General features: G+C 52.0%; 51 protein-coding genes, 1 other RNA gene, 1 pseudogene and 1 other annotated feature (2 of these 54 cut by a window edge). Of the genes and pseudogenes, 24 read left to right on the top strand and 29 right to left on the bottom strand.

Features of this window, described 5'->3' with window-relative positions; all coding sequences use genetic code 11:
- The 6 genes from copA to UC15_RS05795 form a co-directional block, all read left to right on the top strand.
- A protein-coding gene (gene copA, locus UC15_RS05820) for a copper-exporting P-type ATPase CopA (RefSeq protein WP_112287552.1) crosses the window boundary here: on the top strand, positions 1–757 show its 3' end. It extends 1,775 nt beyond the left edge of the window; 757 of the gene's 2,532 nt are visible here — the last part of the coding sequence; its start codon lies beyond the left edge, outside the window; the stop codon is at positions 755–757.
- Positions 758–847: 90 nt separating this feature from the next.
- Positions 848–1,648, top strand: coding sequence for a TraB/GumN family protein (locus tag UC15_RS05815; RefSeq protein WP_112287551.1), 801 nt, complete (start codon positions 848–850; stop codon positions 1,646–1,648).
- A 251-nt stretch (positions 1,649–1,899) separates the two neighbouring features.
- Positions 1,900–2,379: a Cys-tRNA(Pro)/Cys-tRNA(Cys) deacylase YbaK gene (ybaK, locus tag UC15_RS05810; RefSeq protein ID WP_112287550.1), complete on the top strand. Its 480-nt coding sequence runs from the start codon at positions 1,900–1,902 to the stop codon at positions 2,377–2,379.
- 45 nt (positions 2,380–2,424) lie between these two features.
- Positions 2,425–3,636: an MFS transporter gene (locus UC15_RS05805; RefSeq protein WP_112287549.1), complete on the top strand. Its 1,212-nt coding sequence runs from the start codon at positions 2,425–2,427 to the stop codon at positions 3,634–3,636.
- A gap of 237 nt (positions 3,637–3,873) precedes the next feature.
- Positions 3,874–5,565, top strand: coding sequence for a YbaL family putative K(+) efflux transporter (gene ybaL, locus UC15_RS05800; RefSeq protein ID WP_112287548.1), 1,692 nt, complete (start codon positions 3,874–3,876; stop codon positions 5,563–5,565).
- A 147-nt stretch (positions 5,566–5,712) separates the two neighbouring features.
- Positions 5,713–6,957, top strand: coding sequence for a sensor domain-containing diguanylate cyclase (locus UC15_RS05795; protein WP_112287547.1), 1,245 nt, complete (start codon positions 5,713–5,715; stop codon positions 6,955–6,957).
- A gap of 55 nt (positions 6,958–7,012) precedes the next feature.
- On the opposite strand, the gene UC15_RS05790 is transcribed toward UC15_RS05795, so the two are convergent.
- The 4 genes from UC15_RS05790 to UC15_RS05775 all read right to left on the bottom strand — a co-directional run bounded on the left by UC15_RS05790 (position 7,013) and on the right by UC15_RS05775 (position 11,336).
- Positions 7,013–8,332 (bottom strand): inosine/guanosine kinase, encoded by a 1,320-nt coding sequence (locus tag UC15_RS05790; RefSeq protein ID WP_112287546.1) that lies wholly within the window; start codon positions 8,330–8,332, stop codon positions 7,013–7,015.
- A 38-nt stretch (positions 8,333–8,370) separates the two neighbouring features.
- Complete coding sequence (gene hemH, locus UC15_RS05785) at positions 8,371–9,333, bottom strand: ferrochelatase (RefSeq protein ID WP_112287545.1); 963 nt, start codon at positions 9,331–9,333, stop codon at positions 8,371–8,373.
- Positions 9,334–9,691: 358 nt separating this feature from the next.
- Positions 9,692–10,336: an adenylate kinase gene (gene adk, locus UC15_RS05780; protein ID WP_112287544.1), complete on the bottom strand. Its 645-nt coding sequence runs from the start codon at positions 10,334–10,336 to the stop codon at positions 9,692–9,694.
- A 103-nt stretch (positions 10,337–10,439) separates the two neighbouring features.
- A complete protein-coding gene (locus UC15_RS05775; RefSeq protein WP_112287543.1) occupies positions 10,440–11,336 on the bottom strand; it encodes a DMT family transporter in 897 nt (298 codons plus the stop codon).
- A gap of 105 nt (positions 11,337–11,441) precedes the next feature.
- On the opposite strand from UC15_RS05775, the gene UC15_RS05770 reads away from it, so the two are divergent.
- The gene (locus UC15_RS05770) at positions 11,442–12,311 is read left to right on the top strand and encodes a LysR substrate-binding domain-containing protein (protein WP_112287542.1); all 870 of its coding nucleotides are present in this window, start codon (positions 11,442–11,444) and stop codon (positions 12,309–12,311) included.
- Between the two features lie 46 nt (positions 12,312–12,357).
- On the opposite strand, the gene htpG is transcribed toward UC15_RS05770, so the two are convergent.
- The 4 genes from htpG to dnaX all read right to left on the bottom strand — a co-directional run bounded on the left by htpG (position 12,358) and on the right by dnaX (position 17,315).
- Complete coding sequence (gene htpG / locus UC15_RS05765) at positions 12,358–14,223, bottom strand: molecular chaperone HtpG (protein WP_198659668.1); 1,866 nt, start codon at positions 14,221–14,223, stop codon at positions 12,358–12,360.
- A gap of 167 nt (positions 14,224–14,390) precedes the next feature.
- Entirely contained in the window at positions 14,391–14,996 is a 606-nt protein-coding gene (gene recR / locus UC15_RS05760; protein WP_112287540.1) for a recombination mediator RecR, read from the bottom strand.
- Positions 14,996–15,325 carry a YbaB/EbfC family nucleoid-associated protein gene (locus UC15_RS05755; RefSeq protein ID WP_112287539.1) on the bottom strand — a complete coding sequence of 110 codons (330 nt, stop codon included), beginning with the start codon at positions 15,323–15,325 and terminating at the stop codon, positions 14,996–14,998. Before UC15_RS05755 ends, recR begins: the two co-directional genes overlap by 1 nt.
- 40 nt (positions 15,326–15,365) lie before the next feature.
- The gene (gene dnaX / locus UC15_RS05750) at positions 15,366–17,315 is read right to left on the bottom strand and encodes a DNA polymerase III subunit gamma/tau (RefSeq protein WP_112287538.1); all 1,950 of its coding nucleotides are present in this window, start codon (positions 17,313–17,315) and stop codon (positions 15,366–15,368) included.
- Positions 15,966–16,030 (bottom strand) — a sequence feature (DnaX frameshifting element). Its footprint overlaps the gene before it by 65 nt.
- A gap of 321 nt (positions 17,316–17,636) precedes the next feature.
- Between dnaX and UC15_RS05740 the strand changes: the two genes are divergently transcribed.
- Complete coding sequence (locus UC15_RS05740; RefSeq protein ID WP_112287536.1) at positions 17,637–19,703, top strand: alpha-amylase; 2,067 nt, start codon at positions 17,637–17,639, stop codon at positions 19,701–19,703.
- A 64-nt stretch (positions 19,704–19,767) separates the two neighbouring features.
- On the opposite strand, the gene apt is transcribed toward UC15_RS05740, so the two are convergent.
- Positions 19,768–20,319, bottom strand: a complete 552-nt coding sequence (gene apt, locus UC15_RS05735; RefSeq protein WP_112287535.1) for an adenine phosphoribosyltransferase — start codon at positions 20,317–20,319, stop codon at positions 19,768–19,770.
- A gap of 184 nt (positions 20,320–20,503) precedes the next feature.
- Entirely contained in the window at positions 20,504–20,872 is a 369-nt protein-coding gene (locus UC15_RS05730; RefSeq protein ID WP_112287534.1) for a DUF454 family protein, read from the bottom strand.
- Between the two features lie 121 nt (positions 20,873–20,993).
- On the opposite strand from UC15_RS05730, the gene priC reads away from it, so the two are divergent.
- Entirely contained in the window at positions 20,994–21,530 is a 537-nt protein-coding gene (priC, locus tag UC15_RS05725) for a primosomal replication protein PriC (protein ID WP_112287533.1), read from the top strand.
- A gap of 95 nt (positions 21,531–21,625) precedes the next feature.
- On the top strand, positions 21,626–21,799 hold the full coding sequence (rsmS, locus tag UC15_RS05720) for a pleiotropic regulatory protein RsmS (RefSeq protein ID WP_015690305.1): 174 nt from the start codon (positions 21,626–21,628) through the stop codon (positions 21,797–21,799).
- Between the two features lie 60 nt (positions 21,800–21,859).
- Here rsmS and mscK read toward each other — a convergent pair whose 3' ends face one another.
- Complete coding sequence (mscK, locus tag UC15_RS05715) at positions 21,860–25,195, bottom strand: mechanosensitive channel MscK (RefSeq protein ID WP_232829821.1); 3,336 nt, start codon at positions 25,193–25,195, stop codon at positions 21,860–21,862.
- 232 nt (positions 25,196–25,427) lie between these two features.
- Positions 25,428–26,066: a multidrug efflux transporter transcriptional repressor AcrR gene (gene acrR, locus UC15_RS05710; RefSeq protein ID WP_112287531.1), complete on the bottom strand. Its 639-nt coding sequence runs from the start codon at positions 26,064–26,066 to the stop codon at positions 25,428–25,430.
- A gap of 141 nt (positions 26,067–26,207) precedes the next feature.
- Here acrR and UC15_RS05705 point away from each other — a divergent pair, with 141 nt between their 5' ends.
- The 4 genes from UC15_RS05705 (at position 26,208) to ykgO (ending at position 31,087) form a co-directional block, all read left to right on the top strand.
- The gene (locus tag UC15_RS05705) at positions 26,208–27,383 is read left to right on the top strand and encodes an efflux RND transporter periplasmic adaptor subunit (RefSeq protein WP_112287530.1); all 1,176 of its coding nucleotides are present in this window, start codon (positions 26,208–26,210) and stop codon (positions 27,381–27,383) included.
- Between the two features lie 16 nt (positions 27,384–27,399).
- On the top strand, positions 27,400–30,552 hold the full coding sequence (gene acrB / locus UC15_RS05700; protein ID WP_112287529.1) for a multidrug efflux RND transporter permease subunit AcrB: 3,153 nt from the start codon (positions 27,400–27,402) through the stop codon (positions 30,550–30,552).
- 119 nt (positions 30,553–30,671) lie between these two features.
- Positions 30,672–30,926 (top strand): type B 50S ribosomal protein L31, encoded by a 255-nt coding sequence (locus UC15_RS05695; protein ID WP_112287528.1) that lies wholly within the window; start codon positions 30,672–30,674, stop codon positions 30,924–30,926.
- 20 nt (positions 30,927–30,946) lie between these two features.
- Positions 30,947–31,087, top strand: a complete 141-nt coding sequence (gene ykgO / locus UC15_RS05690) for a type B 50S ribosomal protein L36 (RefSeq protein ID WP_004954542.1) — start codon at positions 30,947–30,949, stop codon at positions 31,085–31,087.
- Positions 31,088–31,210: 123 nt separating this feature from the next.
- On the opposite strand, the gene UC15_RS05685 is transcribed toward ykgO, so the two are convergent.
- From UC15_RS05685 to UC15_RS05675, 3 genes are read right to left on the bottom strand one after another with little or no spacing between them, the layout of a single operon-like run.
- Positions 31,211–32,089 carry a metal ABC transporter substrate-binding protein gene (locus UC15_RS05685; RefSeq protein ID WP_112287527.1) on the bottom strand — a complete coding sequence of 293 codons (879 nt, stop codon included), beginning with the start codon at positions 32,087–32,089 and terminating at the stop codon, positions 31,211–31,213.
- A gap of 43 nt (positions 32,090–32,132) precedes the next feature.
- A complete protein-coding gene (locus UC15_RS05680) occupies positions 32,133–32,990 on the bottom strand; it encodes a metal ABC transporter permease (protein ID WP_112287526.1) in 858 nt (285 codons plus the stop codon).
- Positions 32,987–33,748, bottom strand: a complete 762-nt coding sequence (locus UC15_RS05675; protein ID WP_112287525.1) for a metal ABC transporter ATP-binding protein — start codon at positions 33,746–33,748, stop codon at positions 32,987–32,989. The genes UC15_RS05680 and UC15_RS05675 overlap by 4 nt, the downstream gene beginning before the upstream one ends.
- Before the next feature lie 350 nt (positions 33,749–34,098).
- Between UC15_RS05675 and UC15_RS05670 the strand changes: the two genes are divergently transcribed.
- From UC15_RS05670 to UC15_RS05660, 3 genes are all read left to right on the top strand, one after another.
- Positions 34,099–34,452, top strand: a complete 354-nt coding sequence (locus UC15_RS05670) for a hypothetical protein (protein WP_112287524.1) — start codon at positions 34,099–34,101, stop codon at positions 34,450–34,452.
- Positions 34,453–34,691: 239 nt separating this feature from the next.
- Positions 34,692–35,060, top strand: a complete 369-nt coding sequence (gene tomB, locus UC15_RS05665) for an Hha toxicity modulator TomB (protein WP_104923047.1) — start codon at positions 34,692–34,694, stop codon at positions 35,058–35,060.
- A gap of 45 nt (positions 35,061–35,105) precedes the next feature.
- On the top strand, positions 35,106–35,309 hold the full coding sequence (locus tag UC15_RS05660; RefSeq protein WP_013576617.1) for an HHA domain-containing protein: 204 nt from the start codon (positions 35,106–35,108) through the stop codon (positions 35,307–35,309).
- An 82-nt stretch (positions 35,310–35,391) separates the two neighbouring features.
- Here the strand turns inward: UC15_RS05660 and UC15_RS05655 are convergent, their stop codons facing one another.
- A complete protein-coding gene (locus UC15_RS05655; RefSeq protein WP_198659667.1) occupies positions 35,392–36,342 on the bottom strand; it encodes a LysR family transcriptional regulator in 951 nt (316 codons plus the stop codon).
- A 137-nt stretch (positions 36,343–36,479) separates the two neighbouring features.
- On the opposite strand from UC15_RS05655, the gene UC15_RS05650 reads away from it, so the two are divergent.
- Both UC15_RS05650 and UC15_RS05645 read left to right on the top strand, forming a co-directional pair.
- A complete protein-coding gene (locus UC15_RS05650; protein ID WP_112287523.1) occupies positions 36,480–38,261 on the top strand; it encodes an adenine deaminase in 1,782 nt (593 codons plus the stop codon).
- Positions 38,262–38,343: 82 nt separating this feature from the next.
- Entirely contained in the window at positions 38,344–39,693 is a 1,350-nt protein-coding gene (locus tag UC15_RS05645) for an NCS2 family permease (RefSeq protein ID WP_112287522.1), read from the top strand.
- 136 nt (positions 39,694–39,829) lie between these two features.
- Here UC15_RS05645 and ffs read toward each other — a convergent pair.
- An RNA gene (gene ffs / locus UC15_RS05640) (signal recognition particle sRNA small type) lies at positions 39,830–39,926 on the bottom strand.
- A gap of 191 nt (positions 39,927–40,117) precedes the next feature.
- On the opposite strand from ffs, the gene UC15_RS05635 reads away from it, so the two are divergent.
- Entirely contained in the window at positions 40,118–40,426 is a 309-nt protein-coding gene (locus UC15_RS05635) for an MGMT family protein (RefSeq protein ID WP_112287521.1), read from the top strand.
- Positions 40,427–40,510: 84 nt separating this feature from the next.
- Here UC15_RS05635 and UC15_RS05630 read toward each other — a convergent pair whose 3' ends face one another.
- On the bottom strand, positions 40,511–41,092 hold the full coding sequence (locus UC15_RS05630) for a YbaY family lipoprotein (RefSeq protein WP_112287520.1): 582 nt from the start codon (positions 41,090–41,092) through the stop codon (positions 40,511–40,513).
- Positions 41,093–41,371: 279 nt separating this feature from the next.
- Here UC15_RS05630 and tesB point away from each other — a divergent pair, with 279 nt between their 5' ends.
- Complete coding sequence (gene tesB / locus UC15_RS05625) at positions 41,372–42,238, top strand: acyl-CoA thioesterase II (RefSeq protein ID WP_112287519.1); 867 nt, start codon at positions 41,372–41,374, stop codon at positions 42,236–42,238.
- A 151-nt stretch (positions 42,239–42,389) separates the two neighbouring features.
- On the opposite strand, the gene amtB is transcribed toward tesB, so the two are convergent.
- The 5 genes from amtB to UC15_RS05600 all read right to left on the bottom strand — a co-directional run bounded on the left by amtB (position 42,390) and on the right by UC15_RS05600 (position 48,597).
- Complete coding sequence (amtB, locus tag UC15_RS05620; RefSeq protein ID WP_095924964.1) at positions 42,390–43,679, bottom strand: ammonium transporter AmtB; 1,290 nt, start codon at positions 43,677–43,679, stop codon at positions 42,390–42,392.
- An 85-nt stretch (positions 43,680–43,764) separates the two neighbouring features.
- Positions 43,765–44,103: a P-II family nitrogen regulator gene (gene glnK, locus UC15_RS05615; RefSeq protein WP_009639071.1), complete on the bottom strand. Its 339-nt coding sequence runs from the start codon at positions 44,101–44,103 to the stop codon at positions 43,765–43,767.
- Positions 44,104–44,444: 341 nt separating this feature from the next.
- Positions 44,445–46,244 (bottom strand): SmdB family multidrug efflux ABC transporter permease/ATP-binding protein, encoded by a 1,800-nt coding sequence (locus tag UC15_RS05610; protein ID WP_112287518.1) that lies wholly within the window; start codon positions 46,242–46,244, stop codon positions 44,445–44,447.
- Positions 46,237–48,006 carry a SmdA family multidrug ABC transporter permease/ATP-binding protein gene (locus UC15_RS05605; protein ID WP_112287517.1) on the bottom strand — a complete coding sequence of 590 codons (1,770 nt, stop codon included), beginning with the start codon at positions 48,004–48,006 and terminating at the stop codon, positions 46,237–46,239. Before UC15_RS05605 ends, UC15_RS05610 begins: the two co-directional genes overlap by 8 nt.
- A gap of 135 nt (positions 48,007–48,141) precedes the next feature.
- The gene (locus UC15_RS05600; protein WP_112287516.1) at positions 48,142–48,597 is read right to left on the bottom strand and encodes an Lrp/AsnC family transcriptional regulator; all 456 of its coding nucleotides are present in this window, start codon (positions 48,595–48,597) and stop codon (positions 48,142–48,144) included.
- A 119-nt stretch (positions 48,598–48,716) separates the two neighbouring features.
- On the opposite strand from UC15_RS05600, the gene UC15_RS05595 reads away from it, so the two are divergent.
- Complete coding sequence (locus UC15_RS05595; RefSeq protein WP_112287515.1) at positions 48,717–49,760, top strand: PLP-dependent cysteine synthase family protein; 1,044 nt, start codon at positions 48,717–48,719, stop codon at positions 49,758–49,760.
- Positions 49,761–49,926: 166 nt separating this feature from the next.
- Here the strand turns inward: UC15_RS05595 and cof are convergent, their stop codons facing one another.
- Positions 49,927–50,745, bottom strand: coding sequence for an HMP-PP phosphatase (gene cof, locus UC15_RS05590; protein ID WP_112287514.1), 819 nt, complete (start codon positions 50,743–50,745; stop codon positions 49,927–49,929).
- A 208-nt stretch (positions 50,746–50,953) separates the two neighbouring features.
- Between cof and UC15_RS05585 the strand changes: the two genes are divergently transcribed.
- Both UC15_RS05585 and queC read left to right on the top strand, forming a co-directional pair.
- The gene (locus tag UC15_RS05585; protein ID WP_112287513.1) at positions 50,954–52,666 is read left to right on the top strand and encodes an SgrR family transcriptional regulator; all 1,713 of its coding nucleotides are present in this window, start codon (positions 50,954–50,956) and stop codon (positions 52,664–52,666) included.
- A 121-nt stretch (positions 52,667–52,787) separates the two neighbouring features.
- Positions 52,788–53,486, top strand: a complete 699-nt coding sequence (gene queC, locus UC15_RS05580) for a 7-cyano-7-deazaguanine synthase QueC (RefSeq protein ID WP_112287512.1) — start codon at positions 52,788–52,790, stop codon at positions 53,484–53,486.
- A gap of 84 nt (positions 53,487–53,570) precedes the next feature.
- Here the strand turns inward: queC and UC15_RS05575 are convergent, their stop codons facing one another.
- The 5 genes and pseudogenes from UC15_RS05575 to lon all read right to left on the bottom strand — a co-directional run.
- A complete protein-coding gene (locus UC15_RS05575) occupies positions 53,571–53,972 on the bottom strand; it encodes a YbgC/FadM family acyl-CoA thioesterase (protein WP_112287511.1) in 402 nt (133 codons plus the stop codon).
- Positions 53,973–54,090: 118 nt separating this feature from the next.
- Positions 54,091–54,474, bottom strand: coding sequence for a helix-hairpin-helix domain-containing protein (locus UC15_RS05570; protein WP_112287510.1), 384 nt, complete (start codon positions 54,472–54,474; stop codon positions 54,091–54,093).
- 138 nt (positions 54,475–54,612) lie between these two features.
- Positions 54,613–56,493 (bottom strand): peptidylprolyl isomerase, encoded by a 1,881-nt coding sequence (ppiD, locus tag UC15_RS05565; protein ID WP_112287509.1) that lies wholly within the window; start codon positions 56,491–56,493, stop codon positions 54,613–54,615.
- Between the two features lie 165 nt (positions 56,494–56,658).
- Entirely contained in the window at positions 56,659–56,934 is a 276-nt protein-coding gene (hupB, locus tag UC15_RS05560; RefSeq protein ID WP_013576637.1) for a nucleoid-associated protein HU-beta, read from the bottom strand.
- 215 nt (positions 56,935–57,149) lie between these two features.
- Positions 57,150–57,671 (bottom strand): annotated as a pseudogene (gene lon / locus UC15_RS05555) (endopeptidase La) (it continues 1,834 nt past the right edge of the window).

Below are 57,671 nucleotides of genomic sequence, written 5' to 3'. Positions count from 1 at the left end.
TGGCGGGCTGGGTTTGCGCGGTGACGTGGAAGAACAATCCCTGCTGCTGGGCAATCAGGCGCTGATGCATGAAAACGGGGTGGATACTCAGGCGGCTGACACGTTGCTGGATACGTTAGCCAGCGAAGGTGCCACGCCGGTATTGCTGGCTGCTAACGGCAAGATTGCGGCGCTGTTTGCCCTGCGGGATCCGCTGCGTGAAGACAGCGTCAGTGCGTTGCAACGCCTGCATCAGCTGGGTTATCAGCTGGTGATGCTGACCGGCGACAACCCGCGAACTGCGCAAGCCATTGCGGCGCAGGCGGGAATTGACACGGTGATTGCCGGCGTGCGTCCGGAAGGGAAAGCCGACGCCATCAAAGCGTTGCAGGCCAAAGGGCAGCAGGTCGCGATGATTGGCGATGGCATTAACGATGCTCCGGCGCTGGCTCAGGCGGATGTCGGTATTGCGATGGGCAGCGGCAGCGATGTGGCGATTGAAACCGCGGCGATTACGCTGATGCGCCCGGGCCTGAACGGTGTCGCCGATGCGCTGGCAATGTCTCAGGCGACACTGCGAAATATGAAGCAGAACCTGCTGGGTGCTTTTGTTTACAACGTGATTGGTATTCCGGTTGCCGCCGGTGTGCTTTATCCGCTGACCGGAACTCTGCTCAGCCCGATAGTGGCGGGTGCTGCGATGGCGCTGTCTTCCATCACGGTGGTCGCCAACGCAAACCGTCTGTTGCGCTTTTCACCTAAAAAAGGACAGTCATGAAAAACACGCCGAAAAAACAAGACGTTTCCCCTGTTCGCTAAACCGCAGCCGCGTTAGCATGGTCTCTCATTTTTCGGGAGACCCTGCATTATGGCGCCTTTCTTAAACCGGGCATTCAGCTGGCTTCGCCGGCTGTTTCCCGCTGAGTATTCCTATCCCGCCCTGGATATCCGGCTTCCCGGCAATCGCTATTTGCATCTGGTCGGCAGTATTCATATGGGCACGCAGGATATGCAACCGCTGCCTGCGCAACTGTTGCGCCGCCTGAAAAAAGCCGATGCGCTGATAGTCGAGGCAGATATCAGCGGCACCGATTCCCCTTTCAGTATGACCGGCGAATACCCTCCGCTGGCTGAACGCCTTTCTGAATCGCAATATCTGCACGTCGAACGTTTATGCGAAGAACTGGGTGTGTCGATGTGGACGCTTAATCCTTTGCCGTCATGGCAGGTCGCGCTGATGTTGCAGGCCACGCAGGCGCAGCGTCTCGGACTGCGCGGAAATTACGGCATCGATTATCAGCTGTTGCACAACGCTAAAGAGCAGAACACGCCAGTCATTGAACTGGAAGGGCCGGAGGAGCAGTTTGCGCTGTTGCAGCAACTTCCCGACGACGGGCTCGGACTGCTGGAAGATACCCTGACGCACTGGCACACCAACGCGCGCCTGCTGCAAACCATGATCAGCTGGTGGCTGGACAGCAAACCAGGGCTGGCGGTCGAGCAGCTTCCGAATACCTTTAGCAGTGATTTATATGATGTGCTGATGAATCAGCGAAATGTGCGCTGGAAAAAACAGCTGCTGGACTTACCTGCAGGAAACTATGTGGTAGCAGTCGGTGCGCTGCATTTGTACGGCGAAGGGAATTTGCCGGAGCTGCTGAAAGGATAAAAAAATGGCCGGTTTTTAAGGCCGGCCAGTCAAAGAGGAATTTCATTTTATTAGTTATAGCTTCAGTACCGGCCTTTTCAGGCACAGCACCGGCGCGCACAGGGTATCAATCTGCGGCGGGTCTTGGCAATAACCATTCATTGCTCTACTATTTCATCCTCGCTCAGTAATCATACTTTATTGTTTGTTTTCATCAGATTGAGCTGATGACGATTTTCCGAACAAAAAAGTAAATAAAATAGGCGGTAATCATGACACCCGCGGTCATCCTCCTGGAAAAAAACAACGTCAGCTTTACCCTTCACCCGTACGAACACAGCAGCGATGAAACCAATTTTGGCGATGAAGCCGTGAAAAAACTCGGGCTGGATGCGCGTCAGGTTTATAAAACGCTGCTCGTTTCGCTCAACGGCGATGCCAAAAATCTGGCCGTTGCCGTCACGCCGGTGGCGTCGAAGCTGGATTTAAAAAAGGTCGCCAAAGCCCTGAAGGCCAAAAAAGCCGATATGGCAGATCCGTCCATCGCCCAGCGCATCACCGGTTATCTGGTCGGCGGCATCAGCCCGCTGGGACAGAAAAAACTGCTGCCGACGGTGATCGACAGTCCGGCGCAGACGTTTTCCACGATTTATGTTTCAGGCGGTAAACGTGGACTTGATATTGAACTGGCGGCAGGCGATCTTTGCCGTTTACTCAAAGGCCAGTTTGCCGATATCGCTAAAGTCGACTGACCGGCAGGTACCCTGCACCTCTACATTAAGAAGGCTTCCTCCGCTATGACAGACACGACGTCAACGCCAGTCAGCCCGCAGAAAGACGCAGTCAAGAAGACTGCGTTTTCTATTCTGGCGGCGATCAGCGTTTCTCATCTGCTCAATGACATGATTCAGTCGCTGATACTGGCGATTTATCCGTTACTGCAAAACCAGTTTTCCCTGAGCTTTACGCAAATCGGGCTGATTACCCTGACGTATCAGATAACCGCCTCGCTGTTGCAACCGCTTATCGGCTATTACACCGACAAGCATCCGCAACCCTATTCTCTGCCGATCGGCATGGGCTTTACGCTCTCCGGCCTGCTGTTGCTGGCGGTCGCGCAGAGTTTCCCGGTGGTGTTGCTGGCGGCGGCGCTGGTTGGCACAGGCTCTTCGGTGTTCCATCCGGAATCGTCGCGCGTGGCACGTATGGCTTCCGGCGGACGTCACGGACTGGCGCAGTCGCTGTTCCAGGTCGGTGGCAATCTGGGTTCTTCACTTGGCCCGTTACTCGCGGCGCTGATCATCGCGCCTTACGGTAAAGGCAACGTCGCATGGTTCTCGCTGGCGGCGCTGCTGGGGATTGTCGTGCTGCTGCAAATCAGTAAATGGTATCGCCAGCAAAATCAGATCGCCAAAAAGCGTGGCCCGGTGAGCAGCAATATCACCCTGCTGCCGCGTAAAACCGTGGCGATGTCGATGGGTATTCTGCTGGTGCTGATTTTCTCAAAGTATTTCTACCTGACCAGCCTGAGCAGTTATTACACCTTTTACCTGATCCATAAATTTGGCGTCTCGGTACAAAGCGCGCAAATCCATTTGTTCGTCTTCCTGTTTGCCGTCGCAGCAGGCACCATTATCGGCGGGCCGGTGGGCGATAGGATTGGGCGCAAATACGTCATCTGGGTCTCAATTCTGGGTGTCGCGCCATTTACGCTACTTTTGCCTCATGCCAATCTGATGTGGACCAGCGTGCTGAGCGTGATTATCGGTGTGATCCTGGCCTCGGCATTCTCAGCCATTCTGGTGTTCGCGCAGGAGCTGATGCCGGGCAAAGTCGGCATGGTTTCCGGCCTGTTCTTCGGTCTGGCCTTTGGTATGGGCGGGCTGGGCGCCGCGGTTCTCGGCTATGTGGCGGATAAAACCAGCATCGAACTGGTGTATCAGATTTGTGCCTTCCTGCCGTTGCTTGGGATCCTGACAGCATTCCTGCCAAATATTGAACGCAAATAGCCCTTAACCTTTCCTTCCCGGCTGCCGATAGTTAAATATCGGCAGCGTCTGAACCCCTATTCCCTTGATATCTGCCTGATAAAACCCATTTAAATCCCGCGTTGGAATTTTTTTTATCGTCTGCTGATGATTTTTAATAAAAAAGGCCAAAATTCCCCAACGCGAAAGCGATTTTTACCATAAACTTAGAAACAATCAGCAACATATTTGCTTTATGCATAACCAGAAGGAGTCTGAATGCATCATTCTACGCCTCTCATCACTACCATCGTTGGCGGTCTGGTCCTGGCCTTCCTGTTAGGAATGCTTGCCAACCGCCTGCGTATTTCTCCTCTGGTTGGCTATCTCGCCGCTGGCGTGCTGGCCGGCCCTTTTACACCGGGCTTCGTTGCAGACACCTCACTGGCACCGGAACTGGCTGAAATCGGCGTCATTCTGCTGATGTTTGGCGTCGGTCTGCATTTTTCCCTGAAAGATCTCCTCGCCGTAAAGTCGATAGCCATTCCCGGCGCTGTAGCGCAAATCGCGGTAGCGACGCTGCTTGGGATGGGGTTATCAAGTCTGATGGGCTGGGATCTGGCGACCGGGCTGGTGTTCGGGCTGTGTTTGTCCACCGCCAGTACCGTAGTGCTGTTGCGTGCTCTGGAAGAGCGGCAACTGATTGACAGCCAGCGCGGGCAAATCGCCATCGGCTGGCTGATTGTTGAAGATCTGGTGATGGTGCTGACGCTGGTTCTGCTGCCTGCGTTCAGCGGCATGCTGGAAAGCCATCATTCCAGCCCGGTCGAACTGCTGACCGGACTGGCAGTGACCATTGGTAAAGTGATTGCGTTCATGGTGCTGATGATGGTGGTCGGCCGCCGCGTGGTACCGTGGATCCTCGCCAAAACCGCCAGTACCGGTTCACGCGAACTGTTTACGCTGTCTGTTCTGGCGCTGGCGCTGGGCATCGCGTACGGCGCCGTCGAATTCTTTGACGTGTCGTTCGCGCTGGGTGCGTTCTTCGCCGGTATGGTGCTCAATGAATCCGAACTCAGCCAGCGTGCGGCGCACGACACGTTACCGCTGCGCGATGCGTTTGCGGTACTGTTCTTCGTCTCGGTTGGCATGTTATTCGACCCGATGATTCTGGTGCGTGAACCGCTGACCGTCATTGCCACGCTGGCGATCATCGTGTTCGGTAAATCCATTGCCGCGTTCCTGCTGGTGAAAATGTTCGGGCACTCCAAACGCACCGCGTTGACGATTTCCGTCAGTCTGGCGCAGATTGGTGAATTCGCCTTTATTCTCGCAGGCCTTGGGATTTCACTGGGTTTACTGTCTGAACATGGCCGCAATCTGGTACTGGCGGGGGCCATTTTGTCGATTATGTTTAACCCGCTGCTGTTCACGTTGCTTGAAAAATATCTGGCGAAAACAGAAACCATCGAAGACCAGAGCGTTGAAGAAGCCGTTGAAGACGAGAAGCAAATCCCGTTCGATTTATGCAATCACGCACTGCTGGTCGGTTATGGACGTGTCGGCAGCCTGCTCGGTGAGAAACTTCAGGCCGCCGGAATCCCGCTGGTGGTGATTGAAAATTCGCGTCCGCGTGTCGAAGCGCTGCGCGATCAGGGCATCAGCACGGTGCTGGGCAATGCTGCCAATCAGGAAGTGATGGATCTGGCACGTCTCGACTGCGCCCGCTGGCTGCTGGTGACCATTCCCAATGGTTATGAAGCCGGAGAAATCGTCGCCTCTGCGCGTGCCAAACGGCCTAATATCGAGATTATCGCCCGCGCGCATTATGATGACGAAGTGACTTACATCCTGGAACGTGGTGCAAATCGCGTAGTGATGGGCGAACGTGAAATTGCCAACAGCATGGTGGATATGTTGCAGATAGATGCCATGACCGAAGACGAAAAAAGGCCGTTTTGCCCGATCTGATTTGTTCCTAACGCCGGGCGTAGTACTTTTGCTGCGCCTGCGCCCCTTCCCGCAAAAAATTCCCTTTAACTTTCGCGACATAAAAAACACCTAATCAGATCATTTCGCGGTATTCTCTTTTTATGTCAAAAATTGACCGGTACTGCGATGTTGCTATCCCATCTGGAAACATTGAACATTTTGAGCACGCCGGTCTGGGTTGTCTCAGTACATAACCAGCAAATTCTTTTCGCTAATACGGCGGCCAGAAAACTTGCGGGTAACAGTTTGCTGGGCCCCCTGCGCAACGGTCAGTTTTCGGTCCAGTCTTTGCAATCCCTCGAGTCCTATCTGCCTCATCTGCAAAAAGGCGATCAGGTCATTGAAATCTGGACCATCCACAAAGAAGGCCGCGCCTTTCCCCTGAGCTGTCGTCTTTCTCTGGCACAGTTTGGCTTGCAGGAACCGGTCATCGTGTTCGAAGGAACGCATACCTCCGCGGCCAACGTTCCGGCACCCGGTTCGTTCCTGAGCGAAGCCCGACCTTACCGCCGTGATCAGAGCGGTTTCTATGAGCGATTTTTCCAGACTAATACGGCGCCAATGCTGCTGATTGACCCTGCTAATAACGGGCAGATTGTCGATGCGAATCTGGCGGCGACACGATTCTATGGCTATACACGCGACGAAATGTGCATGAGACACACCTGGGAAATCAATGCGATGGGCCAGGACGTGCTGCCGGTGATGCATGAAATCGCCCGTCTGCCCGGCGGACATAAACCGCTGACCTTTGTGCACAAACTGGCGGACGGTAATCTGCGCCATGTGCAGACTTACGCCGGCCCGGTGGACGTGGATGGCGTGCGGCTGATGCTGTGCATCATTCACGATATTACCGAGCAAAAGCGCCTTGAGCAGGAGCTGGAACATGCCGCACTCCGTGATCCGCTGACCGGACTGGGCAACCGCCGCCAGTTTATGCAACTGGTAGAAAACGCGCGGACGCAAAATCCGCAACGCACGCACAATTTCAGTCTGATGCTGGTCGATGCCGATCATTTCAAAGCAATTAACGATCAGCACGGGCATAACAAAGGCGATGATGCACTGGTGATGCTGGCGAGAACGCTGGAAACGGAGATCCGCGAAAGCGATACCGTATTCCGCTGGGGTGGCGAGGAGTTTCTGATTTTGCTGCCGCTGACCGGTCTGGAAGGCGCATTACACGTCGCTGAGACGCTCCGCTTAGCCGTTGAAGAGTATAAGCATCCTGATTTACCTTCGATGACAGTTAGCGTCGGTGTGGTGCAGTACGAAACCGGAGAAGACTTCACCAGACTGTTTAAACGTGTGGATGACGCGTTATATCGCGCAAAGACATCTGGAAGGAATCAGGTTCAAATGGGCTGAAAAAAGGGCGGGGATTCAATTTCCCGCCCTTTTCACTTTTCGTTCCCGGTGACGTTTAACGTTCCCAGTAACTCTCTTCCAGACTGTCTTCACGCTCCGGCAATCCTCGCGTCAGGCGCGGTGAATGCTGGTTCAGCACCTGATAACTCACGCGGTTGGCGTATTTACACACCTGCGCCAGTGAGGAGTACGTCAGATACTCGCGGGTATGTTTGCTGGAATTCGGCACGGAAGTGCGGTGAAAACCGTTAGCCGCGATGTCATGCAGCAGCGCAGAGAGCGCGCCATCCCCCGCCCCATTGGTATTCATGATTTTTTCCGGCCCGCCCATGTACGGCGCAATGTGGGAATAAATCTTCAGCGGCTCCTGACAGCATTCACGGCGCATCGCCCGGCTGAATTCATACTGATTAAATTCAGCAATCGCGCCCGGCAGCAACGGATGCTGAGTCGTGCGTTTGAATTCGTCCTCGGTATAACTCGCCATAAACAGACCGTTCGGTCCGGCGGTACACAACACCAGATCCACCCAGTCCAGCGCTTTATCCGCCGCCATCAGCGGATCTTTCATGCCGGTCAGCGCAAACCCTTCGTCTTCGTTCATCGCCAGAATCGACACGTTATCGCGGATGAAATCGCGCCATGCCTGCGGATCTTCCGCGATGACGTATTGCGTCCCCAGCGTTAACACTACCGGCACATGGTATTTTTTAGCGTATTCAATGGCCTGCATGGTGGCTTCTGGCATCGGTTCGCCCGGCTTGCTGCGCAGCAGGTACGAGGTGAGCAGCAGCGCGGACGCGCCGGCAATCACATCTTCCGGCACGCTGCAGGCATGCAGTTCATTCATTTTGCCCGGACTGATGGCAAAGGTGCGCTCGCCGGTGTCACTGATCAGCGTGAAACAGCGGCCAATTGCGCCGTCCACGCCTTGCAGGAAATTAAGATCCACACGGCTTGAGGTGTTACACAAATAGCGGTAAGCGTAATCACCGATTTTGACGTTGTTACACATCACACCCAGCAGCACCGAACGGTCATCAGCCAGCACGGAATAATTGTGCAGCGTATTGCCGACGGTGCCACCGGCAAACTGATGGCTGATAAGCGCGTGGCTCATCAGTTCCTGATACAGCGCTTCCGACATCTCATCGTCAAGAATATTGGATTCACCCGGCGTCAGGCCGTAACGGGCCACAAAATTTTCATCCACGCGCGCTTCAATATCGACCATTGTCTGGTCGATGCCGACGATGTACGAGGCCCCGGCTTCAGATTCCGGCTGCATGGCCTGCAGCATGGAATCACGCAATAAAGGGTCACGCGCGCTGACCGGAAAATAGTGTTTAGACTTACGCTTACCAGGAAATTTCATTCATTATTCTCGGGAAATTCAAAAAACTCAGGCTTCATTCAGAAGTGCTGAGTGACCAGTTGTTGCAGCAGATCGATATGCTCCGGCTGGTCGTTTAAGGCGTCAATATATTCGAAGCGCTCGCCGCCTGCATGAATAAAAATCTCACGGTTCTCGCCTTTGATCTCTTCCAGCGTCTCCAGACAGTCTGCCGCAAAGCCAGGGCACAGGATCTGAATATGCTTAACGCCCTGAGCCGGAAGGCCTTTCAGTGTTTCATCCGTGTACGGGGTCAGCCACGGTTCGCGACCAAAGCGCGACTGGAAGGTCAGCATTATTTTGCCCGACGGCAGTTGCAGCGCATCGGTCAGCGCCTGCACGGTATCGCGGCAACGCTGTTCATAATCATCGCCTTCAGCGACAAAACGCTTAGGAATACCGTGGAAGGAGAGCACCAGACGATCCGGTTCGCCATGCTGAGCAAAGGAACGTTCGATGCTGGCTTTGAGCGCGGAAATATAGGCCGGATGGGTGGCGTAGTCACGGATAAAGCTCATTGAAGGCAGGCGACGCTGAGATTTTAGCACGCGCGCCACACCGTCAAAAACCGCGGCGCTGGTTGAGCAGGAGTATTGCGGATACAGCGGCAGTACCACCATTTTAGTCACGCCCTGCGCCAGCAGTTTTTCAATGGGTTCTTTCATGCCCGGCTTGCCGTAACTCATCGCCAGTTCAACCGGCGTGCCCGGCAGGCGTTCTGCCAGCGCTTTCTGCTGACGGCGGCTGTACACCATCAGCGGCGAACCTTCTTCCATCCAGACCGCTTTATACAGTTTGGACACGCGCGGGGAACGCAGCGGCAGGATCACCAAATTCAGGATCGGCCACCACAGCAGACGGGGCGTATCCACGACGCGGATATCACTCAAAAACTCAGCCAGATATTTTTTAACGGCCTGCGGAGTCGGTGCTTCCGGTGTTCCAAGATTGACCAGGAGAACACCGAATTTAGTCTGCGTCATGCTGAATATCCTAAATTGAAGGCATTGAAGCCGTGTGAAAAATGATGGGCGCCGCCGTTTTTGGTGCTGCAATTTGCAATGCTGAAAAGAGGCGCAGGTCATTGTAACGAAAACAAAGACGATGGGAACAACGGCATAAGCTATCAATGCGAATTGTTATTAATACCCTTCATACTTCACGCGGCAGATGCGTTGGCTGCGTTCACTCACCCGAATCACTTACTTCAGTAAGCTCATCGGGACTCGCTCGCTTGCCGCCTTCCTGCAGCTCGAAGTATTTTGGGTATTGGAAATGGAGACCCTAAAAAAACAAACGGGGCGACCGAAGTCACCCCGTGGTAGCGCGCAGTGCAGACGATTAGCTCAGGATTGCAGCCAGTTCGTCACGCACAGCAGAAACCTGCTGTGTGCCGTCAATTTTGACGTATTGAGTGTTACCCGCTTCTGCTTCTTTGCTGTAGTAAGATACCAGCGGCTCAGTCAGCTCATGGTATTCCACCAGACGTTTACGCACGGTTTCTTCCTGATCATCTTTACGGGTGATCAGTTCTTCGCCAGTCACATCATCTTTACCTTCCACTTTTGGCGGATTGTATTGGATGTGGTACACGCGGCCAGAGCCCGGGTGTACGCGACGGCCAACGATGCGATCAACGATCAGTTCATCAGGCACATCAAATTCCAGCACGTAATCCACTTTGATGCCCGCGTCTTTCATGGCATCAGCCTGCGGAATGGTGCGTGGGAAACCGTCTAACAGGAAACCGTTACGGCAATCTTCCTGTTGAATACGTTCTTTCACCAGTGCGATAACCAGTTCATCGGTCACCAGTTTACCGGCATCCATAATCTCTTTTGCTTTCTTGCCGAGCTCACTTCCGGCCTTCACAGCGGCGCGCAACATATCACCGGTAGAAATCTGAGGAATACCAAATTTCTCCATGATGAATTGAGCCTGAGTACCCTTACCTGCGCCCGGAGCGCCCAGCAGAATGATACGCATTGCGTAAATCCCCTTGCATGTAATTATTATGAATCACGAAAACCGGTCAACCATACCATTCTGAGCACTTTTGCTCAAGGAACACACCCCGCTGAAATTGGGGTTAAGCCTGCGCTATCCGGCGTTTTACCCACCAGGTTTGCGACACCACCGCCAGTACGATGATCACACCACCGGCAACCGCCGATGGCGCTGGATCCTCTTGTAAAAAAAGTGAGATCCAAAGCGGTGCCAGTGCGGTTTCCAGCAGCAAAAACAGCCCCGCATTGACCGGAGAAACCAGCCGTGTCGACATCGTAATCAGCCCCATCGCCAGCGGCATAATTACCGCGCCTTCAAGTGCTATCCATAGCCATTGTTCACCGGCTAAGGCGGGTAAACCATGCAAAACGCTGCCACCGGAAAAAATCACTACACAAAAAGAGGCCAGAATACCGCCCAGTGAAGGCAGCCCGACGGTACCGCTTTCGACTTTCGACGCGAAGATAAACGACAGCGCCATCGACACCGCCGTGGCCAGTGCAAAATAGTTGGCGACAGGGTCGTGGCTCGTGCTGCGTCCGCTCATCACCACGGCGACGCCCGCCATTCCGGCCAGTGCCGCCAGCATCAGCGGTTTATCAATGCGAACGCGGAAGAAAATCTGCGAAATCAATGCCGAGACAAACGGTGTGGAAGAGATGATCACCAGCACCGTGGCGATACTGCCGCGGTTAAGCGCATTGACGAAACAGGCTGACGCAATACAGAAGAACAACGTTGATAGCGCATTTTTACGGGTGATCCAAGGCACGCCCAGCGTGGAACGCGATGCCGGCCAGAACAGGTACAACATCGCCACCAGTGCCCACATAAACAGACCGCGCATTACCACGATCAGCCATGAGTCTTCGACCGACATCAGGCGGATAAAAACGGAATCGGTACTGAGGATCACCCCGCCGAGAATGCCGATAAGAGTACCCGTAAAAGTGCCGTTTACCGGCGAAGACTGACGCATGTTTACCTCCTGTGATTCAACATGCGACAAGGTTAATGCGCTTTCAACGGCAAAAAAAATGATATAAACAGACACGGAAGATGAAAAAAACTCACAAGGTATAAAATGAATGATCTCCCTTCGCTACGTGCCCTGCATTATTTCAAACAGGCTGCGCAGTTTGAAAGTTTCAGTACAGCGGCGGAATCCCTGAACGTGACACACAGCGCGATCAGCCATCAGATGAAAAATCTCGAAGGCTGGCTGGGGACGGTGTTATTTAATCGCACAGCTGGCCGCGTGTTTCTCACCGCTGACGGAATTAAACTGAAAACCTGCTGCGAACGGGTATTTGATGAGATAGCAAAAACCTGTCACGAGATCCGAAATGGCAGCGAACAGCATATGATCATTGCCTGCTCACCCAGTTTTCTGGCGCAGTGGCTGCTGCCGCGCATCAGCCGGTTTTCACAACTTTATCCGCAGATAACGCTTTCTTTTCAGACGCAGACCGCGCCCGGACAGCTGGAAAACCAGCGCACCGATGTGCTGATAAAAAGCGGTCCGCACATTGAAAACCCAGACACTGACGCTATGCAAATTGCCTCTGATTTTATCGGGCCGGTTTGTGCGCCTGGCTTGTGTCATGACCTGATGCCGCCGCCGGATTTCAGCGCCCTGCCCTTACTGCACGCCGATACGAAGATCAATGCCTGGCAGGAATGGGCAAAAGCGACGGGTGCGCCGGGCGATGTCAGTACCGGTAAACATTTCGATAATCTGATTCTGGCAATCCAGGCGGCGAAAAACGGGCTGGGGGTATGTATCGCACCGAAAATGCTGGTGGAGAAAGAGCTGGAGGAAGGTTCACTGATTGCGCCGGCGGGCTTTTGCGAAGTAGATCGCGCTACGACGGTGCTGGTGAGTTCTCAGCGCCGTGACGAGCCGGAGATCCGCGCATTCAGGGAATGGATCCGGGAAGAAGCGAGGCAATAAAAAAGGGTGTCGCTTTCACGACACCCTTTCATTTTACGCCCGGCGATTACGCCTGTAACAGCGTGTTCATACGGCGGATGAACAGGTTTGGATCTTCCAGCGTGCCGCGTTCTGCGAACAGCGCCTGATCCAGCAACAGCTCAATCCACTCGCTGAACTGGTCTTCATCAGCCACCTCAGAAGCACGTTTCACCAGCGCGTGTTCCGGGTTCAGCTCAAAGATGTATTTCACTTCCGGCGCTTCCTGACCGGCAGCGGCAAAGAGTTTTGCCATCTGCGTGGTCATTTCGTCGGCGCCGGTAGTAACGATGGCCGGCGTATCGGTCAGACGGTGCGTCAGACGCACTTCTTTCACACGGTCACCCAGCAGCGTTTTCACGCGCTCAACGAACGGCTCCAGCGCTTTTTCAGCTTCTTTCTGCTCTTCGCTTTCGTCAGCCAGTTTGTCCAGTGTATCGTCGGCCTTGCTGACGGACTGGAAGACTTTGCCATCAAACTCAGTCAGATAGCTCATCATCCATTCGTCGATGCGGTCAGACAACAGCAGAACTTCAATGCCTTTTTTGCGGAACAGTTCCAGATGCGGGCTGCTCTTCGCCGCGGCATAGCTGTCAGCAGTGATGTAATAAATTTTGTCCTGACCTTCCACCATGTTCGCCACATACTCTTCCAGCGACAAAGTCTGCTCGCTGCTGTCGTTGCGGGTGCTGGCGAAACGCAGCAGTTTGGCGATCGCTTCTTTGTTTGCGCCGTCTTCTGCCGGACCTTCTTTCAATACCAGACCAAACTGTTTCCAGAATTGCAGATATTTTTCGTTGTCGTCTTTCGCCAGTTTTTCCAGCATTTGCAGAACACGTTTGGTCAGCGCACTGCGCAGGTTCTGGGTAATGCGGCTGTCCTGAAGGATCTCACGTGACACGTTCAGAGGCAGATCGTTGGAATCTATCAGACCACGAACAAAACGCAGGTAGTTCGGCATGAACTGCTCGGCTTCATCCATGATAAACACGCGCTGAACATAGAGTTTCAGGCCGTGTTTATGATCGCGGTTCCACATATCCCACGGTGCCTGTGAAGGGATATACAGCAGGCTGGTGTATTCCTGCTTACCTTCAACGCGGTTATGGCTCCAGCTGAGCGGATCGCTGAAATCATGAGAAATGTGTTTGTAGAATTCTTTATATTCTTCGTCGGTCACTTCGGCTTTACCGCGGGTCCACAGAGCTTGCGCCTTGTTGATTTGTTCCCAGGTAACGGTGCCGTCTTCTTCGTTGCGGGTTTCGACTTCAACCGGCAGCGCAATGTGATCAGAGTATTTGCTGATGATGGAGCGAACACGCCAGTCATCCAGGAATTCGTCCTGATCTTCACGCAGATGCAGGGTAATTTCAGTGCCGCGATCTGCTTTCTCGATGTCCGCCAGGGTGTACTCGCCTTCACCGGCAGATTCCCAGAATACCCCTTCGTCAGCGCTGGCACCGGCTGCGCGGGTGCGCACGGTGACTTTATCCGCCACGATGAATGCAGAATAGAAACCGACACCGAACTGACCAATCAGCTGGCTGTCTTTCGCCTGCTCAGAACCCACAGATTGCAGGAACGCTTTGGTGCCGGATTTGGCAATAGTCCCGAGGTTGTCGATCACTTCATCACGGCTCATACCGATGCCGTTATCGCTCAGTGTCAGGGTGCGTTTTTCTTTATCAAACGACAGACGGACATGCAGCTCACCATCACCTTCATAAAGCTCAGGTGCGGACAGTGCGCGGAAACGCAGTTTGTCGGCGGCATCCGAGGCGTTGGAAATCAGCTCGCGCAGGAAAATTTCTTTGTTTGAATACAGAGAATGGATCATCAGATGAAGCAGTTGTTTTACTTCAGACTGGAAGCCACGTGTCTCTTGTCCTTTCATACTCATCAAATTACCTCAATCCAGATACTGTTATTGACCAAATCAGACGTTGAGGAATAAGTGGGGTTATATGTCAGGCTTTTCAAGCGCAGGAGGAAATTTTTAAGAAGAAATGCAGAGGCATAGCAGAATAATACGAGGCGCAGAAGGCTGCGCCCGTATAACAGTCAGAACCGGAAGGGGTTACGCCCGGCGAGGGAATGTGACAGCGTGGTGCCATCGACCATATCCAGTTCGCCACCGACCGGCACACCGTGCGCGATACGGCTCGCCAGCACGCCAAACTGGCCGCACATTTCAGCGATATAGTTGGCGGTCGCTTCGCCTTCGACCGTCGGATTGGTCGCCAGAATCACTTCCTGGATGTTTTCACTCTCCAGACGCTCTTCCAGACGGCCCAAACCAATGTCGTCAGGCCCGATGCCATCAAGGGGTGACAGGTGCCCCATCAGCACAAAATAGCGACCAGAAAACTGACCGGTTTGTTCTATCGCATGGATGTCAGCCGGACTTTCAACCACGCAAATCTGACCGTTTTCTTTACGCCGTGGATTGGCGCAAATGGTGCAGATTTCCTGTTCGGTAAAGGTACGGCAATCGGCACAGTGGCCGATCTCAGACATAGCACGCGTTAAAGACTGCGCCAGCCGCATTCCGCCGCTGCGATCACGTTGCAGCAGCTGGAATGCCATACGTTGCGCTGACTTCGGGCCAACGCCCGGCAGGCAACGCAACGCCTCCATTAAAGATTCAAGGAGAGGGCTGGTTTGCATCAGAACGGCATCTTAAAGCCTGGTGGCAACTGCATGCCGCCAGACACGGCTGCCATTTTTTCTTTCTGAGTTTCTTCGATACGACGTGCTGCATCGTTGAACGCCGCAGCGATCAGATCTTCCAGCATGTCTTTATCGTCTTCCAGCAGGCTCGGATCGATTTCAACGCGACGCACGTTGTGCGCACCATTGATGGTGATTTTCACCAGGCCAGCGCCTGACTCACCGGTCACTTCCAGCTGAGCGATTTCCGCCTGAGCCTGTTGCATTTTTTCCTGCATTTGCTGGGCCTGTTTCATCAGGTTACCAATGCCGCCTTTTCCAAACATAGTCTTCTCTCTCAGCAATGGCCGCGTCACAATCGCGCGTTTAAATTGGGCGGATACTTTCTTCATCCAGCTCCGCGTCGAAGAAACGACGCAGCGTCTGAATGTTGTTATCCGCAATAATAGACTGACGCGCCTGCGCCAGTTTTTCTTCATAAATGGCCTGTCGCCATTCCAGCGGCGTCTTCACCGCCAGATTATCATCTTCCAGCACGGTCAGTTCAACCGGCGTCTGATGCAATGCCGATAAGGCATCCGTCAGCACTTTCTGCGCGGACGGCGAATTCAGGTGCTTTTGCGAGGAACGCAGGTGCAGGCAAATTTTACCCGGCTCCGGCTGCTCGCGATACGCATTCAGCGCCAGTTGCTGTACCAGTTTTGGAATGGTCATCCGGCTGATTTCAGCCGCCCATTCGTCGCGTTCAATCGCTTCTTCCGCCAGACGGGAAGCCAGTTCAGGCGATTTTTCATATTCCAGCGCGGTGCGCAGCGCTTTCGGTGTCGCTACCGGTTCCGGTGCGACTTCCGGTTCCATCGTCGCTTTCCAGCGATAAGCCTCTTCTTTTACCGGCGCGGCAGGTTCTTTCTTCACCGCCAGAGTCTGCGCACGTTCAGTCACCGAAGCGAGGCGCTCCAGTGCTGAGGTTGCCGGCCGCGCTTTTCCTGGCGCTGCCGGCTCAGCTTTTTTTGGGGTGGTACTCCCCTGCCTGAGCAATTGTGTTCGCGCCTGTAAAAGTTGCGCGGTGGAATCCGGCATCGCGGCCGGCTCGGCATTGCCCTGTGGCGGCGGCGCATTGTAGTTTTGTTGCGACGACTGCTGCGGTTGCGCTAAAGCAGGACGCGATGGCTGTGGCGCTACAGCCGCCGGAACCGCGACCGGCTGCGGAGCCGGTTCAGCAATAATTACTTTGGGATGGAAGGCCAGCGCACGCAACAGGGTCATTTCAACGCCCATACGTTTGTCCGGCGCATACGCCAGCTCTTTGCGGCCTATCAGTAAAGTCTGGTAATAAAGCTGAACGTCAGCCGGCGGAATAACACGCGCCAGTTCGCGCAGACGTTGTTCGATAGCCGCGTAATGGTTATCGAGCACCGACGGCAACAGCTGAACCATCGCAATGCGGTGCAGCAGCGCCAGTGTTTCCACCAGCAGGTTTTCCCAGTCCACGCCACGTGACGCGGCTTGTTCAACCTGCGCCATCATCTGACCGCCATCGGCGCTGACCAGCGCTTCCAGCATCGCCAGCGGTTGCTCGTCGTCCAGCGTACCGAGCATTTGCGCCACGGTTTCGGTGGTGACGGCGCCCTGCCCCATGGCGATTGCCTGATCTGTCAGGCTCAGCGCATCACGCATACTGCCGTCGGCAGCACGGGAAAGCAGCTGTAACGCACGCGGTTCAGTGGTGATGGTTTCCTGCGTTAATACGTGTTCAAGCTGTTTACGGATCTGTTCAGCGTCCAGCGCTTTGAGATGGAACTGCAAACAACGCGACAAAATGGTGACGGGTAATTTTTGCGGATCGGTTGTCGCCAGCAGGAATTTGACGTGCGAAGGCGGCTCTTCCAGCGTTTTCAACAGCGCATTGAAGCTGTGACGCGAGAGCATGTGCACTTCGTCAATCAGGTAAACTTTGAAACGACCACGCGCCGGTGCGTATTGCACGTTATCGAGCAGTTCGCGGGTATCTTCGACTTTAGTACGGGAAGCGGCATCGATTTCAATTAAATCGACAAAACGGCCCTGCTCGATTTCACGGCAGTTATCGCACACGCCACAAGGCGTGGAGGTAATCCCGGTTTCGCAGTTAAGTCCTTTTGCCAGCAGACGGGCGATGGTGGTTTTCCCGACGCCACGGGTTCCGGAAAACAGGTAAGCGTGGTGGATGCGCCCGAGCGACAGGCCATTGGCCAGCGCGGTCAGCACATGTTCCTGTCCGACAACGTCGGCAAAAGTTTGGGGGCGCCACTTACGGGCAAGAACCTGATAGCTCATTAACACTTCATCGTTGATTTATAATGAATAATTTGACGATACACGAAAAAACATCGTTTAACCCGATTTTCTGCGCGGGTCGGCGAACCGGCGACTAAAGGCTAAGCATAATGATGCCCGCGCCAGACTGCCACTTCTTAGTGTACCAGCAGGGTCGCCATCATTCCTATTACTTTACTTTTTGCGTACCGCGCCGCAGTTTCTCCACCGTCGTCCTCCTCCTGACAATTCGCACAAGGGGATGAGGGCAAATTTTGCGCACTGATTACACTGAATTCACCTCTGTTCTGATAATGCTTCCTGCCCCGCGTAAGGAGAGCCATGAAATACCTGACATTGCCTTTATTACTGCTCTTTTCCCCCGCCGCACAGGCCAGCTGGGCGCTGGAAGGTTTTCCTGCGTTTGCCGAGCCGGTCAGCGGAATATTCACCAGCGATGCCACGTTACCCAAAGGACAGCGCGCACTGGAATTGCATCAGGATAATCAGTGCTGGCAACCTTCGGGCGCGGTAAAGCTTAACGAGATGCTGTCGCTGCAACCCTGTGAAAGTCATCCGCCGGTAAACTGGAAACAGTTTCGCACGGGCGATTATCAGGTACGCATTGATACCCGCAGCGGCACGCCCACGCTTCAGCTGAGCCTGAAAACGGCGCAGGAAGCCGTCGCCGCCGTGACAAAAACCTGTCCGCGTTGGGATGGCAAACCACTGACTGTGGAGGTATCCGGTACCTTCAGCGATGGCGAAACAGTGCGTGATTTTTATTCCGGCCAGAGTGCAGTGGTCGCTAATGGTCACATCACGATGACGCCCGATCCGGCCAGCGGCGGCCTGCTGTTGCTGGAATCTGCGGTGCGTAAAACTCCCGCCACTTTCAGCTGGCAAAACGCCACAGTCTATTTCGTGCTGACCGACAGATTCGAAAATGGCAATCCGGATAACGATCACAGCTATGGCCGTCACAGTGACGGAATGCAGGAAATCGGCACCTTCCATGGTGGCGATCTGGCCGGACTGACCAGCAAGCTGGATTATCTGCAACAACTGGGCGTGAACGCATTGTGGATCAGTTCGCCGCTGGAGCAGATCCACGGCTGGGTCGGTGGCGGCACCAAAGGTGATTTCCCGCATTATGCCTATCATGGCTATTACACGCTCGACTGGACAAAACTCGATGCCAATATGGGCACCGGCGAAGAGTTACAAAAGCTGATCAGCGAGGCGCACAGACGCGGGATCCGCATTCTCTTTGACGTGGTGGTCAATCACACCGGTTACGCCACGCTGGCGGATATGCAAACGTTCCATTTTGGCTCGCTGTATCTCAAAGGCGATGAAATCGAAAAGACGCTGGGCAAAAACTGGACCGACTGGAAACCCGGCCCCGGCCAGAACTGGCACAGTTTTAATGATTACATCAATTTCAGCGACAAAGACGGCTGGAGCACCTGGTGGGGCAAAAAATGGATCCGCACCGATATTGGCGATTATGACCCGCCCGGTTATGACGACCTGACCATGTCGCTGGCGTTCCTGCCGGATATCAAAACCGGATCCACACAAGCCAGCGGCCTGCCCTTTTTCTATCGTCACAAACCTGATACCGCCGCCCGCGAAATCCCCGGCGCTGCGCCCGGCGATTATCTGGTGACGTGGCTCAGTCAGTGGGTACGCGATTACGGCATTGACGGTTTTCGCGTCGATACCGCGAAACACGTGGAAAAACCGACGCTGGCGTTGCTGAAAGCGCGTTCTGCCGAAGCACTGAAACAGTGGAAAGCCGCCAATCCTTCACAGGCGCTGGATGACGCGCCGTTCTGGATGACCGGTGAAGCCTGGGGTCACGGCGTAATGAAAAGTGATTATTACGATAATGGCTTCGACGCGATGATCAACTTTGATTTTCAGGATCAGGCAGCGGCGGCGCTGAATTGTTTTGCAAATATCGATGCCACCTATCAGCAGATGGCGGAGGAAATGCAGGATTTCAATGTGCTGAGTTATCTCTCATCACACGATACCCGGTTATTTTTCACTGACGATGCCAAAGGGTCAGTTCCCCTGCAACAACGCGCGGCGGATTTATTACTGCTGGCACCGGGCGCGGTGCAGATCTATTACGGCGACGAAAGCGGTCGTCAGTTCGGCCCGACGGGTTCAGATCCTTTACAGGGAACGCGATCAGACATGAACTGGAATGAGCTAAACGGTGCAAAACAGGCGTTGCTGAAGCACTGGCAAAAACTGGGGAAATTCCGGGAACAACATCCGGCGGTCGGTGCAGGTGTGCAGAAATCACAGCAGACAGCAGAATATTACGCCTTCAGCCGTCAGCATGGTGACGATAAGGTGATGGTAGTCTGGACGGGAGAAAGCGGGAAAGAGTAGCGCAGAAAGCAAAAGGCCTCGCGTTAACGGCGAGGCCTTTTTACATCACACTGCAAAATTTAAATCAGTGCCCGTCGAAACACACCAGGCTGTAGCAGGTGATATTAGCATCGTTCAGGCGTTTTTCACCGCCCAGTTCCGGCAGATTGATGATAAATGCAGCATCCGTCACTTCCCCACCCAGACGGCGGATCAGTTTCGCGGTAGCTTCAATGGTGCCACCCGTTGCCAGCAAGTCGTCGATCACCAGGATCTTCTCACCCGGCAGAATGGCATCCGTGTGGATTTCAAGACTGTCAGTGCCGTATTCCAGATCGTAAGTTTCGCTGATGGTCTCACGCGGTAATTTGCCCGGTTTACGCACGGGAACAAAACCCACGCCCAAAGCCAGCGCAACCGGCGCGCCAAACAGGAAACCACGTGCTTCGGTGCCCACCACTTTGGTGACGCCGGCATCGCGGTAACGATCGGCCAGTAACTGAATGCTTGCAGCGTAAGCTTTTGGGTCTTCCAGCAAGCTGGTGACGTCACGGAACAGTATGCCTGGCTTCGGATAGTCAGGGATGGTCTTGATACTGTCTTTAATAAACTGTAGCTGCTGTGCGGTAGCGGTCATAATGTTAATTGCCTGATAAAGCTGCTGTTCATACTTAAACGCGGGCGGTCAAATGTCCCCCGTCATGCCCTTTTAAAGCATGTCGTTCAAGGAAGGAAATTGGGAGCGCACCGACGTACGAGATGCCCAAATCTATGCAAAGCTGCTTTAAAAAGCAACCCGCAGCCGGACATGATCGCCTGTTTTATTGCTCAAGGTCAACCACTGGTAATCGCCACATCATGATCAGTAACGCTAACATCATGCAAACCAATAAAATACGCACCCACAATAAAGGCACAAAATAGATCGAAATCGCGAATGTCGTCACAATCAGCGCAACGGCTTTTGGCTTCGCCCCTTTCGGCAGCGCGCGATGCGCCTGCCAGTGACGTAAATAGCTGCCAAACCAGGAACGGTGCAGCAGCCAGTGATGAAAGCGTGGAGACGAACGGGCAAAACACCAGGCGGCCAGCAGTAAAAACGGCGTGGTGGGCAACAGCGGCAGCACAACGCCCAGCGTTGCCAGTACCACACACAGCCAGCCGACCATAATCAGTAATATGCGCTTCATGCAGTTCCTTTTGATTCGCACAAATTGCCAGAAATTAAGCCCCCAGTTTATACAAGTGCAACGAAGGTGTCATAACCGCCGGTTGCAGGTAAGCTATGAGCGTCATTAATGGAGATAACCTGTGAGCACTGAACGAATTTTACATGTCCTTGATCAGCAAATAGAAACTCTGGCGCGGGAAATCGAACCCATCGGCCATGTTTCCGCTTCGCAGGCCCGGTTTGATATCGCCCTTTTCTCAACCAAAGGCACCCGTCTGCGCGATTATCTGGCAGAAATTAAGATGAATTTACAGCAACTGAATCAGGAAGTGGTTGAGAAACGTTCCGCGCAGGTGGCGTTTATTGCCGAGCGACTGGTGGCACAAATCACCGCCATGCAGCGCGAACTCGCTACGCAAACACTGCGTAAAACGCACCAGACGCCGGAGCGAAAAAGTCATGATAATTATACCAAACTCGCGGAAACTCAGCAGTTCGAGCGTCGTCTGATTGCCATGATTGAAGACCGGGAAACTACGCTGGGACAACTCGCCACGTTCAGCGATCAGCAACGCGTGCAAAAGGAACTGGCTGCGCTGGAAGGACGTTTAATGCGCTGTCGTCAGGCGCTGGCCAAAATTGAGAGGCAAATCGAGCGGCAGGAAAAAGGTTTTTGAATCTTTATCACATTTTTTTAATCCGGCGTTCAGACCCGCCATTTTCTTATCTATAATGGTAAGTCCAAAACCTGCTAATAATAATGTTGGCCAATATGTCCGTAGAAAATGCGCCTCCCGAACTTCAGCTTGCTGTTGATCTGATTTACCTGCTTGAGTGCAACGAAATTGCACCGGAAACCGCTCTCGCAGCACTGGAAATCGTACAACGCGATTATCAGGAAAAGCTGAAAAACAGCAAAAGCACGCTGTCAATTAGTTACCTTTAAGCCGTCCGGCTGACTGTATCAGGGGAACCTTTCGCATTCCCCTGAATTGCCCGCTTCCCATTAGCCCTGAGGCAACGCATCCGGTTCATCACCCGGTTGTCTCAACACGCGCTTAACTTCCTGAATCTCGCTGCCGTCCTGATTGTGCAGATACACTTCCAGCTGATTGAAGGCGATATTAATGTCGTTCTCGCGGCACAGTTTATCAATACTGCGGTTAAGTTCATCGACGGTATAACTGCGGTCACCCAGTTCACGAACATAAACACGCAGTTCGTGATCGAGCGTGCTGGCACCAAAATTAAGGAAGAAGACCAGCGGTGCAGGGTCGCTCATCACACGGGCGTTTTCATGCGCCGCCTGCAACAAGATCTCTTTCACTTTATCCAGATCAGAACCGTACGCCACACCAATTTTGATCAGCACGCGGGTGACGGTATCGCTCAGTGACCAGTTGATCAGCCGTTCCGTCACAAAGGCTTTGTTAGGAATGATCACTTCTTTACGGTCAAAATCGATAATGGTAGTTGCGCGGATACGGATACGACTGACCGTGCCGGAAAATGCTCCGATGGTCACAGTGTCGCCAATACGTACCGGGCGTTCGAACAGGATAATCAGACCTGAAACAAAGTTCGCAAAAATTTCTTGCAAACCAAAGCCCAGCCCGACCGACAGCGCCGCCACCAGCCATTGCAATTTATCCCACGAAACCCCGAGAGAACCGAGCGCCGTGATCGCCCCGATCACCGTGATCGAATACGTCAGGATGGTGGTAATGGCGTACGACGTCCCCTGCCGCAATTGCAGCCGCGACAGCACCACCACTTCCAGCAGGCCCGGCAGGTTTCGAGTCAGAACATACGCCACGATCACCGCCAGAAAACCGAGCAGCATATTACCCAGCGTCACGGTTTGCTGAGTGACCGCACCCGCCACCGTGCTGGAGTAATGCCATAACGTTATGCTGTCGAGATAGGAAATCACCGTCAACAAGTCAGACCAAATCCAGTAGAAGACTGTCGCGAAGATGAAGAACAGCCCCATGGTGGTCAGGCGCAGCGATTGCTGGTTAATCTGATCCAGACCAATTTGCGGTTCTTCAACCGGCTCATTACCTTCCGCGCCTTCTTTCGCCAGGTTTGTCTGACGGCGGGCCAGCGCACGACGATACGCCAGACGCCGTGCTGCAACACTTAATCCCCTGAGCGCGGTGAGATAAATAATGTTCCAGAAAATCAGCAGGTAAAGACTGTCAATCCAGCGGCCCGCCAGACGCAGCGTGGTGTAAAAATATCCGGTGACCACCAGCCCGACCAGGAAAGCCGGCGCAATCGCAATCGCCGTGACCACCACCAGACGAATGCTGTGAGAATCTTTTTCACGCCAGCCATCGCGTGCGATCGGGAATACGAGAACCGTCAACGCCAGCAGCGTCAGGAAAATCACCACCTGCCCGATGATGTCATCCACCAGACCGAGCGGTGCTTTCTCGCCGCGCACGGACCAGAAAATCAGCGGCAACATCACCAGGCTCAAACGAATGACGGAACGACGATAATGCGCGCAAGTGGCCGCAGGTGTAGTAAAGTGCCGCTCGTTGATCCCACCGGGTTTAAGAATGCGATAACAAAAGCCCATGACCAGCTGGAACACTGCCAGCCGCTGCGCCAGCGTCCATAAAAAGTCGCTCGGTTCGATATCACATTGCGAAAGCCAGTAGCCGACGCCCAGCATCAGTAACACGCCGGGTAAAACATTCAGAACCATCAATAACAGCGCCTGCGGCGTGTGCAGCTGGCTGTCGCGCTTGAGTTGTCCGACATCATCACTCAACATATCAATCCGCTGATCAATGTATTTCCTGCGCCATAACAGCAGCAAAATAACGATTAATAACGGGATGGTCACCGGCAGGGAATGTAACGCACCCAGCATCAGTTCGCCCGGTGGAATACTCACATGCAGGTCGCTAAGTTGACTTTTGACATCGCCCGGCAATGATTTGATGAACTCCCAGTTCATCGGCTTGTTACTGCTCACCCAGAAAATCTGCTGAGTCAGCGTTTCGGTCAGTGACTGGTTGATGCTCAGCAATTGTTGCTGGTTAATCTGCAAATTGATGGCGAGCGACAGCTGATTACCCAGTTGCTTATTCAGTTGATCAAGCAGTTCTCGGCGCATATCAACAATCTGTTCCAGCGCATCGCTGATATCGTCATTAATCGTCTCTTTGCTGTTGGTCACCACCCCCTGAATGTAACTGTCGCCCTGAAATAAGGCATCACGCTGCTGATTAATTTTGAACTGCTCAAGCCGCAAATCAGCAATCCGCGTGCTCATATCGGTCATCAGACCGGAAGGCGGGATAGTATTTTGCTGCTGCTGATACAAAATGCGCGACAATAATAAGCTGCCTTTCAGCACCGTAATTTGCTCTTTAAGGTCATGCTCAGCCTGCGCCGAACGATCCAGCCAGTTTTTCACTGTAATATTTTTCTGAACCAGCTGGTTGCCTTCCTCGGTTGCGGCAATCAGACGTTCGCTGAGCTGGCGGTTAATTCCCAGTTCCTGCGCCACTAGCGGGTCATTTTGGATATTCGAAGCATCGTCCGGCGTTTGGGCTTCTTTCGCTGTCCGCTCGGACAAAATCAACCGTTTGCCGTTGACCACTTCCTGCAATAACTGCGCGGTGTGTTCAAGCTGATTGATGTGCGCGTTGGTGTAATCACGTTGTTTTTGCAGTAAATCCTGCAACGTGGTATTGGCTTCGAGGCTCTTACGTTGCAGGTCAATCTGCGCCGCAAGTAAAGCCTGTTGCGTGACCAGCATGTTTTGTTGCGTGTTACGTAAATCCTGCTGACCGGGCGACATGCCGTTGAGCTGATTACGGATTTTCTGAATCGCCAGCGAATAGGAGTACATCGCGTTCTGGACGCGCTCAGGCTGAGTTTGCAGGGAAATCAGCTGCGTGTTAAAAGTCGATAAATCTTCCTGCGAGGACTGCAAATCGTCGAGTGTGTCATTAAGACGGTTTTCCAGCTGACGCAGCGACAGCGCGGAAAGCTGAGCTTTATTCACATCATCTTTCGGATTGTTTTTGATCTGATCCAGACCGTCCATGGCGACCCGCAGCTTTTGCGGTGCGTCGGCGACCTGTTTTTGCAGCTGATTTGCTTCCTGCTTCACTCTTTCCAGCGCATCAAGATATTCCAGCGTGTGGATCAGATCCTGTTGCGAAAGCTTATCAACCGGCGTCAGGTTCTTCTGGCGATTTAATGCATCCAGCTGGTTCTGAACTTCATTCCTGCCGGGAATATCATTACCTGCCGCATGACCGGAAAAAGAGACAAAAAGCAATGCAACGCATATCACAAACGTGAAAAAACCTGTCATTCCCCTTTTTTTCAGGGAAAGCATTACGTCAGAAGGGGCGGCCAAAAACCGGATACACATACGTCAGCGTCAACTCATTTACTGAATGAATAATATGGAGATGACAATAGCAGCGTTGGCGATGAAAGGAAGGAGAAAAGCGTTTCTGAATACAACATCAGAGTGTGTATTTTATAAACAAAACGGGATATAAATTTGCAGGCTTACTAATTAACACGAAAGTATTGAGGGGTTATTTTACCGCAGTGAGAAAGGACGAATGGCACAACATGTCTATATACGTATCCACGAATCGCCCGGCATTCCCTTCTAAATCAAAGCTTTCAGGAATAAATAACCAGTTTTCCATCAACCCTGTGAGATAAGCACGAAGAATAATGGCGGCCTGGCGGGTATCAAGATCAACCGGGAGCTGCTTTTCTTCTATACAGCGCACGAGAATACGCTCGATTTTACCGTAACCTTCCATGTATAACGCTTTGCGCGCTTCGTGAACTGACGTCATCTCCCCAACAAATTCACATTTATGGAATATAATCTCCATCAATGCTTTACGTTGGCTATCGGTGACAGTGGCGACCAGAATGTAAATTAAGATTTCGCGTAAAATACGCAGTGGATTATTCGGATACTTTGTCTGATACTCTACTTCAAGCACTTTTATGCGGGATTCATAAGCTTCCCAAATCGCATTAAACAGCTCCACTTTGTTCCTGAAATGCCAATAAATTGCGCCCCGCGTCACACCGGCTGCATTCGCAATATCAGTCAGTGATGTCGACGATACCCCGCGGGCAGAAAACTCACGCACAGCAGCATCCAGAATCTGTTGTCTGGTTTCCAGCGCCTGTGATTTGGTTTTTCGTGCCATAGGTTTATCTTTAAGGGGAGTTTGATTTACATACATTCTTGAATGTATGTAACATAGCACGCACATACTAAAAGCGCAGCAATGGATTTGGAATGTTGTGATCCATTGGACAATTTGAAATCGGACACTTGAGGTTTATTTATGAACAAAAACAGAGGGTTAACGCCTCTGGCGGTAGTTCTGATGCTATCCGGAAGCTTAGCACTTACAGGATGTAACGATAAAGAAGCTCAACAAGGTGCACCTCATGCTCCGCAGGTTGGGGTCGTTACTCTCAAAACTGAACCGTTGAATGTGACTACCGAACTTCCTGGTCGTACTGCTGCTTTTCGCATCGCTGAGGTACGTCCGCAGGTTGGCGGCATTATTCTTAAACGCAATTTCGTTGAAGGCAGCGAAATTAAAGCCGGGACTTCGTTATATCAGATTGATCCAGCCACTTATCAGGCCGCGTATAACAGCGCTAAAGGCGATCTGGTAAAAGCTCAGGCGAATGCACAGATTTCCCGTCTGACCGTAACTCGTTATAAACCTCTGCTTGGCACTAACTACATCAGTAAGCAAGATTACGATACTGCTGTGGCCACTGCCGCTCAGGCTGACGCCGCTGTTGTCAGCGCCAAAGCAGCCGTTGAAAATGCGCGTATCAATCTGGCTTATACCAAGGTCACCTCCCCTATTAGCGGACGTATCGGTATTTCGTCGGTAACTGAAGGTGCGCTGGTTTCAACCGGCCAGACCAATGCACTGGCAACTGTTCAGCAACTTGATCCTATCTACGTTGACGTCACTCAATCGAGCAACGATTTCCTGCGTCTGAAGCAGGAACTGGCAGATGGCTCACTCAAGCAAGTTAACGGCAAAGCACAAGTCAAGCTGCTGTTGGATAACGGTAAAGAATATTCACAGGCGGGTACATTAGAATTCTCTGATGTGACTGTTGATGAAACAACCGGTTCCATTACTTTGCGTGCCATCTTCCCTAATCCAAATGACGCCCTGCTGCCAGGTATGTTTGTGCGCGCACGTCTGGATGAAGGCGTAAACGACAACGCTCTGCTGGTTCCTCAGCAAGGTATTACCCGTAACCCACGTGGTGATGCCACAGCGATGGTGATTGGTGCGGACAATAAAGTTGAAATTCGTACAGTGACCACAACGCAGGCAATTGGCGACAAATGGGTCGTGACAGACGGCCTGAAAAGTGGCGATAAAGTTATCGTGACAGGTCTGCAAAAAATTAAGCCAGGCGTACAGGTTACTGCACAGGAAGTCGATCAAAACGCAGCAGCACCCGCTACAGCGACGAAGTCTTAATAGGAGCCGGTAATTCATGGCTAAGTTTTTTATAGATCGTCCCATCTTTGCATGGGTAATTGCGATCATCATCATGTTGGCAGGGGGATTGGCAATACTTAAATTGCCAATCGCACAGTATCCAACCGTTGCGCCACCGGCTATCCAGCTGACCGCAACTTATCCGGGTGCGGATGCGCAGACCGTACAGGATACCGTTACTCAGGTTATCGAACAGAACATGAACGGTATCGACAACATGATGTACATGTCGTCGACCAGTGATTCATCAGGTACTGTTCAGATTACCCTGACCTTCGCTTCCGGTACTGACGCGGATATCGCGCAGGTACAGGTTCAGAACAAACTGCAGCTGGCAACACCATTGCTGCCGCAGGAAGTTCAGCAACAGGGTATTTCGGTTGAGAAATCGAGCAGCAGCTTCCTGATGGTAGCGGGCTTTATTTCCAATAACGGTTCAATGACCCAGGATGATATCGCCGACTACGTCGGTTCCAACATCAAGGATCCTATCAGCCGTACTGCGGGTGTAGGTGACGTTCAGCTGTTTGGTGCTCAGTACGCGATGCGTATCTGGATGGATCCGAACAAACTGAACAACTTCCAGCTGACGCCGGTAGATGTCATCAACGCCATCAAAGTACAGAACAATCAGATCGCAGCAGGTCAGCTCGGTGGTACACCACCGGTTCCGGGCCAGCAATTGAACTCATCTATCGTGGCGCAGACCCGTCTGAAGTCACCGGATGAATTCGGCAAAATCATTCTGAAAGTAAATCAGGATGGTTCTCAGGTTCGCCTGAAAGATGTGGCTAAAATCGAACTCGGTGGTGAAAACTACGACGTTATTGCCCGTTTCAACGGACAACCTGCGTCAGGCTTGGGTATCAAACTGGCAACGGGTGCGAACGCCCTGAATACCGCGGCGTCTGTAAAAGCCACACTGACTAAGCTTGAGCCATTCTTCCCGGCTGGCTTAGAAATTGTTTACCCGTACGACACCACGCCGTTCGTAAAAATCTCGATTAAAGAAGTAGGTAAAACGCTGTTCGAGGCCATCGTCCTGGTATTCCTGGTCATGTTCTTGTTCCTGCAAAACTTCCGCGCAACGCTTATCCCGACCATTGCGGTTCCGGTGGTTCTGCTCGGTACCTTTGCAATTCTGGCAGCGTTTGGCTATTCGATAAACACCCTGACAATGTTCGGGATGGTGCTCGCGATAGGCCTGCTCGTCGATGACGCCATCGTCGTCGTCGAGAACGTCGAGCGCGTCATGGTCGAAGAAGGCCTGCCTCCGAAAGAGGCCACCAAAAAATCCATGGAGCAGATCCAGGGTGCATTGGTGGGGATCGCGATGGTGCTGTCCGCAGTATTCATCCCGATGGCCTTCTTCGGTGGTTCTACCGGTGTTATCTACCGTCAGTTCTCCATCACCATCGTTTCGGCCATGGTGCTGTCGGTTCTGGTGGCGATGATCCTGACACCTGCGCTTTGTGCGACCATGCTCAAGCCGGTTGCCAAAGGTGAGCATCACGAGAAGAAAGGTTTCTTCGGCTGGTTTAACAAGAAATTCGACCAAAGCACGCACCACTACACCGACAGCGTAGGCAATATTCTGCGCAGCACCGGTCGTTATCTGGTGATTTATCTGCTGATCGTTGTCGGCATGGCATTCCTGTTTATCCGCCTGCCAACCTCCTTCCTGCCGGAAGAAGACCAGGGTGTATTCCTGACCATGGCGCAATTGCCAGCAGGTGCAACCCAGGAACGTACACAGAAAGTGCTGGACGAAGTCAGCGATTACTATCTGACGAAAGAAAAAGCTAACGTGAAGTCCGTGTTTACGGTCAACGGTTTTGGCTTTGCTGGTCGTGGTCAGAACACCGGTATTGCGTTTATCAGTCTGAAAGACTGGTCTGAGCGTAGCGGCGCGGAGAATAAAGTTCCTGCCATTGCAGGCCGTGCGATGGGCGCATTCAGCACCATTAAAGATGCACTGGTGTTCCCGTTCAACTTGCCAGCGATTGTTGAGTTGGGTACAGCGACAGGCTTCGACTTCCAGTTGATTGACCAGGCTAACCTTGGACATGACAAACTGACACAGGCACGTAACCAGTTGCTGGGCATGGTTGCTCAACATCCGGACTTGCTGACTCAGGTTCGTCCAAACGGTCTGGAAGATACACCACAGTTCAAAATCGAAATTGATCAGGAAAAGGCAACGGCACTTGGCGTTTCAATTTCCGACATCAACACTACTCTCGGTGCTTCGATTGGTGGTAGCTACGTCAACGACTTCATCGACCGTGGTCGCGTGAAGAAAGTGTACGTTCAGGCTGAAAATAAATACCGTATGTTGCCGTCAGACATCAATAACTTGTATGTCCGTGGCAGTGCTGGCCAGATGGTGCCGTTCTCCGCATTCTCCAGTGCGAAATGGGAATACGGTTCACCACGTCTGGAACGTTACAACGGTCTGCCATCCATGGAAATTCTGGGTCAGCCAGCTCCGGGCAAAAGTTCGGGTGCTGCAATGGAGATGATGGAGTCTCTGGCTTCCAAACTTCCAAGCGGTATCGGCTATGACTGGACCGGTCTGTCCTATCAGGAACGCTTGTCAGGGAACCAGGCTCCGGCCTTGTACGCTATCTCCCTGATTGTCGTATTCCTGTGTCTGGCAGCGTTGTACGAAAGCTGGTCAATACCGTTCTCGGTTATGCTGGTGGTTCCGCTCGGGGTTGTGGGTGCGCTTCTGGCAGCCACGATGCGCGGACTCAGTAACGACGTTTACTTCCAGGTAGGCCTGCTGACCACCATCGGGCTGTCCGCGAAGAACGCCATATTGATTGTTGAGTTCGCCAAAGACCTGATGGACAAAGAAGGTAAGGGTCTGATCGAATCCACACTTGAAGCGGTTCGTATGCGTCTTCGTCCGATTCTGATGACCTCACTGGCATTTATCCTCGGTGTAATGCCGCTGGTAATCAGCTCCGGTGCAGGTTCCGGTTCTCAGAACGCCGTAGGTACCGGCGTAATGGGCGGGATGATTACAGCAACGCTGCTGGCGATCTTCTTTGTTCCGGTCTTCTTCGTAGTGGTTCGTCGCCGCTTTGGTAAGAAGAACGAGGATATCGAACATACGCACAAAACAGAGCATCCGACGCTGTAACGGATCCTCATACTGACGAAAGGCCGCTTATGCGGCCTTTTTTTTCGCCTGAGTCTTGAACCGGAAAACAGATGGGTGCATACTTATTGTTATAGTATAACATAACAATCTGAGGCATTATGAAACCCGCTATCCATCCTGCGTATCGCACCGTGGTTTTCCACGACACCAGTGCTAATGAATACTTCAAGGTCGGCTCAACCATCTCGACAGACCGCACCATTGAACTGGAAGGGGCAACCTACCCTTACATCACGATTGAAGTTTCTTCCGCTTCCCATCCGTATTACACCGGTAAGCAGAAAGAGTATTCAAAAGAAGGCAGCACCGCGCGATTCAATCAACGCTTCGGCAGCTTCCTCGGTAAAAAGTAAACAACATCAGGGAAATTGTTATGCAGGTTCTGAGTTCATTACGTTCGGCAAAAAATCGTCATCCGGATTGTCGCGTGGTTCGCCGTAAAGGCCGGATTTATGTGATCTGTAAAAGCAATCCGCGTTTTAAAGCCGTTCAGGGCAGAAAGAAAAAGCGTTAACACTGCGCCTTTCCATTACGCCCATAAAATATAAAAGCCCCGCCGCTTGCCCGACGGGGCTTTTTCTTATGTTAAGACATGATGTAAAACCTCCTCACAGCGAAACCGTGAGGAGGGGAAATCTTATTTCATGCTGGCAACGATCGTCTCAACGTTATGCTTAAACGCTTTGATATACGTCGTGGCCGGGCCTTGCGGGCCTGAAAGTGCTTCAGGATACAGCTCACCACCAGGTTGCGCGCCGCTCGCCGCAGCAATTTGTTTCACCAGACGCGGATCGGTCTGATTTTCGATGAAGTACGTTTTCACCTTCTCCTCTTTGATCTGCTTAATCAGCGATGCGACACCGCTGGCGCTGGCCTCCGCTTCGGTAGAAAAGCCGACTGGTGCCATAAAGCTGACATGGTATTCCTGACCAAAATAACCGAAAGCATCATGACTGGTCAGCACTTTACGTTTTGACTGAGGAATGCCGGTGAATTCAGTTTTGGCCCACGCATCAAGCTTCTGTAACTGCTCAATATAGGCGGTTCCGCGCTGGCGGAAATAGTCAGCATCTTCCGGATCGGCTTTGATCAGCGCATTCATCACATTGGTCGCATAAATCACGCCGTTAGCCATGCTGTTCCAGGCGTGCGGATCGGTAATTTGTTTGCCGTCTTCTTCCATTTTACGGGAATTAACGCCTTCAGATGCCGTCACCACATGACCTTTATAACCGGAAGCCGTCACCAGACGGTCGATCCACCCCTCCAGACCTAAGCCACTGACGAAAACGACATCAGACGCGTTAATCGCCTTACTGTCTTTCGGCGAAGGCTCAAAGCTGTGCGGATCACCGTCAGGTCCGACTAGCGTCGTCACTTTAACGTGCTCGCCGCCCACTTCCTGAACGATATCCCCGAGAATAGAAAAACTGGCCACCGCATCCACGGTTTTCGCCATAGCCAGCGGGCTCGACAACAGGGCAGCTGCTGCGAGTGATACAGGTAGTACTTTCATCATGTCCCCTTAATTGTGGTACTGCTTATTAACTTACTGCTGCTTAAGTTCGCGAAGCCGTTAACATCCCGCCCCGCTTTCCAAATAAAACTGAAATAAAGAAGATCACCGTCGCGCTGAGGACGATAGCCGGGCCTGCGGGCAGCGAAGCATAATAAGACCAGATAAGCCCGACGATACTGGCGATCACACCGATAATCATGGCGCTCAGCAAGGTATGGGGTAAATCCTGCGCCCAGAAACGTGCGCTGGCCGCGGGTAACATCATCAAACCGACAGACATCAGCGTGCCGAGGATCTGGAAGCCGGCAACCAGGTTCACAACGACCAGCGCCAGGAAAATCCCATGTATCGCCGCCAGCCATTTCCCTGCGCTGACCCGTAAAAACAGTGAATCGAAGGATTCTATGACCAGGGCGCGATAAATACAGGCCAGCACCAGCAATGACACACTGGTAATAATGCCGACCATAATCATTGCTGAGGAATCGATAGCGAGAATGGAGCCAAAAAGAACGTGTAGCAGATCAACACTGGAACCGCGCAGGGAAACCAGCGTCACACCCAGCGCGAGCGATCCCAGATAGAAACCGGCAAAACTGGCATCTTCCTTTAATTGTGTGCGGCGGCTCACCAGGCCTGACAGCATCGCCACTGCAAGTCCTGCAATAAAACCGCCAATTCCCATGGCGACCAGCGACATTCCTGAAATCAGATAACCGATAGCGGCACCCGGTAATACGGCGTGGGAAAGTGCGTCTCCCACCAGACTCATCCGGCGTAATAGCAGGAAAACGCCCAGAGGCGTGGCGCTGATGGATAATGCGATACAGGCAATTAACGCGCGGCGCATGAAACCAAACTCAATAAAGGGATCGGCCAGTAAATGAAAAAGCATCATGAATTGGCAACTCCCGCCACGAGAGAAAAAGGTTCGGTCGAAATACAGGCATGCGCCTGATGCGGGAAGTGACCCAATACGTCGTGCGCCGTTCCCCACCGATTCTGTTGCGCGCTGAGGTAAAGCACATGAGGAAAATGCCGGGCAACCATTGAGATATCATGTAAAACCGCAATGACGGTTTTGCCTTCCTGATGCCACTGCGCAATCACCTTGAGCAGCAGTTCCGTTGTCTGGGTATCGATGCCGGTAAAAGGTTCATCAAGCATGATGAGAGGCGCCTGTTGCACCAGTAAACGCGCGAATAAAGTACGTTGCAGCTGACCACCGGAAAGCGAACCTACGGGCAAATGCGACATTTCAGTCATCCCGACCGTCTCAAGCGCCTGAGTTACTGCGGTGGCTGACTGCTGATTTATGCCGCCAAAAAGTCCGCTTTGCGGCCAGCACCCCATGGCGACCAGGTCGAATACGCTGATCGGAAAACCGCGATCCAATTCCGCCTGCTGCGGTAAATAGGCCAGACGCGGACGTTTTCCGCCGGTGAAGGTAATATTGCCCGCAACCGCCTGCTGAAGGCCAGCCAGCGTTTTGAGGAAAGTGGATTTACCCGCCCCGTTAGCCCCGATAACCGCCGTCAGTGAGCCCGAAAGAAATTGCCCGCTGACCGGCATCGCAACCGCCCGGCGGTCATAGCCGACTTCAACATTATTAACAAAAATCATGGTAGCGATATTGCCCAGTAAATTGCGGCCCATAAAATAGCCAGTACAGCCAGCACGGCGAGACAGCGTACTGGCGAAGAAAGTGTAAAGAGTGTTTTGGTCATAGCCCCTCCATTCGTTACAATATAACATCACATGCTCGGTTTTGTATCAACACGTGAACTGTTTCGATTTTTTACCAGATGTCCTTTCGGAACGGGGAATGCACACCCAGGGCCAGGCAAAATTGTTAGAAAAGGGTAAAAATTGATGAACAGAAACTAATTGTCATTACAATCAGAAAGTTATGTTTTTCCACACTGGAAATTTTTTTCTCTGCTCAAAACACATCCTGATAAAAGTATGCAATAATAGAAAGGTATGGAGTTCAAAGGCGAAAACCGGTGAAAAAATTTATCCCCTACCCTATTAATGGGGAAAATCTGACTCCTTCAGATTTGCTGCAGATTATTGAACGTTATTTATCTGAAATTGAAGAGTCATTAATTGGCGATTTAACTTACTTCTCAGAAAATGCACGTTATGAACCAAATTCTTTGCAAATCGTGTCAATCGTTGCAATTGGCGAAAATTGTTATTCGATGAATTACCAGTTCAGATGGTCGATTTTCAACGGTTGTCTGGACATTAATGCACAAGAGTTCACGACGCAAAGTGTCACATTCCTTGTAAAGCCGGCAGGTCTGGAGTTTGATATTATTGGTTTGTTCAAAGGTTCAACGGCTGAAGAATTGTAAGTTTGAGTAATACGTTTGCGCAGCTTTCTCAAAATGAATTATATTTAAATTATATGTTGTGTAATAAGCCCGAGAAAGTTCATCTCAAAGACTGCGATTGTCTTTGATGTATAAGTCAGTTCATAGCGTCATCTGTTCATAGCGTTAGTAGTGAGAGCCGTTTTCTGTAAGCCATCAAGTTTTGTTGTTTACTCACAGAGTGTTATCAACACCGAATAAACCATTACGGAGGGGATGATATGGATGAGTACTCGCCTAAGCGGCACGATATCGCTCAGTTACGCTACCTGAATGAAATGTTGTATGATGAAGGCATCGCGACACTGGGTGACAGTCACCACGGTTGGGTCAACGACCCTACTTCTGCTGTTAACCTGCAACTCAACGAACTGATTGAGCACATTGCATCCTTTGTGATGAGCTTTAAAATTAAGTATCCGGACGATACCCATTTAAGTGATCTGGTTGAAGAGTATCTGGATGATACCTACACCCTGTTCAGCAATTATGGAATTAACGATTCTGATTTACGCCAATGGCAAAAGACCAAGAAGCGATTATTCAGAATGTTCTCAGGGGACTACATCTGTACCCTAATGAAGACTTGAGTAATAATTTATATGCAGTCATCAGATAAAAATGAAAAGGCTAAGATGAACAAAATCGACTATTTGATGCGTTTAAGAAAATGCACCACTATTGATACACTTGAACGTGTCATTGAAAAGAATAAGTATGAACTGTCCGACGACGAGCTGGAATTGTTTTACTCAGCAGCTGATCATCGTTTAGCGGAGCTAACGATGAACAAGCTGTACGATAAAATCCCGGTATCAGTCTGGAAATTTGTACGCTGACAGACAGAGTCAGGTCGAAATACCTTTCGGCCTGACGCTCATATTTCATACAATATAACTTAAGCAATTTTTAACTATTTCTTCAGATATTTCTTTCTGCTTTCTCTTTGATCTGCCGGTGGAATGTTTGTAAAAGAAACTTGAAACATTGTTCTGTTACAGGCGAGCGCAGAGGCGCTGGCTTACGCATCATCGCCACTGTACGACTTAATGTCGGTTGCTGTAGATGAACCACTGTTAATTCATCATCATTAAGTGTTGCTGTATATAATTCTGGCAATATCGCCAGAGCCAGACGCGAACGAACTAAACCATATAACGTCTCCTGAAAATCCACGCGATAACTCACCCGCAAATTCAGCCTGTGACTTTCAATTAATGAGCTCACCAGCCTGGTGACATTTCCTTTTGAAAACAAAGCAATATCCCTTTTAGCCAGTTGTTTCCAGGGGATATTATGCCCTTCTGATAACGGATCATCACGCCGGATAACTGCCACGAAAGGATCTTCCAGCAGCGGATATATTGCTACAGAATCAGGCACCGTGCTGTCGGTCGCACCAATACCAAAATCCACAGATCCGTTCTCCAGTTCCAGTAATAATGCATCGTTTGTCAGGTCATGAAATTCCACACGCATATCAGGGAAATATTCCGATAATAACTGCGGAACGGCCGGGAATAACAACGTACTGACTGAAGGGACCAATCCGATACGTAAAGTTCCATCCCCCCCCTGCCGCATGATTTGTTGCATATCATCGAAGGCACTATGCGCTGTATTCAGTAGCCTTTCTGCATAAGGTAAAACAGCTTCGCCCTGTTCGGTCAGGCTGACTCCCTGAGCGGTGCGGTTTAATAATTTCCCCCCCAGTACTGATTCAATTTGCCGCAGTGCGCTGCTTAAAGCTGGCTGACTGATCGCCAGACGGTTCGCCGTGTCGGTGAAACTGCGTAACTGCGCCAGCGTTACAAAGTATTGAATTTGCTTGAGGGAGAGCGCAGGCAACCGGCGCCAGGGTTCAGACATGATGGTCAGGGATCCCGCTAAAAATAGAAAACGTTTGCTCAGCATAACCGCATCTTATAAACGGATAAAATAATTCATCTGTGCAAAGGCATTCCCTCTCCCTACATTAGCCCAATCACTTTGTAAATCCGGATACTGACATGACCGAAAACATTGCTCCGTTACCCCTGCGCCAGCGCGCGGTTCAGGCTGCGTTAGGGAAAATTCCTTTTGATCGTCTGCTTATCAACGCAAACGTTATCGATATGGTGACGGGAGAGATTCGCGAAGCCGATGTCGGGATCACCGGCAATATGATTGCCAGCGTCCATCCGCGTGGAAAATTCTCTCAGGCAGAAAATGTCGATGACTTAACCGGTCGCTATCTTTCGCCGGGACTTATCGACACCCATGTGCATATCGAAAGCTCTCACCTTTCGCCGGAAAAATACGCCGGAATTGTCGTTGCTCAGGGAACGACCACCGTGTTCTGGGATCCGCACGAACTGGCAAATGTGCTGGGTGTCGCCGGTGTGCAATATGCCGTTGAGTCGAGCCGTAATTTACCTCTGCGGGTGATTTGCGCAGCCCCTTCCAGCGTACCTTCCACTCCCGGTTTAGAAATGTCCGGCGCTGACTTTCACGGTCAGGAAATGCAAACCATGCTGAGCTGGCCAGAAGTCGCCGGGGTTGCCGAAGTCATGGATATGCACGGCGTGATTAATGGCAGCGGGCGGATGCTGGAAATTCTCGAGGCCGGTTTAAACAGCGGCAAACTGATCGAAGGCCATGCCCGCGGGCTGAAAGATGAACAGTTGCAAGCCTATCTGGCGGCTGGCGTCACCTCTGATCACGAACTGACTTCTGCGCAAGATGCACTGGAAAAACTGCGCGCTGGTCTGACGCTGCAAATCCGCGGTTCTCATCCTTATCTTCTGCCGGAGATCACTGCTGCGTTGCTGGCGCTGCCACATCTTTCCTCACAGATTACGCTGTGTACTGATGATGTTCCGCCCGATCATCTGCTGGAAAAAGGCGGGCTGATTGCGTTAGTCAAGTTGCTAATTTCACACAGGTTACGTGCCGAAGATGTATTGCGTATGGCGACTTTCAACGCCGCTATACGCATGCAACGTTCAGATTTAGGGCTGATTGCACCAGGCCGTACGGCAGATATCATCGCGTTTGATTCACTGGAAAATCTGCATCCGCACGCCGTATACGTGGCCGGAAATTGTGTGGCAAAAGAGAGCAAACTTCTCTTCACGCCAGCGGCGGCCAGTGGTGTGACACCTCCTCTTGACACAATGCGGCTCAGCGCACTTACTGCTGACGACTTCTGCATGAAAATTCCGGAGCTGACAAACGGCAAAGCCCGCCTGCGTAATATCAAAGGCGCACGCTTTACACAGTGGAGCGAAGTGACCGTTGACGTCAAAGACGGCGTGGTACAACTCCCGGAAGGCTTCAGCCTGATTTGGGTACAGCACCGCCACGGGCGGCACGACGCCACCCCCAAAATGGCATTACTGGAAGGCTGGGGAGAACTGCGCGGAGCGATTGCCACCTCCTACTCGCACGATTCACATAATCTGGTGGTACTGGGACGTTCCCCCGCAGATATGGTTGTGGCGGCGAATCAGCTCATCTCCAGCGGCGGCGGAATGGCACTCAGCCAAAACGGCACATTGCTGGCAAAAGTGGATATGCCCATTGCCGGAATGCTCTCTGAATTGCCTGCGGAACAACTGGCCGAACAATTCAAAAATCTGCGTGAACTCAGCGCACAGATAGCCGACTGGGAACCCCCTTATCGCGTTTTCAAAGCCATCGAAGGCACATGTCTGGCGTGTAATGCCGGGCCGCATCTGACTGACTTAGGCCTCACTGACGGCGGACTGCGTGAAATCGTCGACCCGGTTCTGGAAATCTGGCCGGAATAAATCTGAAATGCCCGGTGCCACGCCGGAGCAGAAATGATAGCAAACACAACATTATAAAAATTATTGTCAGGGGGATTTAAGCATGTCTGAAAGTTCTGTGAAAAACGTAGCAACCTCAACGCAGGAAAGCTGGTTGCAGCGACGCTTTCATTTACATCAGCGCCAGACCCGGGTGAAAACCGAATGTCTGGCAGGGATCACCGGATTCCTCGCCGCTGCTTATTTGCTGGTGGTGATCCCCGGTTTGCTGGCGGTGAGCGGGATGGACAAAGGCGCGGCGACAACCGGCGTGATCCTGGTATTTGTGCTGGGCTCATTATTGATGGCGTTCTACGCTAATCTGCCGTTTATGGTCGGCCCCGGCATCGGCGGTTCCGTGCTGGTCGGCGTCACGCTGGCCGGTGACGGCATCAGCTGGCCCATCGCATTAGGGATAGCCTGCTGGTCGGGTATTTTATTCTTCGTGATGACTGTTTTTGGTCTACGGGAAGTCGTCACACGTTCTGTGCCGCAGTCCATCAAACTCGGTCTGACGGCTTCGATTGGTATTTTCGTTGCCCTGCTCGGTTTTCGTAACGCCGGACTGGTGATGGCTAATGCCAGGACACATGCACTGGCGTTAGGCGATTTCACCGCGCCGGGTGCGCTGATTGCGCTGCTCGGTTTGCTGCTTGCCGTGGGATTGCAGGCGCGCAAAGTACCTGGAGCAATTCTCTGGGCTATTTTACTGGCGACCGTGGCCGGTATTCCGTTTGGTGTGGCGCATCTGCCGGAGCAATGGATCTCCCTGCCCCACTCAGTGGCTCCGCTGTTGGGCAAAGTCGATTTGATCGGCGCGATTAATATCGCTTTCCTGCCTTTCCTGTTCATCTTCTTTGCATCAGAATTCTTCTCAACGATGGGCACAACGCTGGCGGTAGGCGGAGAAGCCGGGTTGCTTGATGAACATGGCAATATGAAGCACATCAACCGTCCATTCATGGTGGACTCTGTTGCCGCAGCGCTCGGCCCGATAGTGGGGATCCCAGCCGCAACCGCGCTGATAGAATCGTCTGCTGCTGCAGAAGCGGGGGGGAAAACAGGCCTGACGGCGCTGTCTGCCGCAGTGATGTTCCTGCTGATGCTATTGTTCACACCGGTTGCGCTGATGATCCCGAAAGAAGCGACCGCACCTGCGCTGATCCTGATTGGCCTGAACATGTTCAGTAATCTGCGCAAGGTCGATTTGGCTAACTTCACTGATGCACTGCCGGTGCTGATGATGGTGATGATTACCCTGATTTCCAACAGCTTCGGTACCGGGATTGCCGGTGGCCTGCTGTTTTACATCATCATTAAAGTGGTGGCCGGTAAGGTGCGCGAAGTGCCTTTGGGACTGTATATACTCGCCATCCCGCTGGTGTATTACTTTGCGACGCTGGTTCATCACTAAAAAAACCAGTAAACAATCAGCAAACCAGGGCGCGGATAATGTGCCCTTTTTTATGGGCGCAGTTTGGCTAAGAGGGAGTAATGAATCGGAAAAATATGGGGATTGATAAAACGGGAAGGCCTGAAATTGGTGGAGGCCCTGCCAGCTACATCCCGGCACACACGACACCTGCTATGGCTGCTTCCTTCCGGACCTGACCGAGTTAACAAGTTAGCGTTGCGGGAGAACCAACAGGGCCCCCATTGACGTTGTCGGCTTCATTTCTCCTGAAAGAATCGAAGCGGTGGGCATTATCTGTGATGCCCGAGGCAAAAGCAAGTTAACCGCCGACAACCGTTGTTTTCTTAAACAATACGCCTGAATCTGGACGGACAGAAGGACATTTTTTGCGTCATACTGTTTGCCAAACACTCAGGAGGATGTCATGTCAGAACCCGATAACTTTCGCCAGCGCGTATTCCAGATAATCGCTGCCATTCCCCCGGGTCAGGTCACGACTTATGGCAACGTCGCTCAGCTGGCTGGTTCTCCGCGGGCGGCACGTCAGGTGGGCGGTGTGCTCAAAAAGTTACCCGAAGGCAGCACGCTTCCCTGGCATCGGGTGATTAATCGCCACGGTGAAATTTCCCTGCAGGGTGAGGACTTTAAACGGCAGCGTCAGGCGCTTTTGGCCGAAGGGATTATCTTTAAGAAAGGTAAAGTTGATTTAGAAAAGTATGGCTGGAAGTGGTAGTTCTGCGCACATAATTACGCAAATAAAAAAGCACCGCCGGAGCGGTGCTGAATCATCACGAGTCACGAATAAGTGAGTAACGAATTAGTACGTTGCTGACTGTGTCGGAACTGCACTTACCGGTGCCGGTGCCGTGCCCAGCCCCGAATTTGACGGGTTAGTCATTGGCGCCAGAGCATTCGGTTTAGTCGCCACAGGGACGGCTACGACCGGAACAAGTTGCAGGTCGGCACGCGTACCCTGACCGTTATTGATGACTTCTTTGATGCTGTCAGTAACAAAGGTTACCTGACCATTAATGGTCACCGCCGCACTTAACAGAACACGCGCATTAGGCGCAATTTCCTGTGGGTTATACGGCAGGATAAAGGTAAACGGTGACTGTTTGCCTTGGGTTCTCGCGACTTTCTGCGAGATGACACGCGACGGCGCATCAGCAACCGAAGCATCAGACAAGGTCACGGTCAGAACCGCATCTGGCGGCAAGGCCACACGCTGATTAATGAACACGCTACCCGATACGTTCGGGCCGGTGATCGCCGGTGCAGTGGCCGGGCTGGCCGCGGTATTCACTGGAGGTTGCTGCGCTGGAGCCTCGTGATGCTGTGCGCATCCGGCAAGAGTCAGAGACAGCGCGGTTCCACCTACTATCTGCCAAAGTTTCATTGATCCTTCTCCCTTTTATTATTCGATTGTCGACAAGTTGTAACAAACGTAACCAACGCCGACGATGAACTTAGTGACTTAAACCAGCTTACCCATTAATCATGGCACAAAAAACCAGAGTTCGCCGCCCCGAGGATAAAACAAGACTTCTGAGGTTTCAAAAGATCCACTATGATTAACAGGTTAGACCTGTCAGCGAAGGTGTATTTCAGAACATTCCTGCCTGCGGTATCCCGAACAACTTAGGTCACTATCACCGGTAACTTTCATGAGGCCACTATGAGTCAGGCATTAAAAAATCTGCTGGATCTGTTAGATCTGGAAAAAATCGAAGAAGGACTGTTTCGTGGTCAAAGTGAAGATCTGGGTTTGCGTCAGGTCTTTGGTGGTCAGGTTGTCGGTCAGGCGCTGTACGCCGCCAAACAAACCGTGCCCGTCGATCGCGGTATTCACTCTTTTCATAGCTACTTTCTGCGTCCCGGTGACAGCAGCAAACCCATCATTTATGACTTGGAAATTCTGCGAGACGGCAACAGTTTTAGCGCACGACGCGTAAAAGCCGTTCAGCATGGCAAACCGATTTTTTATATGACCGCGTCGTTCCAGAGCCAGGAAACCGGCTTCGAACATCAGAACACCATGCCTGATGTCCCGGCACCAGAAACGCTGGTTTCAGAATCAGATATTGCCAAAAATCTGGCGCATCTGATCCCTGAAAAATTCCGCGAAAAATTCATTGGTCACAAGCCGATTGAAATGCGTCCGGTGAAATTCCATAACCCGTTGAAGGGAAGTGTAGAAGAACCTCACCGCGCGGTCTGGTTCAGGGCTAACGGAGAAATGCCGGATGATTTGCGCATCCATCAGTATCTGCTGGGTTATGCCTCGGACTTCAATTTCCTGCCGACTGCATTGCAACCGCACGGTATCGGGTTCCTTGAGCCGGGAATGCAGGTCGCGACCATCGACCATTCGATGTGGTTCCACCGCCCTTTCCGTATGGATGACTGGCTGCTATACGCCGTTGAAAGCACATCTGCGTCGGGCGCTCGTGGTTTTGTACGCGGACAATTTTATACCCGTGATGGCGTGCTGGTTGCCTCTACGGTACAGGAAGGCGTGATCCGCCAGCGGACGCCTGAATAAACATTATCCGATCACGGTTGGCAAAAACTGTGCATTAAAAAGGGGCGATATCGTTATCGCCCCTTTTGCATATCATCATTATTTTGTTGTTTTGTACTGCTTAATGAGAGAGTTAGCGCACTACTTTCTCTGAAATCCTGTTACTGAGCCATTACTGGTTATAGGCGTTTTCGCCGTGGCTGTTCACATCCAGACCTTCACGTTCCTGCTCTTCAGGAACACGCAGGCCTACAATCATGTCAGCCACTTTGTAACCGATGAAGGCCACAACACCAGACCACACCAGTGTGACGCAAACGCTGAAGAACTGAACCCAAACCTGATGGCCCATGGTCACGCCTTCTGCGTAACCCACGCCGCCCAGAGAGCTGGAAGTGAATACGCCGGTCAGCAGGCAACCTACGATACCGCAGACGCCGTGAACACCGAACACGTCACAGGTATCATCAACGCGCAGCCATTTCTTCAGGGTAACGACACCCCACAGGCCAGTCACACCGCCGACCAGACCGATGATCAACGCACCGCCCACGCCGACCGTACCACACGCCGGAGTGATGGCAACCAGACCTGCGATAGCGCCGGAGCTTGCGCCCAGCAGAGAAGGCTTGCCGCGAACCATCCACTCAACCAGAGTCCAGGACAGGATTGCGCCAGCCGTTGCAATCACGGTATTCAGGAACGCCAGCGCGGCAATGGAACTTGCTGCACTTGCAGAGCCGGCGTTAAAGCCGAACCAGCCGACATACAGGATTGCAGCGCCAGTGAACACCATTGGCAGATTGTGAGGTTTGAACGCTTCTTTACCGAAACCGGCACGTTTGCCCAGCAGATAAGCACCGACCAGACCCGCGATAGCGGCGTTGATGTGAACAACAGTACCGCCGGCGAAGTCCAGCGCGCCATCAGCAGCCAGGAAACCGCCCGCCCATACCATGTGTGCCATTGGAATGTAGGAGAAGGTCAGCCAGATCACGGTGAAAATCAGCACCGCAGAGAAACGCACACGTTCAGCGATACCACCGACGATCAGTGCCACGGTGATACAGGCGAATGAACACTGGAATGCCACATGGATCATCTGAGAGAAGGTGCCGGTAACAGAATCCAGGCCAATGCCTTTCATCATTACGTTGCCGAAACCACCGAAGAAGGCGTTACCTTCGCTGAATGCCAGACTGTAACCGTAAAGGATCCACAAGACGCAGACCAATGCGAAGGTCACAATAACCTGAGTCAGCATGGATAAAACGTTTTTGGAACGCAGTAAACCGCCGTAGAACAACGCTACGCCAGGTACGGTCATAAACAATACCAGCGCAGTACAAATCATCATAAAGGCGTTATCAGCGCCGTTGGCGGCGGCTGGTGCCGCGGCCATGGCAAGCGAAGGCAATAATGCCACAGCGCCCAGCCCCATCATGGATAAAAGTTTTTTCATTATTAACCCACCCCTGTTTCTCAAAACTGTTTTTTCTAATCTGATTTATCTCAAACCGACTGGCATGAGAGATAAAAACCGGAAATTACAGTGCTGCTTCGTCGGTTTCACCAGTACGAATACGGATAACACGTTGCAATTCAGCAACGAAAATTTTGCCATCACCGATCTTGCCGGTGTAGGCCGCTTTGCTGATCACGTCGATCACTTCATCGAGCTGATCGTCAGCGATAGCAATGTCGATTTTTACTTTTGGAAGGAAGTTCACACTGTATTCCGCGCCACGGTAAAGTTCGGCATGACCTTTCTGACGGCCAAAACCTTTAACTTCCGTTACGGTCAGCCCCTGAATTCCAACAGCAGACAGCGCTTCACGCACATCTTCCAGCTTAAAAGGTTTGATCACCACAGTAACCAGCTTCATTGTGCCACTCCTCGAATTAAGGGCTTACCGCGAGAGGATTCGCGCCCGATACGCAAGGGATAAAGCAAAGGGTGTGCCAGAGTTGAAACTGATGAAAGATTCCTGCAATTCCCGCGCAAACCGGCATTTTCAGAATAATCGTGACCGGGCGCACAGTTGTTTCGCCACACAGCACACTGCTGAGTACGCACCATTTAAGTGCTCATCGCTGCTTTATAGTGCAATGTGTAAACCGCAGGTATTTTGCCTGCATGAATACGGTGCGCGGGATGGAATGGCGGGAGGATAAGACGTTGAGGAGAGAATGCTGGCGTAACGAACGCGTTACGCCAGCTGACAGTTTATGCGTTTTCTGTGGAAGGAATTCCCGGCTCAGCTGACGCCAGTTCTTGCCCGGCAAGTTGCAACTGATACATCTGATAATACCGGCCTTTTTCTGCCAGCAGCTGTAAGTGGTTGCCCTGCTCAACGGCTTGCCCGCGGTGCAATACCAAAATATTATCTGCATCCACAATCGTCGACAGCCGGTGTGCAATTACAACCAGAGTTGTTTGCTGACGAATGGCACGTAAAGCACGCTGAATTGCCTGCTCGGTTCCTGAGTCGATATTGGCCGTTGCCTCGTCAAGGATCAGAATTTCTGGTGCCTGCACCAAAACGCGCGCCATCGCCAGCAATTGCTTCTGTCCGACAGAGAGATTATTACCCTGTTCGCCCAGACGCGTATTCAATCCTTCAGGCATTCCCCGTACCAGCGGAGAAAGCTGCACAATATCCAGTGCGTGCCAGACCTGAGCTTCATCAATATCGCGACCTAAAGTCACGTTAGAGAATACCGATTCCGCCAGCACCACCGGATCCTGCTGAACCATAGCAATTCCCTTTCGCAGACTGGAATGCGAGAGATCAGCAAGGTTACGCCCGTCGACGCGGATCTCACCTTTATTCAGCGGATAATAGCCCATCAGAAGATTCGCCAGCGTACTTTTGCCACTGCCTGTGTGCCCGACCAGCGCCACAAATCCACGTGAAGGGACATGCAGGGTAATATTCTCCAGCACCCATTTGTCCGGGCGGTAGGCAAAACTGACGTCGCGAATATCAATCTCGCCGCTGGTCAGCAACTTATCGTCCGGTCCGTACTGCTGCTGAGTCCGGTCCATCAAATCAAAGATACGTTCACCTGCGACTACAGCCTGCTGGAGAATGGATTGCTGCGACGTCAGCTCAATCAGAGGTTCGTTTAGACGCCCGAGGTAGTTAATGAAAGCATACAAAACCCCCACGCCAATCGAGCCTTCGGCACTGAAACCGAACAAGATTAACAAGCCGCATAAAATCAGGGATGAAAATAAGCTGAGTAATGGTCGCAGCAAAAATCCTTCCAGCCTGAGCGTCTGCATGCGGGCCATATAATGTGACTGACTGGCGCGGGACAGTCGTTCACCAAACCGTTTTTGCTGACGGAATTGCTGTATGACGTTCATGCCATTAATGACTTCGTTGAAGCCATCATTTATGTCCGCCAGATAAGCACGCACTTTACGAACGACAGGCGTACTGTAAATCTGGTAAAGCCCCATCACCACAAACACAGCCGGGAAGATGCAGATAGCCACCGAGGCAAGTCGCCAGTCAAGGGTGAACATCGCCACCAGCATTGCGCCAATCAGCGCAATGCTGCGCAAAACCGTCGATACAACAGTGACATAAAGGTCACGGATCACTTCAGTATCATTGGTCACACGCGAAATCAGTTGCCCGACCGGCTGGGTATCAAAGGCGCTCAAAGGCTGACGCAATGCCGCATCCATGACGTCGGTGCGCAGACGCTGAACCACGCCAACCGCAGCACGGTTAAACAGAAGTGCCTGAAAATAGTGCAAGCTTGCTGCCAGAAATTGCAGGAAGATGAAACTCAGCGCCAGCAAACTGACTTTCCCCCAGGGCATTTCACCTTTCGCCACATAGTGATCAATAAAGAAACTGATCAGGATCGGGCCGGTGACTTCCGCTGCGGCGGCAATCCACAGCATCAGCACCGCATAAGACAGAGGCTTACTGTATGGTTTGCCATATCCCAGAAGACGTTTAAGCGTAGGCCAGAGCTTCTGGATTTTACTCACTTTTTGTTCAGCCATGTTGTTCCGCCTCCTTTTCCGGCACATCATCCAGCGCAGCTTCAAGCTGCTGATAGCGGAACATATCGCGATACCAGCCCGGCTTCGCAGCCAGTTCGTCATGATCGCCGCGCTGTGAAATGCTTCCGTGACTGAACACCAGAATCTCACTGGCTTCGGTCAGCGCAGAAAGCCGGTGAGCACTGATAATCACCGTTCTGTCACTGCCCCACTGACGCAGATTTTGCAGGATCTGATGCTCCGTGCGGCCATCAACGGCTGACAGGGCATCATCCAGGATCAGGATTTCAGCTTTCAGCAACAGCGCTCTGGCAATCGAAATACGTTGTTTCTGGCCGCCCGAAAGCATAACACCACGTTCACCGACTTCTGTTTCATACCCCTGAGGCAGACGCAAAATGTCATCGTGAACGCTGGCAAGCCGTGCCGCTTCCTCAATGTCTTGCTGCGTGGCATCCGGCCGGCCGAGGGCAATGTTCTGCGCGACGGTATCTGAAAACAGGAAAGGCGTCTGGCTGACTACCGCAAGCCGCGCGCGCCAGTCATCAAGCCGGATCTCTTTGAGTGATAGACCGTGGTAACGCACATCGCCTTCAGTCACATCGAACTGGCGCTGAAGCAGTGCCAGCAAGGTACTTTTTCCAGAACCCGTCGGGCCACATAAACCGAGCATTTGCCCCGGTTTCAGGGAAAACGCCACAGACGTTAAGGCAGCGTGTTGGTGTTCGGGATAATGGAAATTGTTGATCTGCGCTTCAAGTACTGCGCGACCCGCCGGTAAAGGCGTTGCGCCATCGGCCACCGCTGGCGCTTCCTGTAACAGGCTGCGGATACGGCTGTAGGCGGCACTGCCACGCTCTACGATATTGAACATCCACGCCAGCGCCAGCATCGGCCAGATCATCAGCCCCAGATACATCACAAAACTGGTCAGTTCACCGAGTGTCAGATGCCCGTTGACCACCATCCAGCTGCCGCCGCCAATGGCCAGAAGATTTGCCATGCCAATGGAGACGTAAATCGTCGGATCAAAACGTGCATCGACCCGGGCTACGCGCAGGTTTTTAGCACCGGTATCCGCGGCAACATCAGCAAATTGTGATGACTGATGGTTTTCCAGACCAAAAGCTTTGATCATGCGGATGCTGGTCAGGCTTTCCTGTGCCTGATCGTTTAGAGAGGAAAATGCCGCCTGTGCGGTTTTAAAGCGGGAATGCAACTGGTCGCCGTAACGCTTGATGATGATCGCCATCACCGGCATCGGCACCAGCGAAAGCAGAGTCAGTTCCCAGCTGATCTGGGTTGCCATGACAATCAGCACGGCAAGTCCCATAACCAGTGAATCCACCAGTGTCAAAACGCCCTCGCCTGCGGCAAACACCACGCGGTCGACGTCGTTGGTGGCACGGGCAATCAAATCGCCGGTGCGATGACGCAAATAAAAAGCCGGATGCTGACGACTAAGCTGGCGGAAGAAATCCTGGCGTAACTCGACGGCCAGCTTATAGGACGCACCGAATAACAGTACGCGCCAGACATAGCGCAGCAGGTACACGACTATCGCTGTGCCGAGCATCAGACCCAGCCATGCGAAAAGCACGTTGTAAGACATTTGTTTTGACGTTACGCCATCAATGATTATGCCCACCAGTTTTGGCGGCAGTAATTGCAGGACAGCAATAATGATCAGCAAGGCAACGGCACCCAGATACCGGCGCCATTCGCGACGGAAGTACCAGCCTAATTGTGCAAACAGTCTCACGCAGAGTTTTCCATACAAATAATAATGATTTTATTGAGTTAACAGATATCACAAATACCCGTTTGCTCTTCAGGCTGACAAGGATACCAGAGTTAACATGCGTTTCTGATGAAACTTTTTACTGCAACTTTTGCATTAAATGGGCAATGCGGTGGTCGATTTTATGCGCTCCATCGCAAAACTTGAGGTCACATCGTTCAGTCCCGGAATGCCGTTCACAAGTCGCTTGTAAAAGTTATCGTAGCTTTTCATATCGGAAACCTGCACCTGCAATAAATAATCATATTCTCCGGCCATCCGGTAGAAGCCAAGTACTTCCGGAAATGCTTCAACCTGTTGTACAAACCGCTGATACCATTCGCTGTTGTGATGCTGAGTTTTGATCAGTACAAATGCCGTCAGGCTCAGTCCCAGCTTATCGCCATCCAGCAACGCCACTTTGCCGCGAATAATCCCGTCATCTTCAAGGCGCCTGATTCGTTTCCAGCAAGGAGTGGAAGTGAGATTAACGGCATCCGCCAGTTCGTTCAGGGAAAGGGTGCAATCTTTTTGCAGCAGGGATAAAAGCTTGAGGTCAATTTTATCTACCATAAGGCACTCCGAGAGAATATTTTTCTACAAATACGGCAAACCGTGGGTCAAAGAGTAACTTATTTCTCTGGTGATTACGTTATTCTTATCTCATCAAAACACTTTTATGAGTCTGCAACATGCGTAACTCCTGGGTCACTCACGCCATTAAAGAAATCGACGCCGATTTTCAACGTTCAGCCGACACACACTTAATTCGTCTCACACTGAATGACTTACCCGGGATTTCGATGTATCTGAAGGATGAGAGCACCCACCCTTCCGGCAGCCTGAAACATCGCCTGGCACGCTCACTGTTTTTATATGGTCTTTGCAACGGCTGGATCCGCGAAAATACGCCCATCATTGAAGCTTCTTCGGGCAGCACCGCCATTTCCGAAGCCTACTTCGCCCGACTGTTGGGTCTCCCTTTTATTGCCGTGATGCCTTCCTGTACGGCTCCGCGCAAGATTCAGCAAATTGAGTTTTACGGCGGTCGCTGTCATTTCGTCGAAAATTCCAGCCAGATTTATGCGGCTTCTGAGCAACTCGCCAGAGAACTGAACGGCCATTATATGGATCAGTTCACCTACGCGGAGCGCGCGACTGACTGGCGCGGGAACAACAATATTGCCGACAGTATTTTCCGTCAGATGTCCCGCGAGCCGCATCCGGTGCCGCGCTATCTGGTGATGAGTGCCGGTACCGGTGGAACCTCTGCGACGCTCGGACGCTATATCCGTTATCAGGGGCACGACACCGAACTGGTGGTGGTAGATCCTGAAAACTCGGTATTTTACGATTATTATCAGCAACGTGACGCCAGCGTCACTGCGCAATGCAGCAGCCGCATTGAGGGCATTGGCCGCCCGCGCGCCGAACCGTCATTTATCCCGGACGTCATCGACAACATGATGCAGGTGCCCGATGCCGCAAGCGTGGCGACCGTCCGCTGGTTAGAAAAGGTGCTGGGACGAAAAGTCGGTGGCTCAACGGGCACCAATATGTGGGGCGCTTTGCAGCTGGCAAAACAAATGCATGAGAAAGGTGAAACCGGTTCGATCGTCACGCTGCTTTGCGACAGCGGCGAACGCTATCTGAATACCTATTTTGACGACAACTGGGTGGCGAAGAATATCGGGGATATTTCCGTTTACGCTGCACAACTGGAAGGACTTAACTAATATTTTTCTAAAATAATTCGAGTTGCAGGCAGGCGGCAAGTTTGTGAATCCCGATGAGCTTACATGAGTAAGTGATTCGGGTGAGCAAACGCAGCCAACGCATCTGCAGCTTGAAGTATGACGGAAAAAAGCCGGGACAGAATGGCCCGGCTTGCTGCAATACCTTTTATTCGGGGGAATAGGTGAGGTGTGGAGTGTGCAGCCAGTGTTGCAAAAAGTGAGACACCGCCTGATTGCGGCAATGCCCGATGATTTGTAAGTGAGGAGATTGCTCTTTCAGCACCGGTAATGCGTTGCCCATTATCAGCCCCATCCCGACGCCTTCCAGCATTTCTTTGTCGTTCATAGCATCGCCAAAGGCCATGCATTCAGACATTTCAATCCCCAGTCCCGCCGTCAGAAGTGCCAGGGCGCTGCCTTTATTGCTGCCCGCAGGCTGCACATCCAGACAATCTGCCGCTGAGAAACACAAATCTAAGCGCGGTCCGAAGTGCGCTTTCAGCTGAGGAACCAGCGCCAGCAGGGTTTCGTGAGGCGCGCAGAAACACACTTTACTGTTACCCGAATCCGGCAATAAACGCAGATCCTGCAACTGGTAACGGAAACCGCTGAACTGGTGCGGGATCAGTAAGTCAGGATCATCGAGCGACGTAAACCAGCCGTCATCGCGGAACACGTGCAGACTGGCCGGAGTATCCCATTGCGTGTGCAGAAGCTCATGCGCACAATCTTCGGACAAATCGCTTGCGTGCAACCGGTGGCCGGCTAAGTCATGAATACGCGTGCCGTTACCAGTGATCAGGAAACCGTCCAGCCCGATATTTGCCAGAATATCTTTCATTTCAAGATAATGACGACCGGTCGCAAACGTAAGTTTTACCGGTTTTTCAGCCAGCTGACGCAGCGTTGCCAGTGTTTTTTCGCCCAGGGTGTGATCGGGTAAAAGCAGCGTGCCATCCATATCAAATGCAGCTAAACGGTACATGTTTCCTCTCTGAGCGGGAATAATTTTCACTTTCAAAGTATGTACCCGGATTTGCGGAACTAATAGTGAACAGTTTATGAATACTGTTCCGGTTTTAGCTCACACTTTCTTTCTTCGCGGCAAGCCAGCGCGCCGTGCGTGGGATATCCTGAACAAACGATATGCTGAACAAACAAGTTAACCTGAAAAATAAGGTTCCGTATTTATCATGCGCCTGCAAAACCGCCTTAATCAATTCCAGCGTCTGCATCTCAAAACCGGATCGTTTCCGGTTCAGCTTACTGTGGCAGAACTGGCAGACATTTTTTGCTGTAGCGAACGCCATACGCGAACTTTACTCACTCATTTTCAAGATGCGGGCTGGATTGAATGGAAATCACAGGCTGGCCGCGGTAAACGCGCCTCGCTCTGCTGCCTGAGAACACCAGAAGATCTGCGCGGCTCCTATTTACAGGAATTACTGATTAACGGTGAACATTCTGCAGCACTGCAATTAAGCCAGCTGGATCCCACACACCTCAATGCCCTGCTGGCACCGCATCTCGGCGGACAATGGCAGGAAGACGCCCCCACATTACGCATACCTTATTACCGCCCTCTCCAGCCTTTGGATCCTCTGACCCTGACCGGGCGGGCGGAGCAGCATCTCGCCCACACCATTCATGCGGGTCTGACGCGTTATATTCCGGGAAACTCTGCGCCACAGCCTGATCTGGCACATCACTGGCAGGTCAGTAACAATGGCAAAACCTGGCAGTTTTTTCTGCGCAGTCAGTTGTTCTGGCATAACGGCGAGCCGCTTAAAACAGCGCAACTGATGGCGCGGTTCCAGCAGCTAAAAAATTCGTCACGCGGCAAACACAATCTGGCGTCCGTCACCCGACTGTCGCAGCCTCACGCGCTATGTCTGCAATTTGATCTCGATAAACCCGATTACTGGCTGGCACATCGTTTTGCCGATCTCAATTGCCTGCTTTCGCACCCTGAAGATCCGCACATCGGTGCCGGACCTTTCCGTCTGACCACGTTTTCCCCTGAGCTGGTGCGGCTGGAGCAACACACGTTGTATACGCTTCAACATCCTTATCTGGCGGCGATTGAGTTTTGGATCACGCCACAACTGTTTGCTCAGAAGAACAATGTCAGCTGTCAGCATCCGGTCAGGATCATTCTTGGCGAGCAAGAAGAATTATCGCGGGTAAAACCGGTAAGACGCAGCACCAGCCTGGGGTTTTGCTATATCGCCGCCAATCTCCGGCGCGGTGTGTTAAATGAAGCGCAGGCGCGGAAAATCGTTCGTCTGATCCAGCGCAGCGGCATGTTAAATAATTTGCCTATCGATCATGACCTGGTGAAATCCAGCAAAGAAATGCTGCCGGGCTGGCCAATTCCTTTGCATGACGATGCGGATGTTCTGCTGCCGGAAAAACTAACATTGCTTTTTCATCCGCCGGTTGAATTTGAACTGGTGGCGCAGGCGCTAAAAGAACGGCTGGCGGAAGAAGGTTGTCGGCTTGAGATTGGTTACCATGCTGGCAGGCTCTGGGAGGACGATGCGTTGCTCCGCTCAGCCGATCTTCTGCTCGGGGACCGCCTGATTGGTGAATCGCCCGAAGCATCGCTTGAAAACTGGCTACAGCAAGACCCGCTCTGGCCGGGGATCCTGCGCGATGAAGATTATGCGTGTCAGCAACAGCGCCTGGAAGTGATTCAGCAAATCCCGCAGGAAAACCGTCGTTCGGATGAGCTTCGCGATCATTTCTTTAAATGGATGAAATCAGGCATCGTGACACCCTTATTTAATTATCAATATCAGGTCAGTGCGCCACCGCGTATCAGCGGAGTTCAGCTTACGGCCTGGGGCTGGTTCGATTTTTGTCAGGCCTGGGTTCCGCCACCCCTGCAGGATGAAAATGCGTGAAGGAGCTGTTTCACTACACTCTTTCACTACACTCTGGCACTAAAGAAAAGTAACATTAGGGCAGTTTTACTGTCCGGCGGGCAGTGAATTCAGATAATGGTTTCAACAACAGGTAATCAGAATGAAAAGAGCAGTGGTAGTTTTTAGCGGCGGACAAGATTCAACAACCTGTCTGATTCAGGCTCTGAAGCAATATGACGAAGTCCACTGCGTCACGTTCGATTATGGTCAGCGCCATCGTGCTGAAATTGAAATCGCACAGAAATTATCAGTGGAACTTGGCGCCCGTGCGCATAAGGTGCTGGATGTTGGCTTGTTAAATGAACTGGCGGTCAGCAGCCTGACCCGCGATAACATTCCGGTGCCTAACTTTGGGGATGAAAATAACGGCGGCCTGCCAAGCACTTTCGTTCCAGGTCGTAATATTTTATTCCTGACACTGGCAGCAATTTACGCTTATCAGATCCAGGCTGAAGCGGTGATCACCGGGGTTTGTGAAACAGATTTCTCCGGTTATCCGGATTGCCGTGATGAGTTCGTGAAAGCGCTGAACACGGCCGTTTCGCTCGGTCTGGCACGCGATGTCCGTTTTGAAACGCCGCTGATGTGGCTGAATAAAGCCGAAACCTGGGCGCTGGCTGATTATTATCAGCAACTGGATCTGGTCCGCCATAAAACGCTGACCTGTTATAACGGCATTGCCGGTGATGGCTGCGGCGAATGTGCGGCCTGTCATTTGCGCGCCAACGGTTTGCAGCAATTTCAGCAGGATAAAACAGGCGTGATGAACAGCCTGAAGCAGAAAACCGGTCTGCGCTGATTAAGCAGACGTGAGAAGCAAAGCGGGTGGCCATCAGACCGCCCGTTTTCTATTAATCAGCATGTTTATCAGTACTTAGCCAAATCAGTCGTTTTCCAGCTCCAGTTCACGTAATCGCTCCAGCAACTCACCTTCCAGCGGCAACGCCTTTTGCGTACGCAAGTCAATACAGACAAACGTCAGCGTCGCATCGGCAACCACTTCGCCCTCACAGGTCACAACCTGTTCCAGCACACCGCTGCGTCCGTTTAATTGCTGCATGCTGCTGTCAATGCGCAACACATCGCCAAGCACTGCGGGTTTGCGATAATTGATGTTGATATTTACCACGATAAACGCGATTTTATTTTCGCTCATCCACTGGAAACCCGACTGATTATCGAGCCATTCCCAGCGGGCAGTTTCGAGGAATTCAAGATAGCGCGCATTGTTGACGTGCTGATAGACGTCGATATGAAAGCCGCGAACTTTGATAAAGGTATGCATAGTGGTTAAAAAACTCCTGATAGTCGTCTGAGGCATACAACCAAACTGGTCAGATGTCTTTAGAGATTAGCAGAAGAAAACGGCGGCAACCGTTGAGGGTTTACCGCCGCGACATCCGTCACAATTTCAGACGGTCCTTGTTACGTTCAAATAATGCAGCACCAATTCCCGGTACTTCGCGCAGTTGTTCCACATCGGTAAACTGCCCAAGTTCCTCGCGATAGCTGATGATGGCCTGCGCCTTCTTCATCCCTACCCCGTTCATCACCTTGGCAAATTCCTCTGCCGTCGCAGTGTTGATGCTTACAGTACTTTCATCTGTAACCGCAGCCTGCTCCTTTTTCACTTGCGGGCCTGAGACTTTACCTGCAGCCGTTACCGGCGCTGCAGTAGTAGTCGCCACAGGGCTGGTGGCATTGGGTGCCGCGTGTAACATAACGGGCAGAGTAGAAAGCCCCAGTGCCAGAGCCAACGAAAGTGATGTAATGCCTAATTTTTTCATGCTGTATCCTCCATGTGTTTGACAGCACGGAGAGAGTGCATCAGGCAGGAAAAGCGAACAACGGGCAAGTTTCAAATATGGAAAAGGCCGCGAAAGCGGCCTTTGTTTGTTGCAACGCGTTGCAAAACTTTGCGGCGTTTACTGGTTTTGTGCAGCTGAACCGTATTTGATTTTCGCTTCCTGACGCAGATTAGTCAGCAAGGCATCAAAGGTTACGTTCGAGGAGGTTTGTTGCATCTCCTGATTGAAACGCGCGATATCCGCTTCAGGAACGACACCCGGCGTCACAGTATTCAGTTTAACCAGCACGCTGTTGCCTTTATTGTCCTGAGTCAGACCATAAACTGGCTGGTCTTTCTGAGGATGTGGCAACGCGTAGACGTTAGATTCAAACGCAGAAGGCTGCTGACTGCGCTGGACTTTCTGCACAGCACCGAAGCTCAGACCTGCCGCTTTCATCGCGTCATCGCCTTTGCCGTCTTTCAGAGCGGTCAGCAGTTTCTCGCCATCCATCCGTGCCTGATCTTGTGCTTTCTGGCGTTTAACCAGCGTCGTCACCTGATCTTTCACTTCAGCAAAAGGTTTCACGCCTTCCGCTTTATGCGCATCTACACGAACCACAAAGGCGCGATCGCCATCGACAGTAATGATATCGGAGTTACTGCCCGGAGAACCGTCCTGACCAATCAGACCGCCATCAAAAATCGCCTGTACGACAGGTTTGAAGTTGATGCCAGCAGGAATTTGGTTTTGGGTAAACCAGTCGGTATGCACCGCTTTGGTTCCTGCAACTTCTTCGGCTGAAGTCAGAGATTCATTGTCATTGGTTGCCGCTTCGCTGACTTTCTGTTGCAGCGCGTAGTAAGCATCCAGTGATTTTTCCTGCTTAAGCTTGTCAGTGATCGCGTTACGGACAGCCGCTAACGGTTTGACCTGCTCAGGCGTCACGTCATCAAGGCGCAGGATGAAGAAACCGCTGTCAGATTTAATCACGCCGGAAACCTGACCTTTAGCCGTCAGATTAGCGTTCTTAAATTCTGGCAATGTGGTTTCAGGTTCCATCCAGCCCAAATCACCACCCTGTTTAGCGCTCAGGGCATCGGTAGATTTAGTCTTAGCCAGTTCGGCAAAGTCAGTCCCTTTTTTCAGCTCGGCGGCAACCGCGTCGGCATCAGCCTGTGATTTAAGGACAATGACGCTGTAACGGCGACGTTCAGGCTGACCAAACTCACTTTTGTGCTGATCGTAATAGGCGCTGATATCAGCATCTGTCACTTCAGTTTTGCCCTGCATGGCCGCGGCATCCATTTCGATGTAGCTGACTTTTACCTGCTCAGGGGAAATAAAGCTGTTTTTGTTCTGGTCGTAGAAAGCCTGTAACTCTGCGTCAGTCACCTGCTGTTTAGCAGCCAGCGCATCGGTATCCAGAGTGGCGGTTTGTACTTCACGAACCTGCAGAAGCAGTGCAGCCAATGATTTGCTTTCTACCGGCAAAACGAAATCTGACTGGCCGTAGGCCTGCTCAAGCTGCTGACTGATGAGCTGCTGTTTCATCAACTGCGCAAAATTATCCGCGCTGTATCCCATGCTTTGGATACTTTGCAGATATTTGGCGTTATCAAAACGGCCATCAGTCTGGAATTGTGGGGTGGCAAAAATCGCATCTTTGATCTGCTGATCGCTGACGGTAATACCCAATTTTTTGGAATACTGATCCAGCAAAGTGACGTCAATCAGATTGCTCAGGGATTCCTGACGCAATTGCTGCATGTAACCGTCACTGCCCGCCAGTTCAGAGAACTGATCGCCAAGTTGCTGCTGCAACCGGTTACGCTGGTTCTGTACAGCCTGCTCTAACTGAGCCCGGCCGATTTCCTGACCATTCACTTTCGCTGCATAGTCGCCTGAACCGCCGACCAGGTAGTTGCCCACCCCTGTCAAAATAAAGGACAGAATAATCAGGGCCAGAATGATTTTGAGCACGACGTTGTTGGAAGCCGCGCGTAAATTGTCCATCATAGTGAGGCAACACTCCGCTGTAATAAAAAAAGCGCATCGTTCTCGATGCGCCTTGTATCTTACCTTACCAGCCCGATGACGTCAGGTTATTGTTTAACAACCAGACCTGAATGAAAAAGCATCAGTGATGCGCCTCACACGGTTATAACGTCAGCTTGCAGATAATTAGCCGTTAACGGCATCTTTCAGCGCTTTACCTGCACGGAAGCCAGGTACTTTGGCTGCTGCAATGCTGATTTCTTTACCGGTCTGTGGGTTACGACCAGTACGTGCTGAACGTTCACGCACGGAGAAAGTACCGAAGCCTACCAGAGCTACTTCATCCCCCGCTTTCAGGGTGTCAGTGACAGATGCAAGAACAGCATCTAAAACACGTCCCGCTGCGGCTTTAGAAATATCAGCACCGGCAGCAATTTTGTCGATCAATTGTGACTTATTCACTCTTATCATCCCCTCTTAATTTCGTTCATCACGCCGCATTTTCCCTGCAGACGTGACCGCGCTGCTGTTATATCAATCTTGTCAGAGCGATGCAAGCGACTGAAAGCAGCCTGAAACCCTTTGACCGTTGACTACGTTAACGGCACAAAAAAAAGCTGGCAAGTGAGATTTCACCTGCCAGCCTGAGTTTTATTCAACTGTGTAAGCTGATGTCACTATTTTGCTGCCACCGGCAGTGCACCGTAAGCCGGATTTTGCAATGCGATGTTCAGAACATCATCAATGCGTTTTACCGGGTGGATCTCAAGATCTGCCAGCACGTTTGCCGGAATTTCTTCCAGATCGCGTTTGTTGTCATCCGGGATCAGAACCACTTTGATGCCACCACGATGGGCTGCGAGCAGTTTTTCTTTCAGACCGCCAATTGGCAGAACCAGACCACGCAAAGTGATTTCACCTGTCATCGCAACATCCGCACGAACCGGGTTACCCGTCAGACAAGACACCAGCGCAGTACACATTGCGATACCGGCACTCGGACCATCTTTCGGCGTTGCCCCTTCTGGTACGTGAACGTGAATATCGCGTTTTTCGTAGAAGTCAGGGTTGATACCCAGTTTGTCAGCACGTGAACGCACAACGGTCAGCGCGGCCTGAATGGATTCCTGCATCACTTCACCCAGAGAACCGGTGTAAGTCAGCTTACCTTTGCCCGGTACGCAGGCCGTTTCGATGGT

Source organism: Rahnella sp. AN3-3W3 (assembly GCF_003263545.1).
In the GTDB taxonomy this organism is placed as follows: Bacteria; Pseudomonadota; Gammaproteobacteria; order Enterobacterales; family Enterobacteriaceae; genus Rahnella; species Rahnella variigena.
This window is presented reverse-complemented; position numbering and strand designations above follow the sequence as displayed.

Bases quoted from the DNA above. Each gene is read 5' to 3' on its own strand.
- UC15_RS05815 (WP_112287551.1), top strand. From the start codon at position 848: ATGGCGCCTTTCTTAAACCGGGCATTCAGCTGGCTTCGCCGGCTGTTT.
- ybaK (WP_112287550.1), top strand. From the start codon at position 1,900: ATGACACCCGCGGTCATCCTCCTGGAAAAAAACAACGTCAGCTTTACC.
- UC15_RS05805 (WP_112287549.1), top strand. From the start codon at position 2,425: ATGACAGACACGACGTCAACGCCAGTCAGCCCGCAGAAAGACGCAGTC.
- ybaL (WP_112287548.1), top strand. From the start codon at position 3,874: ATGCATCATTCTACGCCTCTCATCACTACCATCGTTGGCGGTCTGGTC.
- UC15_RS05795 (WP_112287547.1), top strand. From the start codon at position 5,713: ATGTTGCTATCCCATCTGGAAACATTGAACATTTTGAGCACGCCGGTC.
- UC15_RS05790 (WP_112287546.1), bottom strand. From the start codon at position 8,332: ATGAAATTTCCTGGTAAGCGTAAGTCTAAACACTATTTTCCGGTCAGC.
- hemH (WP_112287545.1), bottom strand. From the start codon at position 9,333: ATGACGCAGACTAAATTCGGTGTTCTCCTGGTCAATCTTGGAACACCG.
- adk (WP_112287544.1), bottom strand. From the start codon at position 10,336: ATGCGTATCATTCTGCTGGGCGCTCCGGGCGCAGGTAAGGGTACTCAG.
- UC15_RS05775 (WP_112287543.1), bottom strand. From the start codon at position 11,336: ATGCGTCAGTCTTCGCCGGTAAACGGCACTTTTACGGGTACTCTTATC.
- UC15_RS05770 (WP_112287542.1), top strand. From the start codon at position 11,442: ATGAATGATCTCCCTTCGCTACGTGCCCTGCATTATTTCAAACAGGCT.
- htpG (WP_198659668.1), bottom strand. From the start codon at position 14,223: ATGAAAGGACAAGAGACACGTGGCTTCCAGTCTGAAGTAAAACAACTG.
- recR (WP_112287540.1), bottom strand. From the start codon at position 14,996: ATGCAAACCAGCCCTCTCCTTGAATCTTTAATGGAGGCGTTGCGTTGC.
- UC15_RS05755 (WP_112287539.1), bottom strand. From the start codon at position 15,325: ATGTTTGGAAAAGGCGGCATTGGTAACCTGATGAAACAGGCCCAGCAA.
- dnaX (WP_112287538.1), bottom strand. From the start codon at position 17,315: ATGAGCTATCAGGTTCTTGCCCGTAAGTGGCGCCCCCAAACTTTTGCC.
- UC15_RS05740 (WP_112287536.1), top strand. From the start codon at position 17,637: ATGAAATACCTGACATTGCCTTTATTACTGCTCTTTTCCCCCGCCGCA.
- apt (WP_112287535.1), bottom strand. From the start codon at position 20,319: ATGACCGCTACCGCACAGCAGCTACAGTTTATTAAAGACAGTATCAAG.
- UC15_RS05730 (WP_112287534.1), bottom strand. From the start codon at position 20,872: ATGAAGCGCATATTACTGATTATGGTCGGCTGGCTGTGTGTGGTACTG.
- rsmS (WP_015690305.1), top strand. From the start codon at position 21,626: ATGTCCGTAGAAAATGCGCCTCCCGAACTTCAGCTTGCTGTTGATCTG.
- mscK (WP_232829821.1), bottom strand. From the start codon at position 25,195: ATGACAGGTTTTTTCACGTTTGTGATATGCGTTGCATTGCTTTTTGTC.
- acrR (WP_112287531.1), bottom strand. From the start codon at position 26,066: ATGGCACGAAAAACCAAATCACAGGCGCTGGAAACCAGACAACAGATT.
- UC15_RS05705 (WP_112287530.1), top strand. From the start codon at position 26,208: ATGAACAAAAACAGAGGGTTAACGCCTCTGGCGGTAGTTCTGATGCTA.
- acrB (WP_112287529.1), top strand. From the start codon at position 27,400: ATGGCTAAGTTTTTTATAGATCGTCCCATCTTTGCATGGGTAATTGCG.
- UC15_RS05695 (WP_112287528.1), top strand. From the start codon at position 30,672: ATGAAACCCGCTATCCATCCTGCGTATCGCACCGTGGTTTTCCACGAC.
- ykgO (WP_004954542.1), top strand. From the start codon at position 30,947: ATGCAGGTTCTGAGTTCATTACGTTCGGCAAAAAATCGTCATCCGGAT.
- UC15_RS05685 (WP_112287527.1), bottom strand. From the start codon at position 32,089: ATGAAAGTACTACCTGTATCACTCGCAGCAGCTGCCCTGTTGTCGAGC.
- UC15_RS05680 (WP_112287526.1), bottom strand. From the start codon at position 32,990: ATGATGCTTTTTCATTTACTGGCCGATCCCTTTATTGAGTTTGGTTTC.
- UC15_RS05675 (WP_112287525.1), bottom strand. From the start codon at position 33,748: ATGGGCCGCAATTTACTGGGCAATATCGCTACCATGATTTTTGTTAAT.
- tomB (WP_104923047.1), top strand. From the start codon at position 34,692: ATGGATGAGTACTCGCCTAAGCGGCACGATATCGCTCAGTTACGCTAC.
- UC15_RS05660 (WP_013576617.1), top strand. From the start codon at position 35,106: ATGAACAAAATCGACTATTTGATGCGTTTAAGAAAATGCACCACTATT.
- UC15_RS05650 (WP_112287523.1), top strand. From the start codon at position 36,480: ATGACCGAAAACATTGCTCCGTTACCCCTGCGCCAGCGCGCGGTTCAG.
- UC15_RS05645 (WP_112287522.1), top strand. From the start codon at position 38,344: ATGTCTGAAAGTTCTGTGAAAAACGTAGCAACCTCAACGCAGGAAAGC.
- UC15_RS05635 (WP_112287521.1), top strand. From the start codon at position 40,118: ATGTCAGAACCCGATAACTTTCGCCAGCGCGTATTCCAGATAATCGCT.
- UC15_RS05630 (WP_112287520.1), bottom strand. From the start codon at position 41,092: ATGAAACTTTGGCAGATAGTAGGTGGAACCGCGCTGTCTCTGACTCTT.
- tesB (WP_112287519.1), top strand. From the start codon at position 41,372: ATGAGTCAGGCATTAAAAAATCTGCTGGATCTGTTAGATCTGGAAAAA.
- amtB (WP_095924964.1), bottom strand. From the start codon at position 43,679: ATGAAAAAACTTTTATCCATGATGGGGCTGGGCGCTGTGGCATTATTG.
- glnK (WP_009639071.1), bottom strand. From the start codon at position 44,103: ATGAAGCTGGTTACTGTGGTGATCAAACCTTTTAAGCTGGAAGATGTG.
- UC15_RS05610 (WP_112287518.1), bottom strand. From the start codon at position 46,244: ATGGCTGAACAAAAAGTGAGTAAAATCCAGAAGCTCTGGCCTACGCTT.
- UC15_RS05600 (WP_112287516.1), bottom strand. From the start codon at position 48,597: ATGGTAGATAAAATTGACCTCAAGCTTTTATCCCTGCTGCAAAAAGAT.
- UC15_RS05595 (WP_112287515.1), top strand. From the start codon at position 48,717: ATGCGTAACTCCTGGGTCACTCACGCCATTAAAGAAATCGACGCCGAT.
- cof (WP_112287514.1), bottom strand. From the start codon at position 50,745: ATGTACCGTTTAGCTGCATTTGATATGGATGGCACGCTGCTTTTACCC.
- UC15_RS05585 (WP_112287513.1), top strand. From the start codon at position 50,954: ATGCGCCTGCAAAACCGCCTTAATCAATTCCAGCGTCTGCATCTCAAA.
- queC (WP_112287512.1), top strand. From the start codon at position 52,788: ATGAAAAGAGCAGTGGTAGTTTTTAGCGGCGGACAAGATTCAACAACC.
- UC15_RS05575 (WP_112287511.1), bottom strand. From the start codon at position 53,972: ATGCATACCTTTATCAAAGTTCGCGGCTTTCATATCGACGTCTATCAG.
- UC15_RS05570 (WP_112287510.1), bottom strand. From the start codon at position 54,474: ATGAAAAAATTAGGCATTACATCACTTTCGTTGGCTCTGGCACTGGGG.
- ppiD (WP_112287509.1), bottom strand. From the start codon at position 56,493: ATGATGGACAATTTACGCGCGGCTTCCAACAACGTCGTGCTCAAAATC.